Genomic DNA, 56,777 nt, shown 5'->3' with positions numbered 1-56,777 from the left:
TCCTGCCCGCCGCGTGGCTCGGCCCGAAGGTCGAGGCGCAGACCGGGGGCCGTTTGACTCTGGGGGATGCGCAGGGTACGCTGTGGCGAGGATCTGCCTTCGTGGGCGGTGCGCCGGGCGAGGGTGGGGTGGTGACGCCGTTGCTGCCAGGACGTTTCTCTTGGCAGCTGTCACCACTGGTGCTGTTGGGCCAGGTCAGCATGGAGCTGGACAACCCGCAGGCCTTGTCGCGTCCGGTGCGCATCGAAGGCAGCTGGTCGCAATGGCAGGTCAGTCCTGGCGAGCTGCTGCTGCCGGCCGCCGGCCTGTCCGGCCTGGGCGCCCCGCTGAACACGCTGGCGCCGTCGGGCACGATCAAGCTCACCTGGAATACGCTCGACCTGCTGCGCCAGGAGCGGACGATGACGGTCCAGGGCCGTACCGTACTGTCGCTGAGCGACATGGGGTCGCGCATGTCCCCGATCAAGCCGCTCGGCAGCTACGAGATGGTGATGGACTGGCGTGGTCCGCAGGCGGACCTGAACCTGCGCACCGTGAGGGGGGCGCTGCTGCTGTCGGGTTCGGGGATGCTGCAGGATGGACGGCTCCGGTTCTCGGGGCAGGCCACGGCCGCCGAGGGCTATGAAGATACGCTAGGTAACATGTTGAACCTGCTGGGCCAGCGCCGCACGGTGAACGGCAAAAACATAATCGCACTCGAGTTCAGATAATGAAAAAAAATTCCCGTACGACCTCCACGATCCCGGCGCTGCGCCGCCTTGCCGCCGGCGCCATGCTGTGCTGCTTCGCCGCCACGGCCTTGCCGCCGGCGCCGGCCCGGGCCCAGGAAAGTGCGAATGCCGCGGCCCTCAGCTTCGTCAACGCCGACATCGAGTCGGTGATCAAGGCGATCGGCCACTACACCGGCATGACCTTCATCATCGATCCGCGCGTCAAGGGCACCCTGACCCTGGTGTCCGAGAAATCGCTGAGCAAGACCCAGGCCTTCGGCCTGCTGACCTCGGCGCTGCGCCTGCAGGGCTATGCGGTGGTCACCAGCGGCGACGGCTATGCCAAGGTGGTGCCGGAAGCCGAGGCCAAGCTGCAGTCCGCGCCGACCCAGGTCGGCGGCGTGCGCGCCAGCAAGGCCAGCGGCGACCAGATCGCGACCCAGGTGTTCTACCTGTCCTACGAATCGGCGCCCAACCTCACCGCCGTGCTGCGCCCGCTGATCTCGCCGAACAACTCGATCACGGCCAATCCGGGCAACAACACCCTGGTCATCACCGACTACGCGGACAACCTGCGCCGCCTGGCCAAGATCATCGCCGCGCTCGACGCGCCGGTGGCCGCCGACCTCGATGTCATTCCGGTCCGCAACGCCATCGCCAGCGACATCGCCACCCTGGTCACGCGCCTGATGGAGCCATCCGCCGGCGGCGATTCGGGCCGCGTCACGGTGCTGGCCGATCCGCGCACCAATTCGCTCGTGGTCCGCGCCCCCTCGCAGGCGCGCGCCAACCTGGCCAAGGGCCTGATCGCGCGCCTCGACCAGCAGACCACGTCGCAGGGCAACATCCACGTCGTCTACCTGAAGAACGCCGACGCCAGCCGCGTGGCGCAGACCCTGCGCGCCGTGGTGTCGCAGGACGCCTCGGCGGTGCCGGTGCAGCAGCAGGGCACCTCGGGCGGGTCGATCACCGCGTCCACCGGCAGCGGCCAGCAGGGCGGCGGGCTCGGCGGCCAGCAGGGCCAGCAGAGCAGCACCGGCATGGGCGGCACCGGCGGCAGCTTCGGCCAGCAGAGCCAGGCGACCGCGGGCGGCGCCGGCGGCGGCCAGGGCTCGGGCTTCATCCAGGCCGACGCCTCGACCAACAGCCTGATCATCACGGCGCCGGACGCCGTCTACCGCAACCTGCGCGCCGTCATCGACCAGCTCGACGTGCGCCGCGCCCAGGTCTACATCGAGGCGCTGGTGGTCGAGGTGACCTCGAACAAGGCCTCCGAGTTCGGCGTGCAGTGGGTCGGCGCCACCGGCGACTCCGAGAGCAGGTACCGCCTCGGCGGCCTGCAGAACTTCAGCGGCAGCAACTCGTCGAACAGCATCGTCAACCTGGCCGCGGCCGCGAGCCAGGGGCTGAGCGGCACCTCGACGCCGGTCTTGCCGGGCGGCCTGTCGATCGGTATCTTCCGCCAGATCAATGGCGAGCTGGGCCTGGGCGCCATCGCGCGCGCCCTCGAAACGGACGGCAACGCCAACATCCTGTCCACGCCGAACATGATTACGCTGGACAACGAACTGGCGACGATCAAGGTCGGCCAGAACGTGCCGATCATCACCGGCTCGTTCACGACCTCCGGCAGCACCGGCGGCGGCAACCCGTTCCAGACCGTCGACCGCAAGGACGTCGGCCTGCTGCTCAAGGTGCGCCCGCAGATCTCGGAAGGCGGCACCATCAAGATGGCGATCTACCACGAGAACTCGAGCGTCGATGTCTCGACCCGCAACCTGTCGTCGGGCCTGACCACCAACGTGCGCGCGATCGAAAGCAATGTGCTGGCCGACGACGGCCAGATCATCGTGCTCGGCGGCCTGATCGAGGACACCGAGGGCGATGGCGAGGAAAAGGTACGCGGCCTGGGCGATATCCCGATCCTGGGCAACCTGTTCAAGTACCGCACCCGCACCCGCAACAAGACCAACCTGATGGTATTCCTGCGGCCGGTGGTGGTGCGCAGCAAGGAAGCCTCGAACTCGCTCGCGATGGACCGCTACGAATTCATGCGCGCGGCGGGCGCCTCGGGCCAGCCGGCCGATTCGCCGCTGCTGCGCGACCTGGGCGCGCCGCTGCTGCCCCCATTGACCAACGGCCAGCCACCGTCCGGCGGCGGCATGGCCAGGATGCCGGCCACCGTGCCGGGCCAGCCCCAGCCAGCCCAGCCGGCGCAGACCCAGCCGGGGCAGACGCAGCCGGTCCAGGCGCGTCCGGGCCAGGGCCAGTCCTCGCAAGCCGTCCCGGGCGCGGCCCAGCCGGCCGCCCAGCCGGGTAGCCAGGCCACGCCGGCCGCGCAGTTCCGTCCGGTTATGCCGGGCACCGCCCAGCCTAACCCGCCGGCCAGTGTCCAGCCTGGCCAGCCACCGAACCAGAATTGACCTCATCATGAACAATCTGTTGCCTTACGCTTTCGCACGCGACCATGGCGTGCTGGCGCGCGGCGGCGACGAACCCGGACAGAGCATCGAAGTACTGGTGTCCGGCACCACTTCGCCGGCCGCGATCGCCGAGGTGTCGCGCCGCTTCGGCCGCATCACCCTGCGCCGCCTCGACCGCGGCGAACTGGACGACGCCATCGCCAGCGCCTATGCCGGCGGCGGCGGCGACGCTTCCCAGGTGGTGGACGAGTTCGATGCCGACCTCGACCTTACCCGGCTGCTGCAGGACGTGCCGGCCATCGAAGACCTGCTGGAATCGTCCGACGACGCCCCGGTGATCCGCATGATCAACGCGCTGCTGACCCAGTCGCTGCGCGAAGGCGCCTCCGACATCCACATCGAACCCTTCGAGCAGACCTCGGTCGTGCGCTTCCGCATCGACGGCGCGCTGCGCGACATCGTGCGTCCCAAGAAGGCGATCCACGCCTCGCTGATCTCGCGTATCAAGATCATGTCGCAGCTCGACATCGCCGAGAAGCGCCTGCCGCAGGATGGCCGCATCACCCTGCGCGTGGGCGGCAAGCCGGTCGACGTGCGCGTCTCGACCCTGCCGACCGGCCACGGCGAGCGCGCGGTGCTGCGTCTGCTCGACAAGGAAGCCGGCCGCCTCGACCTGTCCCACCTGGGCATGAGCGAGGACATGCTGCCGGAGTTCGACCGCCTGATCAACCAGCCGCACGGGATCGTGCTGGTTACCGGCCCGACCGGTTCCGGCAAGACCACCACGCTGTACGCGGCGCTGTCGCGCCTGAACGCGTCCTCCACCAACATCATGACGGTGGAAGACCCGATCGAATACGACCTGAACGGCGTCGGCCAGACCCAGGTCAACGCCCGCATCGACATGACCTTCGCCAAGGCGCTGCGCGCGATCCTGCGCCAGGACCCGGACGTGATCATGATCGGCGAGATACGCGACCTGGAAACCGCGCAGATCGCGGTGCAGGCCTCGCTCACCGGCCACCTGGTGCTGGCGACCCTGCACACCAACGACGCCGCCTCGGCCGTGACGCGCCTGCTGGACATGGGCATCGAACCGTTCCTGTTGTCTTCATCCTTGCTGGGCGTGCAGGCGCAGCGCCTGGTGCGCAAGCTGTGCTCGCAGTGCAAGACCTTCGACGGCAAGACCTGGCATGCGGTCGGCTGCGACCGCTGCGGCCATACCGGCTACCACGGCCGGGTCGGCGTGTACGAGCTGCTCACCACCACCGAGGAAATCCGCGCCCAGATCCACAACCGCGCCTCCGAGGCCGAGATCCGCGACACCGCCATGAAGTCGGGCATGAAGACCATGCGCGAAGACGGCGAGCGCTTCCTGCGCGACGGCACCACCACGCTGCCGGAACTGCTGCGCGTGACCAAGGAATAAGCGATGCCGGCCTTCCGATACGAAGCGGTCGACGCCGGCGGGGCCACCCGCAAGGGCGTGGTCAACGCCGACAGCCCGCGCGCCGCGCGCGCCGACCTGCGCACCCAGGGCCTGACTCCCTTGAATGTGGAAGCGATCGCGGCCCAGGTCGACGCCTCCGGCGCCACCACCCGCTCGCGCGGCATCGGCGAGCGCCTGTCGCAGGTCGAACTGGCGCTGTTCACGCGCCAGCTGGCCAGCCTGCTCGAAGCCGGGCTGCCGCTCGAGCAGGCCTTCACGGCCCTGCTGGAGCAGGCCGAGCGTCCCTACCTGCGCGACCTGATCGCCTCGATCCGGTCTGAGGTGACGGGCGGTTCGTCGTTCTCGACGGCGCTGTCGCGCCATCCGCGCGACTTCGCCGAAATCTACCGCGCGCTGGTCTCGTCGGGCGAGCAGATCGGTCAGCTGGCGCGCGTGCTGTCGCGCCTGGCCGATTACATCGAGCGCCGCAACGCGCTGGTGCAGAAGGTGCGCTTGGCCTTTACCTATCCGGCCATCGTCACCGTGGTCGCGTTCGCGATCGTGATCTTCCTGCTGACCTACGTGGTGCCGCAGATCGTCTCGGTGTTCGCCAACACCAAGCAGAAGCTGCCGGTCCTGACCGTGATGATGCTGGCCGTGTCCGACTTCACGCGCGCCTACGGCATCTATGTCGCCATCCTGCTGGGCGGCGCGTTCTGGCTGTGGCGGCGCGCGCTGCGCAACCCCGACCTGAAGCGGCGCTGGCATACCTGGCTGCTCAACGCTCCGGTCTATGGCAAGTTCGAGCGCAGCCTGAACACGGCGCGTTTCGCCAGCACCCTGGCGATCACCACCGGTTCCGGCGTGCCGATCCTGCGCGCGCTTGACACCAGCCGCGACACCCTGTCGAACGTGGCGATGCGCGAACTGGTCGAACAGGCGACCGCCAGCGTGCGCGAAGGCGTGAGCCTGGCGCGGGCGCTGTCGGCGCAGAAGCATTTCCCACCCATGCTGGTGCACATGATCCGTGCCGGCGAGATCACCGGTGAACTGCCGGCCATGCTGGAGCGCGCCGCGAACTCGCAGCAGGCCGACCTCGAACGCCGCACCCTGACCATTGCCGGCCTGCTCGAGCCGGTGCTGATCCTGGCGATGGGCCTGGTGGTGCTGCTGATCGTGCTGGCGGTGCTGATGCCGATCATCGAAATCAACCAGCTGGTGCAATGATCCCAAGGAACCCATGAACAAGCGTTTGCCCATTATCCTCAGCCTGCTCGCCCTGATCCTGTTGGCGGCATCGATCGCCTACTGGGTGCTGCAGCTGTACAAGCCGCCCCAGCGGCCGCTGGCGGCGGCGCCGGTCTCGGCGCAGGCGGAACCGAGCGTGGACGCGGCCGCGACCCTGTTCGGCGGCCAGCCCTCGACCCAGATCTCGAACTTCCAGCTCACCGGCGTGGTGGCGGCGGGCCCGAACAGCGCCGTCATCATGGTGGCCGATGGCGCGCCGCCGGTGGCGGTGCGCATCGGCCGCGAGATCGCGCCCGGCGTCGTGGTGGCCGAAGTGCACCAGCGCTACGTGATGCTGTCCGACGGCGGCGTGATGAAGCGGGTGGAGCTGGCGACCGATACCCGGCCGCAGCAAGCCCCCGCCGCGCCGGATGGCGCCCAGGCCTCGCCGACCCTGGTGGGCGCGGCGCCGGAGCCGGGCGTCGAGCCGCAGACCTCGCCGGGCGCGGTGAGTCCGCCGCCAGGCATGCGCGGCGGGCAGCCGGCCCAGGCCGCGCAGCAGCAGCAACAGCAACAATTGCAGCAACGGCAGCAGCAGCAGCAGCAACAGCAACAGCAGCAGCAGCAGCAGAACGTCGAGGTCGTGCCCGAGCCGAAGATGGATGCGGCGGCGGAGGCGGCCCTCAACCCGCAGACGGAACCCAGCGCTGTCGATCCGGATGCGGATCCGGCCCCGGTCGATCCGGACCAGGCGCCTCCGCAGCAGGTGCAGATGCCGCCGGCGCCGAACCCGGTCAACAGCCCGGCGCAGCAGCAGAATCCGCCGACCCGCTAGGCGTCACGGCGCCTCGCCTGGCGCGCCGGCTAGCGCCGCAGCGCGGTGAACGCCGCCAGTTCCCACGACCTGCACCCCACCAGCAGCGTAAATCCCTCTCGTTCACTCGCCGGCAGCCTGCGGTCGTTGCGGTGCAGGCGCGCCAGTTCGCCGGCCAGCTGGCCGATCTTCTGCGTCAGTTCCTGGGCGCTGGCGGCCGACAGCCGGGCCGGCAGGCACATCAGCGTTTCGCCGGGCCCGTCGAAGCCGCCCGAAAAATAATCGCCCACCACCTGTTCGCGGAAGTAGCGCTGCACCGGTCCGTCGGGCAGCCAGCGGAAGGCGTTCGACACCCGCAAGGTGTAGCGGTTCAGGGGTTTGAGTTCGATCAGTCCGAGCCGGTCGAGTTCGACGAGCAGGCCGATGCATTGCGCTTCGGTGAGGCGGTAGGTCTCGACGATCTGTTCCATGCCCCAGTGGCCGAGGCAGCAGATCGCCACCAGCAGCAGGCGCGGATTGGCCACCAGCGAGGTTTCCTGCGGCAGGGTCAGGGCGTCGGCCTGGGTGCGCGCATCGAGCGCGCCGCGCAGCACGTCTTCCATCGCGATGCCGGTGGCCTGGCAGATCTGGGCCAGCCGCGACAGCGCCATGTCCTTCTGCCCGAACATGCGCTTGACGCTCGATTCGCTCACGCCGATGCGCTCGGCCAGCGCCTTGTAGGTGATGCCGGCCGCGCGCAGCTGGGCGCGCAGCACGTCGAGGACGAGTTCGGGGGAGCTCATGGTGTTCCATGCGGGGTCGATGCGGCTGAATGTACCTGCGAATCGGATGAGGCACAAGGGCGGGGCGACCGGCGCACACGAAAAAAAGCGGGCACGCAAGCGCGCCCGCCAAGGGAGGACCGTTACATGCCGGACGGCTGCGCCGCCCGGCGACATCGGGGATTATTCGTCGTCGTCCGCGACCAGCTTCGCCTTCTTGAGCGCCCGCTTGGCTTCCTGCCGCTCGCTCGACAGCGGCTTGGCGTGGGCGCCGGCCGCGCGGGCCTTGGCCAGGGCCGCGATCGGGTTGCGCGGCTTGCCGAACTGTTGCGAAGGTTCGACCCGCAGGCGCATCTTCTGCCGGGTCGCGAGTGCCTTGTTCGCCATGCGGGTCTCCTGGTTGCTTGGACGCTTACAGCACGTAGCGCGACAGGTCTTCGTTGACCGCCAGCTTGTCGAGCCGGTCGTTGACGTAGGGCGCGTCGATCCGCACCACCTGGTCCTTCTCGGCGCCGGCGGTGAACGAGATTTCCTCGAGCAGCTTTTCCATCACCGTGTACAGGCGGCGCGCGCCGATGTTCTCGGTGCGTTCGTTGACCGAGAACGCGATCTCGGCCAGGCGGTGGATGCCTTCCTCGAGGAAGTCGACCTTCACGCCTTCGGTCGCCAGCAGCGCTTCGTACTGCTTGGTCAGGCTGGCGTCGGTCGAGGTCAGGATGCTCTTGAAGTCGGCGATCGACAGCGATTCCAGTTCGACCCGGATCGGGAAGCGGCCCTGCAGCTCCGGGATCAGGTCCGAGGGCTTGGCCAGGTGGAAGGCGCCCGAGGCGATGAACAGGATGTGGTCGGTGCGGATCATGCCGTACTTGGTGTTCACCGTGGTGCCCTCGACCAGCGGCAGCAGGTCGCGCTGCACGCCGGCGCGCGAGACGTCGGCGCCGCCATGCTCGGAACGGGTGGCGATCTTGTCGATCTCGTCCAGGAACACGATGCCGTTCTGCTCGACGTTGGCGATCGCCTTCTGCTTCATCTCGTCTTCGTTGATCAGCTTGGCCGCTTCCTCGTCGACCAGCAGCTTCATCGCTTCCTTGATCTTCATCTTGCGCGGCTTCTTGCGCGCCGCGCCGACGCCGGCGAACATCGACTTGATCTGCTCGGTCATCTCTTCCATGCCCGGCGGCGCCATGATTTCCATCTGCGGCGCGGCGTCGGCCACTTCGATCTCGATCTCGCGGTCGTCGAGCGAGCCTTCGCGCAGGCGCTTGCGGAAGGTCTGGCGGGTGCTGTCGCCTTCCTTGGCTTCGGTGCTGTTGACGTTGAAGCCGAAATCGCGCGCCGGCGGCACCAGGATGTCGATGATGCGGTCCTCGGCGGCATCCTCGGCGCGCTGGCGCACCTTCTTCTGCTCGCTGGCGCGGGTCTGCTTGACGCCGATGTCGATCAGGTCGCGGATGATGGTGTCGACGTCGCGGCCGACGTAGCCGACCTCCGTGAACTTGGTCGCCTCGATCTTGATGAAGGGCGCGTCGGCCAGCTTGGCCAGTCGGCGCGCGATCTCGGTCTTGCCGACGCCGGTCGGGCCGATCATCAGGATGTTCTTGGGCGTGATCTCGTGGCGCAGCGGTTCCTCGACCTGCTGGCGGCGCCAGCGGTTACGCAGCGCGATCGCGACCGCGCGCTTGGCCCTGGATTGGCCGACCACATGCTTGTCCAGTTCGGAGACGATTTCGGGAGGGGTCATGTTCATGGTATGGCCGCTTCAGTCCAGGGTTTCGATAATGTGGGACAGGTTGGTATAGATGCACAGCTCGCCCGCGATGGTCAGCGCCTTCTTGACCACTTCGGCGGCCGGCAGCTCGGTGTTCTCGAACAGCGCCTTGGCGGCGGACTGGGCGTACACGCCGCCCGAACCGATGGCGCCGATGCCGTCCTCGGGTTCCAGCACGTCGCCGTTGCCGGTGATGATCAGGGTCGACTCGCGGTCGGCCACCAGCAGCATCGCCTCCAGGCGGCGCAGTACGCGGTCGGTGCGCCAGTCCTTGGCCAGTTCGACCGACGCGCGCAGCAGGTTGCCCTGGTGTTTTTCCAGCTTGGCTTCGAAACGGTCGAGCAGGGTGAAGGCATCGGCGGTGCCGCCGGCGAAGCCGCACAGGACCTTGCCCTGGTAGAGCTTGCGCACCTTGCGCGCGGAGCCCTTCATGACGACGTTGCCCAGGGTGACCTGGCCATCGCCGCCCAGCGCTACCTGGTTGCCGCGCCGTACACTGACGATGGTGGTGCCGTGAAATTGTTCCATTTTGACCTCGTGGTTGTCTAGCTTTCCAGAGGTGGGGGCCATGCATCAAATTGCAAGACAAACTCGACAGTAAACAATTTCTGGCAGGAATAGCTGTTTGTTTCCCCGGGATGTGTTGGCGCTTTGTTAATAGCGATGCGGGTAGAGCCTGACGCCGTCGCCGGCCCCGAGCAGGCGCAGCAGGGCGGCGGCGAGGTGGTTCAGCTCGCGCAGTTCGACCCGCTTGCCGGCCTGGGCGTGGACCTGCAGGCGGGCCAGCAGGGCGCCGGCGCAGGCATACTCGATGCGCGCCAGGCGCGCGCAATCCAGCACCACGGCTTGGTGCGCGCCGGCGTAGGCGTCGATGGCCGCGCACAGCGGCGCCGCGTTGCCGGCCACCACGGGCGGCAGCATGAAACGGTCGCCCGCGGCCGGCGCCGGGGCCGAGGTGGACACATGGCGCGGCGCCTCGAACGAGGGCGGCGACACCTCGAAGGTGACGCAGTAATCCATCGCCGTTTCCTCGAAATCCTTTTCGCGGCTGGTCAGCAGCAGGAGTTCGAGCAGCAGCAGCCAGGGCGCCTGGCTGGCCTCGCGCACGCCGATCGCCAGCATCGGCCTGAGCACGGCCAGCAGGGTGTCGGGAGCGGCCAGCACCAGCTCGCGGCCGCCGAAGCGCAGGGCCTGCAGGGCCGCCAGCAGGCGCGCGCAGCCGTCCTCGTCGGCGCGGCGCACGGCGCCGAAGTCGAGCCGCACCACCGGCGTGCGGGCATCGAGCAGGCGCTGCAGGCGTGGCGCGACGCCGGCGTCGAGCAGCGCCGGGAAGCTCTCGGCCGCCGCCACCGTGGCCGTGGCGGCTGCTTCGCCGGAAACCGGAAGCGGTGCATGGAAGCTCGGCGGGGAGGTTTCGAAATGGCTGGCGTAGTCGATCGCGATGCTCTCGAACTCCTGTTCGCGGCCAGTGGCCTGGTACAGGTCGAACAGCATCCACCACGGCAGGCGCTCGCTGCGCCCGAGGGTAGCCAGGCAGTCGCGCAGCAGCTGTTCGGCGGCCGCCGCCTGGCCGCCGGCGTACAGGATGGCGCTTTCCTCGACCGCCGGCGCGCTGGCGGGCGCGGCGGCCGGCTCCAGGCTGTCGTCGGGATCGGCATCGGGCGCCGGCTCGGGCACCGCGGCGGGCGCCGCCGCCGGATGGCGCGCCTGGCTGCCCCAGGCCGTGTCGTCGTTGAAGATGTCGGACGCCATCTCCAGCTCGATCTCGTCGATCTTGGCGGCGGTGGCGCGCGCGATCTCGCGCTGGCGCGCGCGTTCGGCCTCGCTGTCCAGGCGCGACGGCTCGCCGGCGCGCAGCCGCGTCTCGGGCGCCAGGAAGGCGGCGCCCGTGTCGTCGTTCTTTTTCTTCAGGAAGGAGAAGAGCCCCATGATCCCCGTTGTCCGTCAGTCAACCGGTAGGTACGCGCCAGACCTTAGCACGGACCGCTTTGGCGCGTGCTGCGCGCACGCGTCGGCAGCTAGTGTATCCCATGGGAAAGAATATGCATGCACGACAGGTACAGCCGGAGCGTCGTAAACGAAAAAAGCATGCGAGGGTGTCGCATGCTTTTTCGATGGGGCGCGGGCCGCTCAGTCGCCGTAGAGTTTCTGCTTGAGCTCGCGGCGTTGCTGGGCTTCCAGCGACAGGGTGGCAGTCGGGCGCGCGATCAGGCGCGGGATGCCGATCGGCTCGCCGGTTTCCTCGCACCAGCCGTATTCGCCGGCTTCGATGGACTGCAGCGACTGCTGGACTTTCTTCAGCAGCTTGCGTTCGCGGTCGCGGGTACGCAGTTCCAGAGCGTGCTCTTCCTCGATCGTGGCGCGGTCGGCCGGATCTGGAACCAGGACGGTTTCGCGCAGGTGTTCCGTGGTTTCGCCGGCGTTTTTCAGCAGTTCTTTTTCGAGTTCCTGCAGGCGGTTCTTGAAAAAGGCGAGCTGCGCCGGATTCATGTAGTCGTCGTCGCTCATCGCCCGAATCTCTTCTTCCGTCAGGAGGCGTTCTTCGGGTTGGGCGGTATTCGGTTTCGTTGTTTTAGTCATGATGCCTTCGATACGACAGAGGTTTTCATTTTATCAGCTTACTCAGCCGTTACACCTCCGATGCTACAAGGTGTATGCGTCCGACGCTGCCTTGACGGCGAGGGCCCGCCGTCCCATCTATCCTGTCCTGCCGCTTGCGCGGGCAGAACGGTACACTGCTGGGGCGTAATCCGGACTCCTGTGACAACTGTCGAGGCAGGCCATCAGGCAGGCCCGGGCATACTAGTAAAACCAATGTAGTTTATACCAAACATTGTTCAAGACCGCGGACAAAAACGTCTTTTGGTAAATTTTTGCCAATAAAGACCATTTTACTGCCGGGTGTCTCGTTTTCGCCCCATTTCGGTCCGACGTCGCTGCCCATAATCTGGTGCACGCCCTGGAAAACGACCTTGCGGTCGACGCCCTGCATGCGCAGCACGCCCTTGTAGCGCAGCATCTGCGGGCCGAAGACCTGCACCAGGCTGCCCAGGAACTGTTCCAGGCGTTCCGGATCGAATGCGCGCTCGCTCTTGAACACGAAGGCGGCGATGTCGTCCGTGTGGTGGCTGTGGTGATGGTCGTGGCCGCAGGCCTCGGTGTGCTCGTGCTCATGGCCGCAATGCGCATCATCGTGGTCGTGGTCGTGGCCTTCCTCGACCTGCAGGAAGTCCGGGTCGAGTTCCAGCTTGTCGTTCAGGTTGAAGCCGCGCAGGTCGAGCACCTCGGCGATCGGCGCGCGGCCGAAGTCGCTGGTCGAGATCGGGGCGCGCGGGTTCATCCGGTGCAAACGCGTCTTCAGCGTCTCGACCGCGGCGGCGTCGACCAGGTCTGTCTTCGACAGCAGGATCTTGTCGGCAAAGCCGACCTGGCGCTGCGCTTCCTCGTGCTGGTCCAGCTGGTCCATGGCATGGCGCGCATCGACCACGGTGACCACGGCGTCGAGCAGGTAGTTGGCGCCCACTTCCTCGTCCACGAAGAAGGTCTGCGCCACCGGGCCGGGGTTGGCGAGGCCGGTGGTCTCGATCACCACGCGGTCGAAGGCGATCTCGCCGGCGGCGCGCTTCTGCGCCAGGCTGGTCAGGGCCACGATCAGGTCGCCGCGCACGGTGCAGCAGATGCAGCCGTTGTTCATTTCCACGATCTGCTCGCTGCTGTCCTGGACCAGGATTTCGTTGTCGATATTCTCCTGGCCGAATTCGTTCTCGATCACGGCGATGCGCATGCCGTGCTCTTCCTGCAGGATGCGGTTGAGCAGGGTGGTCTTGCCTGCGCCGAGGAAGCCGGTGAGGATGGTGCTTGGGATCAGGTCCATGATTACTCGTTCGGTTGGGGTCCGGGTGGGACAGGATGAGACGGGAGAACCGGGGGATTATGCCGCAATTCTTGCAAGCTCACCATCAACCATGCCACGTATTGACGCAGCTCAGCGCCGCGCGCCGTGTTCGCCGTGCCCGGCGTGCTACTTCGATTTGGCGCGCGGATGGGCGCGGTCGTACACCGCGGCCAGGTGCTGGAAATCGAGCGAGGTATACACCTGGGTCGAGGTGATGCTGGCATGTCCGAGCAGTTCCTGCACGGCGCGCAGGTCGCCCGAGGATTGCAGCAGGTGCGAGGCGAACGAGTGGCGCAGCACGTGCGGATGCACGTGCACCGCGGTGCCGGCGCGCAGCGCATGCTGCTTCAGGCGCTGCTGCACCACGCGCGGCGTGATGCGGGTGGCGCGCGCCGACAGGAACAGGGCGGCGCTGCCGTCGCGCGCCGGCGGGCGCACCGCCAGCCAGGCCGCCAGCGCCGCGCGCGCGGGGCCGCCGACCGGCACCCGGCGCATCTTGCCGCCCTTGCCGGTGACCACCACTTCGCCGCCATCCAGGTCGAGCCAGCCGGGCGAGGTCGAGGCCGAGGACGGAGCGGCGGCGGCGTCGCGGTAGGCCAGGTCCAGCCCGGCCAGCTCGGACACCCGCAGGCCGCTCGAATACAGCAGCTCGAACATCGCGCGGTTGCACAGCTCGAAGGGTTCCGGATGGCCGTGGACGTTCGCTTCCATCAGCTGCACCGCGTCGTCCACCGCCAGCGCCTTCGGCAGCGCCTTGGGACGGCGCGGCGCGCGCACGCCGTCGACCGGGTTGGCCGGCAGTGCGGTCTGGCGCGCCAGCCATTCGTAGAAGCCGCGCCAGCCCGAGAGCTTGCGCGCGATCGAGCGCGCCGACTGGCCGCCCGCGTGCAGCCTGGCCGCGAAGCGGCGGATGTCGGCGTGGGTCAGGCGGGCCCAGTCGGCGTGGCCGGCCAGCTGGCCCAGTTCGGCCAGGTCGCGCCCGTAGGCGGCGATGGTGTGCGGCGACAGCTGGCGCTGGGTGGCCAGCTCGCCGAGGTAGCGCGCGGCCCAGTCCTGCGCGGCCCGTTCCACCGTGCCGGCGGGCGCGTCCATGTTCAGGCGCGCAGCGGCGCCAGCGCGGTGCTGGCGGTGGCGGCGATGTGGACCAGGAAGTCGGTCGCCATCGCGGTGGTGAAGCGCTCCAGGTCCGGCGAGCCGAGCACCAGCAGGCCGAAGGTCTGGCCGTGCGGGCCGAGCGGCAGCATCACGGTGGAGCGCACCGAGGCCGCGTCGTCGAGCCAGCGCACCGCTTCGAAGTCGTTGTTCGGGCCGCAGTAGGGCGCGCGCAGGCTGTTGGCGAAGATGCGGGCGTCGTCCGAGACGCCGCTGGCGAACCAGGCGCCGGCGTGTTCGGGCGCGACATTCCACAGGCGCAGGGTGACCTGGGGAACGGCAAAGTGGGTGCGCAGGCCGTCGGCCAGGTCGCGCGCCATGGCCGCGCCGCCGCCCGAGACCAGCAGGGCCTGGGTCCAGGCATGGAAGCGGTTGGCGATGCCGGCGTTTTCCTCGGCGCGGCGCGACAGGTCGGACAGGCGCAGTTCGAGCGCGCGGTACTTGTCGCGCATGACTTCCATCTGGCGCTCCTGCAGCGACACGGCGCGGCCGGTCAGGGGGCTGGACAGCTTGACCTCGCCCAGCAGGGCGGCCTGTTCTTCGAAGAACTGCGGGTGGTCGATCAGGAATTGTGCGACGGCGGCGGAGTCCAGTGTTGCGGTCATGAAGAAATTCTTGGTTGGAGGTAATCGTTTGACATTCTACCTGACCGGAACAGGCGGACGGACATAAAAAAAGACGCCCGCAGGCGTCTTTTGGTCCACGGCGCAGGCCGTCAGAAGCGGTGGCGGATGCCGATCTGCAGTGCGCGGCCGTCGGCGCCCGGCGTTTCGGTGAAGCCGCCCGGGTTGCCCGCGGTGCCCGGCGAATATTGCGCTTCATTGTCGTTCTTGATGAAGGCGGCGACGGTGTACAGGTCGGTGCGCTTCGACAGGAAGTAGTCGTAGCCGATCGCGTACAGGTTGGCGTCGCTGTTCGAGGCGGTACGGTCGTTCTGGTGCGCGTACGAGGCCATGACGCGGCCGCTGCCGAGGCGGTAGTGCAGGCCGGCCTGGTAGCTCTTCGCATCCTGCTGGGTGTTGGCGGTGATCGCACGCGAGAAGATGCCGCGCAGCGCGGCCTGGGTGGCCGCCGGAATGCCCTGCGCCGTCAGTGCCGGCACCACGGCCGCGTCCCAGCCGCCCAGGTAGTCGGGGATCAGGGCCGAGTTGCTGTTGCGCTGGCTGTGGAAGCCGGCGAAGAACTTCCAGGTGTCGTTCAGGGTGTAGGAGCCGCCGACCGTGGTGGTGCGCAGGCTCGGACGGCCCTGGCGCTCGTAGCCATGGTTGTAGCCGACGCCGACGTCGAAGCCGTTCGCCTTGTAGGTCAGGGCGCCGGCGCGGAACTTGTTGTAGCGGCCGAGGTAGCCCGAACCGCGCGCGCCGTACATCAGCGAGCCGCCGATGCCGTTCGGCAGGGCGATGCGGTACTGGACCGCTTCCTTCGAGCGGATGTCGGCGCCGAGCGCGGTGAAGCCGGCGGTGCCGCCGGTCACGTGGCCCCAGGTGCCGGCGGTGCCGGATTCAAAGACGTCGGCCATGTTGAACACCTCGTAGCCCGGGGTGTACATGTTGCCCAGCATGATGGCGCCGATCGGGGTGATCATGCCGACGTAGGACGTGCGGTCGAACAGGGCGCGTTCCTGGTTCACGGCCGGGCCGCCAGGCGGCTGGATGGTGGCCTGGAGGCGGTCGAGGATCGCAGCCGGGATGCCTTGCATGCCGCGCAGCAGGTAGCGGCCCGGATTGTCGTTCATCAGGGTCGGCTGCTGGGTGCCGGTATCGAGTTCGACGCGCGCCTCGAGGTTGAAGATCGCCTTGTAGCCGTTACCGAGGTCTTCGGTGCCCTTGAAGCCGATGCGCGAACCGTCGGCGCCGCCGCTGTAGATCTTGGTCGGGCCGCCTTTTTGCCACATCACGCCGGCGTCGGCGATACCGTAGATCTGGACGCTGGTCTGGGCCAGGGCGGAAGTTGCGAAGGTGGCGCCGAGCAGGGCGGCGATAAGGCTCTTCTTCATTGGGTCTCCATGGTTTGTTCTTAGCAATTTAGTTGCTTGGTCGCATTGCAAATATGCCACTCGTGGTGCGCACTGTACAGAACGCTCGTGCGGAAATTGTTCACATCCCACGATACGTTGTGAAAACACTACAGAGATTGATCAAAAACGAAGGCGGACATGGTTGCCCATATCCGCCCTGGGTAGCTGCCGCGGGCCGCAACCCGCGCCTTCCCGCTTAGAACGAGTGGTTCACGCCCACGTCGTAGTGGTTGACTGCCGACGGGATGGCGGTCAGGCCACGCTTGCGCGATGCGTCGATGTACAGGTAGGTGCGCTTCGACAGGCTGTACTCGTAGCCCAGCGAGAGCTGCTTGACCTTGTTCAGGCCGTCGGTGTCCTTCTGGCCATAGCCGGCCAGGATCTTGCCCGGGCCCATGGTGTAGTTCGCGCCCAGCACCCACGACTTGGTGTCGGCGTTCAGGAGGCGGGTGTGGCCCTGGTCCTGGTCGGAGTAGATGCCCATCAGCTTCAGTTCCGGGGTCGCGTTGAACGACGCCGCGATCGACCAGACCTTCGATTCGACCGCGTTGCGCTCGTAGCCGGCCATGAAGGCCGCCGGGCCGTAGTTGTAGGTGGCGCTGACCGAGAACGGGTTGGCCGAGGCCTGGGCGTTGGCCGGATACTGCGGAGCGGCTGCGGTGCCGCGGCCGATGAAGGCGGCGCCGTTGGTGCCTTCCTTGCTCGCGATCGAGGTGTTCAGCTGGAAGCCGCCGACGATCGGCGAGTTGTACCAGACAGCATTGCCCCAGCGGTTATGCGAGTTGCCTGCCGGTTCCAGCGGCTGCGAGGTGTAGCCGGCGACCGCCAGGTCGGCGTAGAAACCGGCCGGGCTCGGCAGTGCGTGGAAGGGCTCGAAGGCGCCGATGGTTTCGTGGTACGGGGTCAGGCCGCGGCCGAGGCGGACCATGCCGAAGTCGCCTTGCAGGCCGACGCGGCTCTGGCCCTGGAACAGCGGACGGGTGACGCTTTCGAGGGTGCCGGTGTCCGGCTCGTAACGAATTTCCAGTTGGAACAATGCCTTCAGGCCATTGCCGAGGTCCTCAGTACCCTTGAAACCCAGGGTATTGGCTGCGCGCTTGCCGATATTCAGGCTCTGGCCGGTGCGCTTGATCACGCCCGCGTCCAGATTACCGTAGATCTGCACCGTGGTTTGCGCGTGTGCCGCACCGGCGAAAGCGCCAAGCAGTGCGACTGCCATGAGGGATTTTTTCATTCTTTGTATTCCTTTTATTAGGTGAATCGCATAATCCGGAGCGTCGAGATCAAGCGTGCTGGACACTCGGGATGTGTGCACCTTAATTGTTTCCTGCGTCAAGATTCGTTGATTGGTTGATTATCGGCTCCGTACTTGGTGGAAAGCCAATAAATCCAATCGTGCTGTTGTTTTTTTGAAACGCGTGTCATCAAGGATGTAACAAAATTTCTATTTAAATTGTTAGCGCTAGCTCCTCAGCGGATCTATTTCACCCTTCCGGCATGGATTTAATTGAATGACTTGGTGCGTTTCGCGAAACCGCGACACCTTTTTCTGATTTTTCGCAGCAGGCTTACCAGGCTGTCGCAAAGACGGCATTACTACGCGCCAGCCCGGTGTTCAGGGATTTGCGGCGGCGCAAAGATCGGGGAAATCCAGACGAATCGCAGGTGGCGCCGGCTTAAACTTTTTGCAAACCCGCCATCCCTGGCGACACACACTGTCAATACCTTGTATATTGGAAACTTTTCCGCCGAGCCGATCCGGCTTGCCGTAGCGTGCCTCGCGTCGCTAAGGCGTCCGGCCTGGTTCGCCAATGGCTTACACGAACGACAATGGCTAACCGCGAAGAACTGGCGATCATCCGGCATGCCCGCTCCGGGCAGGCTGCGGCCCAGCTCGAACTGGGCAAGCTGTATCTGTTTGGCAGCGTCGGGCTGCCGCAAAGCCTGCCGACCGCCCTGCACTGGCTCGAGCGGGCGGCGCGGCAGGAGTGCCCCCCGGCCTGGCAACTGATCGGCAACCACATTCCTTTCGAGCTGGCGCAGCGCAGCGGCCAGGCGCTGCTGCCCTGGTACGAGCGCGCCTACGACGACGGCAGCGTGCATGCCGGACTGGTGTTCGCCCAGCTGGTGCTTGGCGGCGGAGCGGGCGTGGATGCGCAGGCGCGCGCCAAGGCCCTGTGCGCGCTCGAGGAAGCGGCGCGCGCCGGCTTTCCCCACGCGCAGTGGCTGCTGGCGCAGCAGCCGGGCGGGGCCGGCGCCGACCCCGGCCTGGCGCTTGCCGCGGCGTCCGCCGCCACGGCGGCCACCGCCGCACCGGTTGCGGCGGCGGGGCCGGCCAGGCGCGGTCCCGCCAGGACCCTTGCGCAGTCCGGCGGCTGGCTGCGGCGCGCGGCCGACAGCGGCGTCGCGCCGGCCCAGTACACGCTGCTGGGGCAGGCCTGGGAGGCCGGCCAATGGCGCGATTTCCTGGTGCGCGCGCTGCCGCTGGCGCGCGCCCTGGTCCGGATGCGCGCCGAGCAGGGCGAAGTGCAGCGTTTCGCGCCCGACGAGATCACCTTGCTGTCGCGCTGCGCCAGGCTGCTCGACGGCCATGGCGCCGGCCATGGCGTCGCGCCGGAGCCGGGCGAACCCGACAATTTCTGGGAACTGGCTGCCGCCGAGCACGACCGTCACGCACAGCTGGCGCTGGGCCTGCGCTGCGCGCGCATGCAGGTCGATGGCCGGCGCGTCGCCGCCGGCGAGGGCGGGGCGGCCAATTTCAAGAAGGCGATCCGCTGGCTGACCCTGGCCGGCGAGCAGGGGCTGGCGCAGGCCTGGTATGCGCTGTCGCGCATCTATATCAAGCCTGAATTCTCACAGCGCAATGTCGCCGATGCGCAGAAATACCTGGAACGGGCCGCCGGCATGGGTTACCGCGCGGCGCAGCTCGAGTGCGGCCACATCGCCTGGCGGGCGCGGCGCGAGAACGAATGCAACGACGTGCGCGCCGTCTTCTGGCTGCAGAAGGCGGCCGCCCAGGGCTCGGCCGAGGCGCTCGCCCTGCTGGGCAAGATCGCGCCGCGTCCGGCTTCTTCCCTGTACACGGAAACGGGGCGGCTGCTGGCGGCGCGTCCCGGCCTGGAGTCGGCCCATCCCCTGCTGGCCGCGCGGCTGGAACTGGCGGCCCTGTTCAGCCTGACGCGCGCCGAAGCGCTGCTGCTCGACGTGGGCGCGGCCGACCAGGGCCACTGCCTGGTGATCGACATCCGCGCCAGCTACGGGCGCAGCAAGCGCCGCCTGGTGCTGGTGGAATCACGGCACGAGCGCCAGGCGCTGGACCGCATCGCGCGGCTGTTCGAGCAGGTGGATTGCGGTCCGTCGGGGCCGGAGGGGAATTATCGCCAGCGCTTGTACCGCCTGCGGACCTTGCTGGGAGCGGTGGAGCGTGCAGGGGATGACGAGGAGGCGGGGGGTGACGAGGACGAGCTCGGGCTGGCGGCTTAGCGCTGGTGAACCGTTCAGTCCCCGCGAGGGCGGGGACCCGGGTTTGCCGGCAGGTCAGGGAGTCAAATCTCGATCTCGCCCTCGAACACCGTCACCGCCGGCCCGCTCAGATACACCGGCTGTCCTTCACCCGCCCACGCGATACTGAGTTCGCCCCCACGCGCCGACACCCGCACCGGCGAATCGAGCAGCCCGCGCCGGATCCCCGCCACCACCGCCGCGCAGGCGCCGGTGCCGCAAGCCAGGGTTTCCCCGGCGCCGCGCTCGTAGACCCGCAGGCGGATGTGATGGCGGTCCATCACCTGCATGTAGCCGGCGTTCACGCGCTTCGGGAAGCGCGCATGCGACTCGATCGCCGGGCCGGTCTGGGCCACCGGGGCGGTGTCGACGTCGTCGACCACCTGCACCGCGTGCGGGTTGCCCATCGAGACCACCGACACGAACACGTTCTTGCCCTCTACCTGCACCGGCCACAGGGTATCGTCGCCCTCGGTCCAGCCGCCCAGGCCAGTGTTGTCGAACGGTACCTCGGCCGGATCCAGGCGCGGCGCGCCCATGTCCACGGTGACGCTGCCGTCGTCTTCCAGGCGCGGGGAGATGATGCCCGACATGGTCTGGACGCGGATGCTGCGCTCCCTGCTCAAGCCCTTGTCGACCACGAAGCGGACGAAGGCGCGCGAACCGTTGCCGCACTGTTCGACCTCGCCGCCGTCGTTGTTGAAGATCCGGTAGCGGAAGTCCACGCCGGCTTCGGTCGGACGCTCGACGACCAGGATCTGGTCGGCGCCGATGCCGAAGCGGCGGTCGGCCAGCCGGCGCCACTGTTCGGGCGAGAGTTCCACCTGCTGGTTGATCGCGTCGACCACGATGAAGTCGTTGCCGGCGCCGTGCATCTTGGTGAATGTCAGTTTCATGATCGTCTTTTCAATAAAGAGAAGGTTCGCCCGGCGGACGGGTCTTGAAGCGCTTGTGGGTCCAGAAGTATTCCGCCGGCGCTTCGCGCACGCGGTCCTCGATGAAGGCGTTCATGCGGCGCGTCGCCTCCACCATGTCGTCGCCGGGGTAATTCTCCCATGCCGGGTAGAACACCACCTTCCAGCCCTGGTAGTTCGGCAGGTAGGTGGCGATCACCGGGATCACCTTGGCGCCGGTGGTGGCGGCGATCCGCCCCAGTGCGGTCAGGGTGGCGGCCGGGATGCCGAAGAAGGGCACGAACTCGGCATCCTTCTCGCCGAAGTCCATGTCGGGCAGCATGAAGTAGGGCAGGCCGTCGCGCAGCGCGCGCAGGATCGGCTTGATGCCTTCCTTGCGCGTGACCAGGCGCACCGGGCCATAGCGCTCGCGGCCGTGGCGCAGCAGCCTGTCGAAGGCTGCGTTCTTCTGCGGCACGTACATGCTGCACACCGGGATCACGCGCGAGGCGACGCCGGCCACGTCCAGGCACACGAAGTGCGGGCACAGCAGGATGGTCGGGCCCGCTTCCATCTGCGCCTGCGGCACGGCCGGCTCGACCTGGATCAGGCTGCGCACGCGCTCCTCGGGCGCCCACCACAGGATCGAGCGCTCGAAGATGCTGCGCGCATAGGCGCGGAAATGGCGGTGCGCGAGCGCGCGGCGCTCGCGCTCGTCCACTTCGGGCAGGCACAGGCGCAGGTTGGTCAGGGCGATATGGCGGCGCTTGCGCAGGATGAAGAACATCAGGCTGCCGATCGCCTCGCCGAAGCGGCCGAGGACAGGCAGCGGCAGGAAATGCAGCAGCCACATGAAACCGATCAGGATTCTCATGCCGCGGCCTCGCTTTCCGGGGCGGCCACGCCTTCCGGCTGCTTGTAGCGGTTGTAACTCCAGAAATATTGCGCCGGGCAGCGTGCGATCAGCTGCTCCATCGCGCGGTTGATCGCGGCCGCCTGCTCGGCCGGGGTGCCGCCCAGGTCGCCCTCGAAGGGCACGAAGCGCACCACGAAGCCGGCCCCCTTCGGCAGGCGTTCGGCATAGGTCAGCAGGATGTCGGCCTTGCCCAGCTGGGCCAGCTTGGCCGGCAGGGTCATGGTGTAGGCCATGCGGCCGAAGAACGGCGCCCACACGCCTTCGCCTTCCTGCGGCACCTGGTCGGGCAGCAGGCCGATCGGCTGGCCGCTCTTCAGGGTCTTGGCCAGGATCCGCACGCCCGCCAGGTTGGCCGGCGCCAGGTGCAGGTTGTGGCGCGCGCGCGCGCCTTCGACCAGCGGCTTGAGGGCGCTCTTGCGCGGCGGGCGGTACATCACGGTGAGCGCCGTCTGCAGCGCGATCTGCTGCGCGGTCATCTCGAAACAGCCCAGGTGTGGCGTCAGGAACACAATGCCGCGTCCGGCGTCGAGCCTGGACTGGACCAGCTCGAAATTCTCGACGGAAGCGTGGCGCGCCACCCGTTCAGGATTGGCGCACCAGACGAAAGCCAGCTCGATGATGGCTTTCCCGGCCTCGGCGACGGCCTGGCGCCGGTGGCTGTCATAGCCGGCGCGGGCCAGGTTGTCGCGCAGGCGCCGGCGGTAGGAAGGGGAGGCAAGGTAGACCAGCCACCCCAGGCCTGCCCCGAGGGCATGCAGGAATGGCAAGGGAAACACGGATAGAAAGCGGAAGAGAACGACTAGCATCGGTTGACCAGGGTTGAAAGGCGCGAGGGTTTCCACACCAAAATTCACAAGGAGCGTAAAATACCACTTTATGCAGGATCCGCCGAGTTAATAGACAACTTGCGAAGCGGAATATAAATGTCGCTAAAGCGTCGCAGGCATCAGGTTGCTGCGGCATTTTTTTGAACAGTAACTTGGAGCTAGCATGTCCAACGACTACCTCTTTACTTCCGAGTCGGTCTCGGAAGGCCATCCCGACAAGGTCGCCGACCAGATTTCCGACGCCATCCTCGACGCCATCCTGGAACAGGATCCGCGCGCGCGCGTCGCCGCCGAAACCCTGTGCAACACCGGCCTGGTGGTGCTGGCGGGCGAAATCACCACGCACGCCAACGTCGACTACATCCAGGTCGCGCGCAACACCATCAAGCGCATCGGCTACGACAACACCGAGTTCGGCATCGACTACAAGGGCTGCGCGGTCATGGTCTGCTACGACAAGCAGTCGCCGGACATCGCCCAGGGCGTGGACGAAGGCGCGGGCATCGACCTCGACCAGGGTGCGGGCGACCAGGGCCTGATGTTCGGCTATGCCTGCGACGAGACCCCGGAACTGATGCCGGCCGCCATCTACTACGCGCACCGCCTGGTCGAGCGCCAGTCGCAGCTGCGCAAGGATGGCCGCCTGCCATGGCTGCGTCCGGACGCCAAGTCGCAGGTCACCCTGCGCTACGTGAACGGCCGTCCGGTGGCGGTCGACACCGTGGTGCTGTCGACCCAGCACGCACCTGAGATCACCCACTCGCAGATCGAAGAAGCGGTCGTCGAGGAAATCATCAAGAAGGTGCTGCCGGCCGAGTGGCTGAACGAGACCCGCTTCCTGGTCAACCCGACCGGCCGCTTCGTCATCGGCGGCCCGCAGGGCGACTGCGGCCTGACCGGCCGCAAGATCATCGTCGACACCTACGGCGGCGCTGCGCCGCACGGCGGCGGCGCGTTCTCGGGCAAGGACCCGTCGAAGGTGGACCGCTCGGCCGCCTATGCGGCCCGCTACGTGGCGAAGAACGTCGTGGCCGCCGGCCTGGCGCGCCAGTGCCAGGTGCAGGTCAGCTACGCGATCGGCGTGGCGCGTCCGATCAACATCACCGTGTATACCGAAGGCACCGGCGTGATCCCCGACGACCAGATCGCCAAGCTGGTGATGGAGCACTTCGACCTGCGCCCGAAGGGCATCGTGCAGATGCTCGACCTGCTGCGCCCGATCTACACCAAGACCGCCGCCTACGGCCACTTCGGCCGCGAAGAGCCGGAATTCACCTGGGAGCGCACCGACAAGGCGGCGCTGCTGCGCGCCGAAGCGGGTCTTTCCTAAGTAGTAGCCAGTTGTGACGCCAGGCGGAAACGTTCCGCCTGCGCGTCGAACCCGGGATCCCCGCGAAGGCGGGGACCCCGGGGTTTGCCCGCACGCCATCCCATTCCGGTTTGTCCCGCAACCTCCCGCAGCTACCTGCAAGCGCGCACAACCTCGCACAAACCACCATCATTCCGTGCTAAACTAGCCCGTTCCGAGGAGCGTTGCGACGAAAGATCCTTCTTTCGCCAGGCTCGGATATCAGCAACCGCGCTCACGTTACTTTTTTCTAAACATTGAAAGGAGGGCGTGATGAGCGCCGTACTCAAAGATCTTCCCGACTACCACATCGCCGACATCTCCCTGGCCGCCTGGGGCGAGAAGGAAATCCGCATCGCCGAAACCGAGATGCCGGGCCTGATGGCCATCCGCGAGGAATACGCCGCCAGCCAGCCGCTGAAGGGCGCGCGCATCGCCGGTTCGCTGCACATGACCATCCAGACCGCGGTCCTGATCCGCACCCTGGAAGCCCTGGGCGCCACCGTGCGCTGGGCCTCGTGCAACATCTACTCGACCCAGGACCACGCCGCCGCCGCCATCGCCGCGGTCGGCACCCCGGTGTTCGCCGTCAAGGGCGAGACCCTGGACGAATACTGGGAATACACCCACCGCATCTTCGAATGGCCGGGCGAGGGCGTGTACGCCAACATGATCCTGGACGACGGCGGCGACGCCACCCTGCTGCTGCACCTGGGCGTGCGCGCCGAGAAGGACATCTCGGTGCTCGACAAGCCGGGTTCGGAAGAGGAAATCTGCCTGTTCAACTCGATCAAGGGCCGCCTGGCGCGCGATCCGCAGTGGTACTCGAAGCGCCTGCCGCAGATCCTGGGCGTGACCGAGGAAACCACCACCGGCGTGCACCGCCTGTACCAGATGCACGCCGAAGGCAAGCTGGCCTTCCCGGCGATTAACGTCAACGACTCCGTCACCAAGTCGAAGTTCGACAACCTGTACGGCTGCCGCGAATCGCTGGTCGACGGCATCAAGCGCGCCACCGACGTCATGGTCGCCGGCAAAGTGGCGGTCGTGGCCGGCTACGGCGACGTCGGCAAGGGCTCGGCCCAGGCCCTGCGCGCCCTGTCGGCCCAGGTGTGGGTGACCGAGATCGACCCGATCTGCGCCCTGCAGGCCGCGATGGAAGGCTACCGCGTGGTGACCATGGACTATGCCGCCGAACACGGCGACATCTTCGTGACCGCGACCGGCAACTACCACGTGATCACCGAAGAGCACATGAAGCGCATGAAGGACCAGGCGATCGTCTGCAACATCGGCCACTTCGACAACGAAATCGAAGTCGCGGCGCTCAAGAAGTACGAGTGGGAAAACATCAAGCCGCAGGTCGACCACGTCATCTTCCCTGATGGCAAGCGCATCATCCTGCTGGCCGAAGGCCGCCTGGTGAACCTGGGCTGCGGCACCGGCCACCCGTCGTACGTGATGAGCTCCTCGTTCGCGAACCAGACCATCGCCCAGATCGAGCTGTTCGCGAACACCGCGCAGTACCCGGTGGGCGTGTACACGCTGCCGAAGAAGCTGGACGAGAAGGTGGCGCGCCTGCAGCTGAAGAAGCTGAACGCGCAGCTGACCCAGCTGACCGAAGAGCAGGCCGCCTATATCTCGGTGAGCCAGGAAGGTCCGTACAAGCCGGAACACTACCGTTATTGATTAACGCTGGCCGGCAGTACCGCCCCGGCGGGCGCCTTCGCGGGCGTCCGCCAGGGACGACACCATTCCCATAGCCGGGCGCCTCGAACGCGCCCGCGTACCACGAAAACCGATTCTCCCGATGCGCCTGCTCCTGACCTGGCTGATCAATGCCCTTGCCTTGATGGCCCTGCCTTACCTGATGCACTCCGTCACCATCTCGAATTTCACCACCGCGGTCATCGCCGCGCTGGTGCTGGGACTGGTCAATACCCTGATCCGTCCGGTGCTGGTGATCCTGACCCTGCCGGTTACCCTGGTGTCGATGGGCCTGTTCATCCTGGTGCTGAACGCCTTGCTGTTCTGGCTGGTGTCGCACTGGATCGAGGGCTTCGAAGTGGCGGGATTCTGGGCGGCCTTCCTCGCGGCCATCCTGTACAGCATCATTTCGTGGGCGCTCTCCACCTTGCTTCTCTCGAACAAAGACAATGGAAACCCCTGATTTCAGTATCGAGTTCTTCCCGCCCAAGACGGCGGAGGGCGCGGACAAGCTGCGCGTCGTGCGCCAGAAGCTGGCCGAGCTGCACCCGAAGTACTTTTCGGTGACCTTCGGCGCCGGCGGCACGACCCAGCAGGGCACCTTGCAGACGGTGCTCGAGATCCAGTCCGAAGGCCATGAAGCCGCGCCGCACCTGTCGTGCATCGGCGGCACGCGCGAGTCGATCCGCGACATCCTCAAGCAGTTCCAGGATGCCGGCATCCGGCGCCTGGTGGCGCTGCGCGGCGACCTGCCGAGCGGCTACGGCGCCGGCGGCGAGTTCCGCTATGCGAACGAGCTGGTCGAGTTCATCCGCCAGGAGACCGGCGACTGGTTCCGCATCGAGGTCGCCGCCTATCCCGAGATGCACCCGCAGGCGCGTTCGCCGCAGGACGACCTGCAGAACTTCGCGCGCAAGGTGCAGGCCGGCGCCAACGCGGCCATCACCCAGTACTTCTACAACCCGGACGCGTATTTCCAGTTCGTCGACAACGTGCGCAAGCTCGGCATCGAGGTGCCGATCGTGGCCGGCATCATGCCGATCACGAACTACACGCAGCTGATGCGCTTCTCGGACATGTGCGGCGCCGAGATCCCGCGCTGGGTGCGCCTGAAGCTGGCCAGCTTCGGCGACGACAGCGCGTCGATCAAGGCCTTCGGCCTGGACGTCGTGACGGCGCTGTGCGAGCGCCTGCTGGCCGGCGGCGCGCCGGGCCTGCACTTCTACAGCATGAACCAGGCGGCGGCGACCACCGCGCTCTGGCAGCGCCTGCGCGGCTGAGGCCTTCTGACCGGCGTCGCGGCCCTCCGGGCGCCGGTCAGGTTTCCTCGGTAATCACCCGGTCCAGCGGCACATCGTGCGCCGCTCCCTCGAATTCCACCAGCTGGCATGCATACGCGACGCCCAGGGTCGCCGGCCGCGGTTGTGGCGCCAGGGTGCGGTCGTAGAACCCGCCGCCATATCCCACCCGGTAGCCCAGGGCATTGAATCCCAGGCAGGGAATCAGGAGCGCCGGCGGCCGCGCCACCATGCGCAGCTCGGCCGGCACCGCCACGCCCATGCGGTCCGCGACCGTCGGCTCGCCCGGTATCCATTCAGCAAATTCGAGCGCCGTGTCGCGCGCCACCACGACAGGCAGCGCCAGCCGTACGCCTGCCTCGGCCATTTCCGCGTAGGCTGGACGCAAGTCCGGTTCGCCCGCCAGCGGCCAGTAGACACCCAGCATCGCCTGCGGATGGTCGCGCAGCCAGGCCACGACTTGCGCACCGATGCGGTCGTCCCAGGCGTGCTTGGTCGCCGGCTCGATCGCGCGGCGGCGCGCCTTGAGGGCGTTGCGCAGGGCCGCCTTGTCCTGTTGCTGGATGTCACCTGCTCTTGCGGAAGCGTCTGGCAGGAGCCCGGAGCCGCGTGGTATTCTTGAATCGCCGGTCATGGTTTGAATGCAGCGTACTTTGAGAGTTGTGGATGTTTCAATCGAGATTGACAGCCGGCGTCATGCCGACCGCCATTGCCCTTGTCTTGTCCCTTGCGCTGATGCCAGGCGCGGCCCTGGCACAGGAAGATCCTCCTGAGCCGGAAGTGTCCGAAGAGGCCTCGGCCGAGCAGGCCGCACCCTTGCCGCCTGCCGTCCAGCCGCCGCTGCCCCAGCAGGCCACGTCCCAGCCGGCTTCGCCCCAGCAGGCAGCGCCGCAGCAGCCCATGCCCCAGCAGGCATCACCCCAGCAAGTCCCGCCGCAGGCGGGCGTACCGCATGCTACCGTGCCTGCCGTTCCGGCCGGCGCACCCAGCGTGCCGGGCACGCCGCCGAGCGTCGTCGCGCCGGGTGTCGCGAGGCCGGGCGCCGCTGCGCCGGGCGCCGCCACGCAGAATGGCCCCAGGCAGAACGGCATGACGCAGAACGGTGCGACCCACAGCGGCGCCGCGCCGCAGAACGGCGCCAGGCAGTACGGCGCCGCACCGGCTGTCGCCGCGCCCGGCGCCCTTGCCCCGAACACGGACACGCGCGCCGACGACGACAACTTCCTGCTGCTGCGCGAAGCGGTGCGCCAGAACGACGCCGCGCGCGCCCATGCGCTGGCCTCGCGCCTGCCGAACTATTCGCTGGCCTCCTATGTCGACTATTATCGTCTGAAACCCCGGCTGCGCGACGCCGCGCCCGAGGAAATCCACGCGGCGCTCCAGCGCCACGCCGGCACGGCGGTGGCCGAGCGCCTGCGCGCCGACTGGCTGCTCGAACTGGGCCGCCGCCGCGACTGGTCCAGCTTCGAGCGCGAAATGGGCAAGCTGGCCCGGGACGACGACCTGCAGATCCGCTGCTACGCCCTGGTGGCGCGCGCCGGCCGCGGCGAACGGGTGGGCGCGGAAGCGCGCGCGCTGCTGAACAATCCTCCCGCCTATGGCGAAGGCTGCGCCGCGCTGATGGCCGAGCTGGCGCAGCGCGGAGAGCTGAGCGAGGCCGAGCTGCTGTGGCAGCTGCGCCTGGCCGGCGAGATGAACGCCACCGGCCCGGCGCGCCGTACCGCCGCGCTGCTGGGCGCTTCCGACACCCGCGCCGCGCAGGCGGTCGACGTGCCGGCCGTGGCGCTGGCGCGCGGCATCGGCAACAGCCGCGCCGAACGGCAGATCTACCTGGTCGCCCTCGGCCGCATGGCGCGCACCAGCCTGAAGCTGGCCGTGGTGGCGCTCGAGAAGAACGCGCCCAGGCTGAGCTCCGAGGAACGCGCGATCGGCTGGGCCAACGTGGCGCTGGCGGCCTCGATCGTGCTGTCGCCGGAAGCATCGGCCTACTGGCGGCGCACCAACGGCGCCCAGCTGACGAACGAGCAGATGCAGTGGAAGACCCGGATCGCGCTGCGCAACGGCGACTGGAAGCAGGTGCGCTCGAGCATCGAAGCCATGCCGGCGGCCTTGCGCGCCGAGAACGCCTGGGTCTACTGGCTGGGCCGGGCCTACAAGGCCGAGGGCCGCGGCGACGAGGCGCGCGCGCTGTTCGAGAAGATCGCGGTGCAGTCCCATTTCTATGGCCAGCTGGCGATGGAGGAACTGGGCCGGATGGTGACGGCGCCGCCGCCGGCCGCCCCGGTGACGGCCGCCGAACTGGCCCAGGCCGGCGCCAATCCGAGCCTGCATCGCGCCCTGAAGTTCTATGCCCTGCGCCTGCGCGCCGAAGGCAACCGCGAATGGAACTGGGCGCTGCGCGGGATGTCTGAACGCCAGCTGCTGGCCGTCGGCGAATTCGCGCGCCGCAACCAGCTGCTCGACCGCATGGTGGAAACCTCACTGCGCACGCGGACCGAGTTAGACTATGCCCAGCGCTTCCCTGCGCCCCACTTCGAGATCCTGCACCCCACGGCGCAGGGGCTGGGGCTGGACAAGGCCTGGGTGTATGGCCTGATTCGCCAGGAATCGCGTTTCATCCAGGACGCGCGTTCCGGGGTCGGCGCGTCCGGCCTGATGCAGGTGATGCCCGCCACCGGCAAATGGGTAGCGACCAAGATTGGCCTGGATAATTTTGTGCATGACATGTTGACGGACTTGCGGACCAATATCACGCTGGGAGCCAATTACATGAACATGGTACTGGGGAACTTCGACGGTTCGCAGGTGCTCGCGACCGCCGCCTACAACGCCGGTCCGGGGCGCGCACGCGCCTGGCGCGGCCTGCTGACCGAGCCGATGGAGGGCGCGGTCTTCGTCGAGACCATTCCATTCTCGGAAACGCGCGGCTACGTACGCAACGTGATGGCCAACGCCACCAACTACGCCGCCGTGTTCGAACAGCGCCCGCAGTCGATCAAGGCGCGCCTGGCCACGGTCAATCCACGCAGCGGTTCGGTCCTGGACTGAGGCCCATCATGCGCGATATGAATGTCGTGATGATCGGGGCAACCGGTTTCATCGGCTGCCACCTGGCCGCCCGCCTCTCGGAAGGCGGGGTGAACGTGCTGGTGCCGGCGCGCCACTACGAGGGCGCCAAGCACCTGACGATGCTGCCCGGCGTGGACGTCACGCTGGCCAATGTGCACGACGACGCCGTGCTGCGCGGCCTGGTGGCGGGGCGCGACGCGGTGATCAACCTGGTCGGCGTCCTGCATGGCGGGCATGGCCGGCCCTATGGCGCCAGGCACCGGCGCCTGCACGTGGACCTGCCGCGCCGCATCGTCGAGGCCTGCGCGGCGGCCGGCGTGCCGCGCTACCTGCACATGAGCGCCCTGGGCGCGGGTCCGAACGCCCCCTCGATGTACCAGCGCTCCAAGGCCGATGGCGAGGCCGCCGCCCGCAGCCATCCCGCGGTCGCGGCGACCATCTTCCGGCCCTCCGTGGTGTTCGGCCCGGGCGACCATCTGCTGACCATGTTCGCGCGCATGCAGCGCCACTTTCCGGTCATTCCGCTGGCCTGCGCCGATGCGCGCTTCCAGCCGATCTACGTCGGCGATGTCGCCGAGGCCTTCGCACGGGTGCTGGCGCAGCCGCACACGCGCGGCGCCGTGATCGAACTGGGCGGGCCCGAGGTCTACACCCTGGCCGACCTGGTGCGGATGGCCGGCCGCTATGCCGGCTGCGAGCGCAGCGTGGTGCCCCTGCCGGACTGGATGGCACGCATGCAGGCGGGCATGTTCGAGATGATGCCGGGCGAGCCCCTGATCAGCCGCGACAACCTCGACTCGATGAAGGTCGATAATGTCGTCGATCCGGCCACCCAGGCCTTGACAGCGGAAGCGCTGGGAATCAAGCTCACTCCGATCGAGGTTGCCGCGCCGCACTACCTGACGCCCACGGACCCCCTCGACGCCTACCGCGCCCGCGCCGGACGCTAATTCATGACTGGAAGCCCATGCAGACCATCGAACTCGACCCGATCCTCTCGCACACCCTGGACCAGGCCCGCCAGCCGGGCCTGACGCTCGTCATCGGCAACAAGAATGTCTCGTCGTGGTCGATGCGGCCCTGGGTGGCGGCGGTCGCGTTCGGCATTCCATTCACCGAGGTGCGCGTGCTGCTCGACCAGGCCGACACCGCGGCCAACATCGCGCGCTATTCGCACGCCGGCCGGGTGCCGGTGCTGCTGGCGGGCGAGATGACGATCTGGGACAGCCTGGCGATCGTCGAATACCTGGCCGAGCAGTTCCCGGACAAGCACATGTGGCCGCAGGACGTCGCCGCGCGCGCGCTGGCGCGCTCGGTCGTGGCCGAGATGCACTCGGGCTTCCCGGCGCTGCGCTCGGCCATGTCGATGAACATCCAGGCGCGCCTGCCGGGCCGCGGCCGCACCCCGGGCGCGCAGGCCGACATCGGGCGCATCTGCGAGATCTGGGAAGACTGCCTGTCGCGCTTCGGCCACCACCATTTCCTGTTCGGCGACTTCTCGATCGCGGACGCCTTCTATGCACCGGTGGTCACCCGCTTCAAGACCTACGGCGTGGCGCTGGCGCCGGCGCTGCAGGCCTATTGCGAGCGCGTGCTGGCGCATCCGGCGGTGGCGCGCTGGGTCGAGGAAGCCATGCTTGAGGCCGATCCGACCCCGCTGCACGACGCCGAGCTGCCGGGCGATTGAGCATGCGCAGTTACGTAGTCGGCGGCGCCGTGCGCGACGAGCTGCTCGGGCTGCCGGTGCAGGACCATGACCATGTCGTGGTCGGCGCCACGCCCGAACAGATGGTGGCGGCCGGCTTTCGCCCGGTGGGCAAGGATTTCCCGGTGTTCCTGCATCCCGGGACCCAGGAGGAGTACGCGCTGGCGCGCACCGAGCGCAAGACGGCGCCCGGCTACCGCGGCTTCGCCTTCCACGCCGCGCCCGACGTCACCCTCGAGCAGGACCTGGTCCGGCGCGACCTGACCATCAACGCCATGGCGCGCGACGAGGACGGCGCCATCGTCGATCCCTACGGCGGCCGCCAGGACCTGGAACAGCGCCTGTTCCGCCACGTGTCCGGCGCCTTCGCCGAGGACCCGGTGCGCATCCTGCGGGTGGCGCGCTTCGCCGCCCGCCTGCCCGAATTCCGCGTGGCCGAGACGACCAATGCGCTGATGCGGCGCATGGTGGAGGAGGGCGAGGCCGACGCCCTGGTGCCCGAGCGCGTCTGGCAGGAACTGGCGCGCGGCCTGATGGAACAGCGCCCGTCGCGCATGCTGGAGGTGCTGCGCGACTGCGGCGCGCTGGCGCACATCCTGCCCGAACTCGATGCGCTGTGGGGCGCGCACCTGCTGCTGGTGATCGACTACGCCGCCGAATGCGGGTATCCGCTCGAGATCCGCTTCGCCGCCCTGGTGCACGGCCTGGGCCAGGGCGCCAGCGCGCCCGGCCAGCAGCCGGCCGGCCACGGCCTGGACCCGATCAGGGCGCTCTGCCAGCGCCTGAAGGCGCCCAACGAATGCCGCGACCTGGCCCTGATGACGGCGCGCGAACATGGCAACATCGGCCGGGCGCAAGCCCTTCCCGCGGACGCCATCGTCACGCTGTTCGAGCGCTGCGACGCCTTCCGCAAGCCGGAACGCTTCGCCCAGATGCTGCAGGCGGCCGAATGCGATGCGCACGGGCGCGGCGGCGCGCAGCACGCGCTGCGCTCCCGGCCCTATCCCCAGGGGCTCCATCTGCTGCGCGCGCTGGCGGCGGCGCGCGCCGTGAACGCGGGCGAGATCGCGCAACGCCATGTCGAAAACAAGGATAAGATTCCAGAAGCCATCCATGCGGCGCGGGTACGGGCCGTCGGGGAGGCCCTGGGCGACGTCCGCTGACCCCGGGGCAGCGTTTCCTCCCGCGCGCTCCGTGCGAGCGCGGACGGTTCATGCTGCCCCCGCCCGGCATGTCGACCCGCCGTGCGCAGCTGAACCATTTGTTTTGCTATCCTTCATTGTTAGCTATTTTGTTGCGTTGGAGGAAAACCATGAAAGCCGTGCTGGAGCGGCGTGCCGCGAACCCGAGTCCGCGCCGCCGCCTGTTGTTGGCGAGTGCGGCGGTCATCATCCTGAGCATGCTGCTCGCTTTCCTGTTCATTCGCACCGAGGGCGTGGATCCCGAGATCCGCAACCGGGTCATGCTGAGCGTGCGCGAACTGGAGAAGCTCGACGCCGAATGGGATGTCAACATCCTGCGCGCCCATATCGGCCGCGCGCCGGCCGATCCGCGCCTGACCAACCAGCTGCCGCGCATGCACGACCTGATGGCGCGCGTGGAAGAGGCGCTGCCGCACACCAGCGGCGCCACCGCGCCGGAGGCCTACGCGCAGCTGCAGGCGGCGCTGCGCGCCAAGGAAGAACTGGTGGCCCAGTTCGCGCGCCAGAACCGGCCGCTGCGCGAGGCGCTGCAGCACGTGCCGCCGGCGGTCGCCGACCTGAAGACCGAACTGAGCGGCATCGAGGGCGCGCTGGCGCCGGCGCGCATCGTGGTCCGGCTCGACACCACCCTGAATTCGCTGCTCACCGAGATCCTGCGCTACAACCTGGCGCCCACGCCGGCGCTGGCGACCCGCATCGACGCCATCCTGGGCGATGTCGCGGCCCAGCAGATCGCGTTCTCGCCGGCGGTGGTCGAGAAGATGGATGCCCTGATCCACAGCTGCCGGGTGATCCTCGAAAAGCGTCCGCTCGAGAACCGCTTCGAGGCCCAGATCGCCGCGACCGGCACCGCCGCCGCCCTCGACCGCCTGGGGCGCGAGATCGACCGCTCCTTCGACACCGTGCTGATGGAGCGCCAGCGCTTCCGCGGCTACCTGTTCGCGTATTCGGCCGTGCTGCTGGTGCTGCTGGCCTATGCCGGCTGGCGCCTGCGCCGCAGCTACCGCATCATCGGCGAAGTCAACCAGCGCCTGCAGGCATCCAACGAAACCCTGGAACACCGCGTCGCCGAGCGCACCGCGGAACTGGAGGCGCAGTCGAAGCAGCTCGAACGCCTGGCCCAGCACGACAGCCTGACCGGCCTGATCAACTACCGCCAGCTGACCCGCGTGCTCGAGCGGGCGCTCACCCGCGCCGACCGCCGCGACAGCGTCGTGGTCATCATGTTCATCGACCTCGACGGCTTCAAGGCCGTCAACGACACCTGGGGCCATGCCAGCGGCGACCTGGTGCTGCAGATGGTGGCGCGCCGGGTCCAGGACAAGCTGCGCGCCGAGGATGCGCTGGCCCGCCTCGGCGGCGACGAGTTCGTCATCCTGCTGGAAGACGTCGCCTCGCGCGAGGGCGCGCTGCGCGTGGCCCAGCTGGCGCTCAGCCAGATCGAATCGATCACCGAGGCCGACGGCAATCCGGTCAGGATCTCGGCCAGCATCGGCATCGCCAGCGCCCGTGGCCATGCCGGCGCGGCACGCGGCCAGGCCGCGCTGCTGGCCGATGCCGACAAGGCCATGTACGAGGCCAAGCAGTCCGGCAAGGGCGTGTTCGTGGTCAGTCCGCAGTCCCAGTGGCCCTGAGGTTGGCATTGCTGCACGGAAAACGGGTGCTCGGGCAGGGTCTCGCCGAATGGGCTAGAATGTTTTGTTGCAGTGCACAATAAGGGTGCGAACATGTGGGACAATCCTCTGCGCCGCTGGTTCCGGGGCCTGAGCGGAAAGAAGGGCGGACCGGCCGTGCTGGTCAAGGAACTGGGCGAGCGCGACCGCCGCCGGGTGCTCAAGCATTTCCTGGCGCTCGACAAGAGCGACCGGCTGCTGCGTTTCGGCAGCATCGTTCCCGACGACCAGGTCAAGGCCTATGTCGCGAAGATCGACTTCTCGCGCGACATCGTGCTGGGCGTCCACAACAGCCTGTTCCAGCTGGCCGGCGTTGGCCACCTGGCCTTCCTGGACGCGCAGGCGGACGGGCGCGACAAGGCCACGACCAAGGAGCGGGTGGCCGAGTTCGGGGTCTCGGTCTCGGCCTCGGCGCGCGGGCAGGGCGTCGGCACCCGCCTGTTCCAGCGCGCCGCGATCCACTGCCGCAATTCGGACATCGACACCCTGTACATGCAGTGCCTGTCGTCGAACCAGACCATGATGCACATCGCGAAGAAGGCCGGGATGCAGATCAAGCGCGAGTACGGCGAGGCCGACGCCTACCTGCAGCTGCCGCCCCCCAGCCCGGCCAGCGTGATGGCCGAGGCGCTCGAAGAGCAGTTCGCCGTGATCGACTACACCGTCAAGGCCAACGCGCGCGCCGCGGCCAGGTGGTTCGCGCCCAGGAAATAGGCAGCTCCCCCCGGCTGTTTTTAGTGTTCGCACTAAACACGGCGCAAAACACCTCCGCCTGTTTGACCCCGCCTGCCCGTTCATGCACGATGTTCCACTGAAGAGCTGAGCACTCCACGAGGAACCCACCATGAAACGAACGTTCGCCATAGCCGCCGTGCTGCTCGTGGCCGGCGCCTGGAAATCGACCCGGGCGGCGGACCTCGACCACCAGGCCTTCGTCGCGGTCAAGGAAGCGCGCTTCGTGCGCCACGGCGCCCCCTACTTCATCGCCGGCGCCAACCTCTGGTACGGCGGCTACCTCGGCGCCCCGGGCGCGGTCGGCCAGCGCGAGCGCCTGGGCAAGGAACTGGATCGCCTGAAGGCGCTCGGCATCAACAACCTGCGCGTGCTGGCGGTCTCCGAAAAGACCGCGATGAAGAGCGCCGTCAGCCCGGCCACCACCAGCGCGCCCGGCGCCTACGACGAAAGCCTGCTGCGGGGACTGGATTTCCTGATGGCCGAACTGGGCCGGCGCGACATGACGGCCGTGCTCTACCTGAACAACTTCTGGCAGTGGTCGGGCGGCATGACCCAGTACCTGAACTGGTTCGGCGGAACGCCCGCGCACGATCCGAACGTGAGCCGGGACTTCGAGCGCTTCATGCGCGAGAACGCGCGCTTCTACACCAACGAGCGCGCGCAGCTTGAGTACCGGCGCGTCATCGCCCACGTCGTCCAGCGGGTCAACACCGTCACCGGCAAGCCTTACCGCGAGGACCCTGCCATCCTGTCCTGGCAGCTGGCCAACGAGCCGCGCCCGGGCAGCGCCAGCGCCACGCCCGAGGAGAAGGCCGCCTACGTGAAGTGGATCGCCGACAGCGCTGCCTATATCCGCTCGCTCGACCCCCACCACCTGGTCAGCACCGGCAGCGAGGGCCTGGCCGGCTCCGCCCGCGACGCCCAGCTGTTCCTGGACGCGCACCGCACCCCCGCCGTCGATTACCTGACCTACCACCTGTGGCCGAAGAACTGGGGCTGGTTCGATTCGAAGCGCCCGGCCGAGACCTGGGACGGGATGATGGACAAGAGCCTGCATTACCTGAACGTCCACGTCGACTACGCCAAAACCCTGGGCAAGCCGATCGTGCTGGAGGAATTCGGCCTGGACCGCGACGGCGCCTCGTTCGACATCAAGTCCCCGACCACGGTGCGCGACCGCTTCTACCACGAGGTGTTCGAACTGGTGCAGCGCCGCGCCGCCGCGGGCGATCCGGTCGCGGGCTGGAATTTCTGGGCCTGGGGCGGCGCCGGGCGCGCCGCCAATGCCGATTACTGGTGGCGCCCGGGGAACGACCTGATGGGCGACCCGCCGCAGGAAGAACAGGGCCTGTACTCGGTGTTCGACAGCGACGCCGGCACGCTCGGGATCATCGGCGACCACGCCCGGCGCCTGCACGCGCTGGGCAGGACCCAGCCCTGGCTGCGGCCCGCGGCATCGGCCGCGGCGCCCTGATCCTCCGCCAACTGCTTACGGCGCCGGCGGATCCAGGTAGATCGGATTACCCAGCAGGATCAGCTTGCCCGCGGCGTCGCGCACATCGGCCCGCAGCCAGTGGCGCGCGCCGTCGCTGCGCCAGTCGTTCCACAGGTCCTTTTCCAGTTTCAGGCTGAGCTGGTTGCGGCGCACGTGGGTGCCTTCGGTATTGTCGAAGTCGCCCAGGCTGCCATCACCCATCTTCATGCGGAGTTTCTGGGCCTGCGGTCCGGCCACGGTGCCGTAGTTGCCATCGAAGCCAAGTGCGGCGCGGATCTTGTCGTCCTCGTAGGTACGCGCCGGGATTTCCAGGAACAGCGCCACGTTGTCGCCCAGATGCTTGGCATCGATCATGATGCGGTCGCAGTCGATTTCCCAGGTCAGATTCAGGCGGATCTGGCCATGCCGGTGACCACCATTAAATCAGCCGGGGCCGCCGCGGAATGCCGGGAGTAACGCTTGGTTAATAATAGTAGCAATCGATTATGTATTGACCTCCTCCCCACCCTAAAGGACGGGGATTCCTACGGCGCCGCGCGCTGCTCTGCGCGCCGCTTCGGCGGGTTCCTGCTTCATCGAGCGGCCTGAAGCACCGGCTCTCCACAGGCTAACAAGCGCTGTCCGCGCTCTAGAATATTGATCGCACCGACCACGTCGGCGTGCTGCTCGTAACCGCAACCGACACACAGGAATTGCGCCTGCGTTCGCCGGTTGTCCTGCGACACATGGCCGCAACACGGGCATGTCTGGCTGGTGTGATGCGGTGGAACGGCCAGCAGCATGCCGCCACGCCACGCGAGCTTGTAGGCAAGCTGTCGCCGGAACTCGCCCCAACCCTGATCGAGAATGCTGCGGTTCAGGCCACTCTTCTGCTTTACTTTCCGGCCTGGTTGTTCGGCCGTGCCCCTGGCGGAGCGGGACATGTTCTTGACCTGCAAGTCCTCAATGCACACGAGCGCGTGGTGTTGGCTGATCGTGGTGCTTGTCTTGTGCAGGAAGTCTTTTCGGACGTTGGCGATGCGGTTGTGAGTCTTCTGGACGCGGGCCTTTGCCTTCTTCCAGTTGTTGCTGAACCTGAGCTTGCGGCTCATGCGGCGCTGGTACCTGGCCAGGCGCTGCTGGTGCTTCCTGAAGCTGTTCAGGGCAGCGACAAAGCTGCCGTCGCTCAACGTGGCAAAGCGCGCAATGCCCACATCGATGCCGATCGCCGTGGTTGCAGTAGGCAGCGGTGATTCAATCTCGCGTTGCGTCTGGATGGACGTGAACCACTTGCCGCCCTTCTGGCTGACGGTGACGTTGCGGACTTCGCCGAGCACCTCGCGGCTGTTGCGGTAGCGCAGCCAGCCGAGCTTGGGCAGGAACAGGCGGCCGTTGGCCTGGTCGAGCTTGATCTGCTTCGGGTCCGGGTAGCGAAAGCGCTCGCCCCTGCCTTTGCGCTTGAAGACGGGGAAGCCGGCGCGTTTCTCGAAGAAATTCTTGTACGCATGGTCCAGGTTCTTCAAGGCCTGCTGCAACGCATGGCATGGGGCTTCTTTCAGCCATGGTGTTTCCGGGCTGTTGCGCCAGGCGGTCAGTAACTTCGCCATCGCCACATAGCCAATGAATGGGTTGCCCTGTGCGTAGTTATCCTGTTGCAGCGCCAATGCCTTGTTGTAGATGAACCGACATGATCCGGCGAAGCGCTGCATCGCGCACGCCTGTGCGCCGTTTGGCATCAGTTCGTACTTGAAGGCCTGGAGACATTGCATATGGATCGGATAGTTTGGTCCATGAGCAGAGACAACGATACTCGACGCGGAAGTCATTGCGACTTGCTGATGCATGTGCACATGGTATTTGACAAAGGTACCCCCGTGAAGTTCATCACCGGGATCCCCCGACGATCTCTCAGCCATTTTCACCAGCGTCTGCGAGCACTTTGAGGCGGAATTGGTGGAATCGCGAGGACGACGACGTTCACTCGCCGGTGAACTATCCACCGAAGGTAGTCATATCCGAGCTGGTGAATAGTCAGAAGGATGTGTCGAGTCGGATGAGTCAGAAGAAAAATTACCCGAGTATCGGCAAAAAAACTCTGGGCGGTGCGCCGTGATCGCCGTCCTGCATTGCCGTCAGTTGCGGCGGAGCACCCATCGCCGTTGCCCGACAGTACATCGAGCAACAAGCGCCACACTGACGCCAGAGCAAAGGACGGCGTTGCCGTCCGCGCTCTTGACCCCGCCTTGAAGGAAGGAGTTTGATGCGCAACCGATCAATATTACAGGGACATGTACAAACGAACAGGGGCCATAGCTGCCGGGAATGGCCCAACAGCCTCACACCAGCGGCAGCGCCGTCGTCTCCTTGATCCGCTGCAGCGCGAAGCTCGACTTCACGTCCAGCACGGCCGGATGGCGCAGCAGGGTGTTCATCATGAAGCGCGAGAAATGGTCCATGTCGCCGACATGCACGCGCAGCAGGAAATCCATCTCGCCGGTCATCGCATAGCAGGCCACCACTTCAGGCCAGCTGCCCACCGACACCGCGAAATCGTTGCGCGGCGAGGTCGCCGGCAGTCCGGGTGCGCGCGAGCCCGCCACTTCGCTGTGCTTTTCCAGCCGCACGTTGACATAGGCCAGCAAGCCCAGGCCGATCTTGTCGGGGTCGACCAGGGCCACGTACTGGCGGATCACGCCCGCTTCCTCGAGCCGCTTGATGCGGCGCAGGCAGGGCGAGGGCGACAGGTTCACGCGCTCGGCCACATCCTGGTTCGACAGGCGGCCATCGGTCTGCAGGATTTCGAGAATCTTGCGGTCGGTTTTATCCAGTTCAATCTTTGACATAGTTTCCTCGGTCTACTCATGCGTGTGGCAATTTTATTGCGCAAATCAAGAAGGAGGGGGAATTAATTGGAATTTAATGCCGGATGGCCAGGACTATACTGGGCGCCATACGGGAGGAGATGGACCATGCCTGCCGCGCGATCAACCAGGGCCGGCAAGAGCCAGGGTCGCGCCGGCGCCGCGCAAGGCCAGCTCGCCAGCAGGGGAGGGCCGGCCATGCGCCGCCGCCGGCCCTTGCGGCATCCGCCACGAGAACAACGGAGACACCGAATGAACGCACCCCAGGAGCGCAGCCAGCTGTCGCTGCCGCAGCACGACATCACCCTCGACGACAAATGGACGCTCGAGCGCGGCCGCGCCTTCATGACCGGCACGCAGGCCCTGATCCGCCTGCCGATGCTGCAGCGCGAGCGCGACCTGCAGGCCGGCCTGAACACCGCCGGCTACATCACCGGCTACCGCGGCTCGCCGGTCACCTCGGTCGACCAGACCGCGATGAAGGCGCGCAAGCACCTGGAGGCGCACCACGTCAAGTTCCACCCGGGCATGAACGAAGACCTGGCGGCGACCGCCGTCTGGGGCACCCAGCAGACCAACCTGTATCCAGACGCCAAGTACGACGGCGTGTTCTCCATGTGGTACGGCAAGGGCCCGGGCGTGGACCGCTGCGGCGACGTCTTCAAGCACGGCAACAACGCCGGCAGCGCCAAGCATGGCGGCGTGCTGGTGCTGGCCGGCGACGACCATGCGGCCAAGTCGTCCTCCACCGCGCACCAGTCCGACCATATCCTGACCCACTGCGGCATCCCGGTGCTGTATCCGTCCTCGGTGCAGGAATACATCGACTACGGCCTGCACGCCTGGGCGATGAGCCGCTACACCGGCCTGTGGGTGTCGATGAAGTGCGTGACCGACATCATCGAATCGGGCGCCGTGGTCGACCTCGATCCGGACCGCGTCAAGATCATCACCCCGGACGACTTCGAACTGCCGCCGGGCGGCCTGAACATCCGCTGGCCGGACGCCGTGCTGGACCAGGAAGTCCGGATGAACAACTTCAAGTGGTATGCCGCGCTGGCCTATGCGCGCGCGAACAAGCTCAACCGCATCATCTGGGACAGCCCGACGCCGAAGATCGGCATCATCACCGCCGGCAAGAGCTACCTCGACACGCGCCAGGCGCTGGCCGACCTCGGCGTCGACGAGCAGGCGGCGCGCGACATCGGCCTGCGCCTGTACAAGGTCGGCATGACCTGGCCGCTCGAAGCGGAAGGCGTGCACGAATTCGCCCGCGGCCTGGACGAGATCCTGGTGGTGGAAGAAAAGCGCCAGGTGATGGAATACGCGCTGAAGGAAGAACTGTACAACCTGCCGGACAGCGAACGTCCGCGCGTGGTCGGCAAGTTCGACGACACCGGCGAGTGGCACAACAAGAACAACATGGGCCACGGCGACTGGCTGCTGCCGGCGACCTACGAACTGAGCCCGGCCCAGATCGCGCGCGCCATCGCCTCGCGCATCTCGCACTACTGCGCCGGCCACCCGGTGGCGGAGCGCGTCAAGGAACGCATCGCCTTCCTGGAAGCGAAGGAGCTGGTGCTGAAGAACATCCCGGCCAAGGCGAATCCGGAAACCGACCGCATCCCGTACTTCTGCTCGGGCTGCCCGCACAACAGCTCGACCAAGGTGCCGGAAGGCTCGCGCGCCATGGCCGGCATCGGCTGCCACTACATGGTCCTGTGGATGGACCGCGAGACCTCGACCTTCACCCACATGGGCGCGGAAGGCGTGACCTGGGTCGGCCAGGCGCCGTTCACCAACGAGAAGCACGTGTTCACCAACCTGGGTGACGGCACCTACTTCCACTCGGGCATCCTGGCGATCCGCGCGGCGGTGGCCGCGAAGGTGAACATCACCTACAAGATCCTGTACAACGACGCGGTCGCGATGACCGGCGGCCAGAACGTCGACGGTCCGCTCGACCCGGGCATGATCAGCCGCCAGATCGCGGCCGAGGGCGTGACCCCGATCATCGTGGTCACCGACGAACCGGACAAGTACCCGTCGGACTACAACTGGGCGCCGGGCGTCACGGTGCGCCACCGTTCCGAGCTGATGGACGTGCAGCGCGAACTGCGCGACAAGCCGGGCGTGTCGGCCATGATCTACGACCAGACCTGCGCCTCCGAGAAGCGCCGCCGCCGCAAGAAAGGCGAGTTCCCCGACCCGGCCAAGCGCGCCGTGATCAACGAGGCGGTCTGCGAAGGCTGCGGCGACTGCTCGGTGCAGTCGAACTGCCTGTCGGTCGAGCCGCTGGAGACGGAACTGGGCCGCAAGCGCCAGATCAACCAGTCCTCGTGCAACAAGGACTTCTCCTGCGTGTCGGGCTTCTGCCCGAGCTTCGTCACCGTCGAAGGCGGCGGCCTGAAGAAGCCGAAGAAGGCCGCCGGCGCCGAAGCCGCGCCCCCGGTCCTGCCGGCGCCGTCGATTCCATCGGTCGAGACCCCGTTCGGCATCCTGGTGGCCGGCGTCGGCGGCACCGGCGTGGTCACCGTCGGCCAGATCCTGGCGATGGCGGCCCACGTGGAAGGCAAGGGCGCGCTGGTGCTCGACCAGAGCGGCCTGGCCCAGAAGGGCGGCCCGGTGATGTCGCACGTGCGCCTGGCCGAGCGCCAGGAAGACCTGCACTCGACCCGCGTCGGCACCGGCAGCGCCGACCTCGTGATCGGCTGCGACCAGATCGTCACCGCCAGCCGCGACGCGCTGTCGCGCATGGGCGAGGGCCGCACCTGGGCCGCCGTCAACGCGACCGGCGCCACCACCGCCGCCTTCGTGAAGAATCCGGACTGGCAGTTCCCTGCCGAGGGCTCGCGCGCTGCGATCCTGCAGGCCTGCGGCGCCGGCAACGTCGACTTCGTCGATGCGGGCCAGATCGCCACCGCGCTGATGGGCGACGCGATCGCGACCAACATGTTCATGCTCGGCTACGCATTCCAGAAGGGCCACGTGCCGCTGCAGGAAGCCTCGCTGCTGAAGGCGATCGAACTGAATGGCGTGTCGGTCGCATTCAACAAGGCCGCCTTCAACTGGGGCCGCAGCGCCGCGCACGACCTGGCTTCGGTGGCCAGGCTGACCACGCCTGCCAAGGTGATCGAGTTCAAGCGCACCCAGTCGCTCGACGAGATCGTCCAGCGCAGGGTGGAACTGCTCACCGCCTACCAGGACGCGTCCTATGCCGCGCAGTACAAGGCCTTCGTGGACCAGGTGCGCGCCGGGGAAGCGAAGCTGGGCAAGGGCACGCGCCTGGCCGAGGCGGTCGCGCGCTACTACTACAAGCTGATGGCCTACAAGGACGAGTACGAGGTCGCGCGCCTGCATACCGATCCGGCCTTCCGTGACAAGATCGCCAGCATGTTCGAAGGCGACATCAAGATCAGGTTCCACCTGGCGCCGCCGCTGCTGGCCAGGCACGACAAGGACGGCCGCGCGATCAAGAAGGAATACGGTCCGTGGATGCTGAAAGCCTTCGGCGTGCTGGCCAGGTTCAAGGGCCTGCGCGGCACCGCGTTCGACGTGTTCGGCTACACCGCCGAGCGCCGCGGCGAACGCGCCCTGATCGGCGCGTACCGCCAGACGGTCGAGGCGCTGCTGCCGAAGCTGACGGCGGATAACCTGGCGCAGGCGGTGGCGATCGCCGCCATCCCGGAAGACATCCGCGGCTACGGCCACGTGAAGGAGCGCCACCTGAAGGCGGCCAGGCAGAAGGAAGCCGCGCTGCTGGCGGCCTTCCACGCGCCGGCCGGCGCCGCGCCGCGCGCAGCGTAAGGGCATGCATGCCAGGGGGCGCGGCGCGGCCGTGTCACCCTGGCATGCTTTTATATCTCCATAGCATTTCTTGTTGTCGGTCAGATCCAACTGTTACAGTTGGTTGCACTCCGGCCCAACAGCGACGTCTATAATCGGACGCATGAGACCGCTACTTCCTTCCTCCCGCAAGGCTTCCACGTTCCGTCTGGTTTCCGGCTCGCTCGCGGCGATCCTCGTGCTCGCCGGTTGCGGCGGCGGTGGCGGCGCGCCCGGCATCGGCGCGCGTCCGGACCCGATCGCGACGCAGCCGACGCCGACGCCGACGCCGACGCCGACGCCCACGCCCACGCCGACCGAGGCCACGCCGGAAGACCTGAACCCGAACCTGCTGGGCGATGCGTACGGCAGCTACTGGAACCTGTGCGCCGCTCCGCGCACCGGCGCCGACGCCGACGGCAAGCCCTTCCCGGACCGCCAGGGCACGCTGCTCGACGAGCTGAAGTTCCTGCGCGCGTGGACCAACCAGTACTACCTCTGGTACAACGAGGTGCCGAACACCTACAAGATGGCGGATTTCAGCAAGCCGGTCGATTATTTCGACGTGCTCAAGACCACGGCCATCACCGCGTCCGGCGCACCGAAGGACGAGTATCACTTCACCTATCCGACCGCGGAGTGGGAGGCGATGACCAACTCGGGCATCGACCTGGGCTATGGCATCACCTGGTCGCGCAACACCGGTCCCAGGCTGCCGCGCACCTGGCTGGTGACCGCGGTGGAACCGGGTTCGCCGGCGGAGAGCGCCGGCCTGCGCCGCGGCGACATGCTGCTCAAGGTGGACGGCATCGACTTCGTGAACGCGGGCGACACGGCCTCGGTCGACCGGATCAACGCCGGCCTGTTCCCCGAGCGCGCGGGAGGGACGCACCAGTTCACCCTGCAGCGCGCGGGCGCGCCCTACGACGTGACGCTGACGGCCGCCGAGGTGCGCGCGGCGCCGGTCAAGAACGTCAAGGTGATCGAGACCGCGAGCGGCAAGGTCGGCTACCTGAGCTTCGACGCCCACAACGCGGTGTCCGAGAAACAGCTGCTCAACGCCTTCACCAGCTTCCAGCAGGCCGGCGTGAACGACCTGGTGCTGGACATGCGCTACAACGGCGGCGGCCTGCTGTACATCGCCAGCCAGCTGGCCTACATGGTGGGCGGCCCGGCCACGGCCGGCAAGGTGTTCGAGCGCCTGCAGTACAACGACAAGATCGCGCCCCAGGCGCCGCTCCCGTTCCGCGCGACCGCATGGGGCTTCCCTGCGCCCGATCCGGTGCGCGCCGGCACGCCGCTGCCTTCGCTGGGCCTGAAGCGGGTGTTCGTGCTGAGCACGCCGGGCACCTGCTCGGCCAGCGAGGCGGTGATCAACGGCCTGCGCGGCGTCGACATCGAGGTGATCCAGATCGGCGGCACGACCTGCGGCAAGCCCTATGGCTTCACGCCGGTGCCGAACTGCGGGACCACCTACTTCTCGATCGAGTTCAAGGGCGTGAACGCCAAGGGCTTCGGCGACTTCGCCGACGGCTTCGCGCCGACCTGCCAGGCGAGCGACGACCTGTCGCGCGCGGTGGGCGACGAGTCCGAAGGCCTGCTGGCGGCGGCGCTCGCCTACCGCAACAACAACGCCTGCCCGACGCTGGCCGGCAGCGCGCGTGCGCGTGCGGTGCCGATGGAGATCGTGCGTCCGCAGGTGAAGGAAATCTCGATCCATACGCCGGCGCGCTGAGGCCGCGGCATCCCGAGGCCAGCGCCCCTCTCCGCCCCTGGCGGAGAGGGGCTTTTTCCTGGACGAACCCGTCTATAATCTCCGCCTTTCTCCCCGATCACTGCCGGAGCTTTCGATGATTCGTTCTGCACTTCTGCTGGCCCTGCTGGCCGCCTTCCCGCTGTCGCACGCCGCCTCCAACAACCTGAGCACCGTGTCGGAGCGTTCGGGCTTCCAGGCCACCGGCCGCTACGACGAGGTGCTGTCGCTGTGCGACGCCTTCCAGCAGGCCTACCCGCGGCAGGTGAAGTGCATCGAATTCGGCCGCACCCCGGAAGACCGCCCGATGAAAGCCCTGGTGGCCAGCGGCACCGGCGCGTTCACGCCGCAGGAAGCGAAGCGCCAGGGCCTGCCGGTCACCCTGATGCAGGGCGGCATCCACGCCGGCGAGATCGACGGCAAGGACGCCGGTTTCCAGGCCCTGCGCGAGGTGCTGGCCGGCCGCCTGGCCAAGGGCGCGCTCGACAGGCAGGTGTTCCTGTTCGTCCCGGTGTTCAACGTCGACGGCCATGAGCGCTTCGGCAAGTGGAACCGTCCGAACCAGCGCGGCCCGGTCGAGATGGGCTGGCGCACGACGGCCCAGAACTACAACCTGAACCGCGACTACGTGAAGGCCGATTCGCCCGAGATGCAGGCCATGCTGGGGCTGGTGAACGCCTGGGATCCGCTGACCTATGTCGACCTGCACGTGACCAACGGCGCCAAGTTCCAGCACGACGTCTCGATCCAGGTCGAGCCGGTGTACTCGGGCGATCCTGGATTCCGCCAGACCGGCCTGGCGCTGCGCAGCGGCGTGATCGCCGACATCGCCAAACAGGGCTCGATGCCGCAGTCCTACTACATGTCCTTCGTGAAGACCGACGACCCGATGTCCGGCTTCATGGACAGCGTCTCGGACCCGCGTTTCTCGACCGGCTACTTCCAGCTGCGTAACCGCATGGCCCTGCTGGTCGAGACCCATTCGTGGAAGGACTACCCGACCCGCGTGCGCGTGACGCACAACACCGTGATCTCGATCCTGGAGCAGGTGGCGAAGAACGGCAAGGCCTGGCTGCAGGCGGCGCTGGAGGCCGATGCGCGCGCCCTGAAGCTGGCCGAGACCCCGGTCGCGCTGACCTACCGCACCACCGACAAGAGCAAGATGGTCGACTTCCAGGGCTATGCCTATACCCGCACGCCGTCGAGCGTGTCGGGCATGCTGATGACCCGCTACGACGAGAGCAAGCCGCAGGTATGGCGCGTGCCGCTGCGCGAGGAAGTGGTGCCGGCCCTGGAAGTGGCGGCGCCGCGCGCCGGCTACATCGTGCCGGCGGCGCACGCGGCGATGGTGGCGGCCAAGCTGAAGCTGCATGGCATCGTCTTCCGCAAGCTGGACAAGGACATCGGGAAGGCCGATGTCGAGACCTTCCGCAGCGACACGGCGGCCTTCGGCGCCACCTCGTTCGAAGGCCACCAGCGCCTGACGGTGGCGGGCACGTGGAAGGCGGAGGCGCGCGACATCACGCGCGGCTCGCTGTTCGTGCCGATCGCGCAGCCGAAGGCGCGCCTGGTGATGGCGCTGCTGGAACCGCAGGCGCCGGATTCGATGCTGGCCTGGGGCATGTTCAACACCGCCTACGAGCGCAAGGAATACATGGAAGAGTACGTGGCGGAGGACGTGGCGCGCGAGCAGATGGCGGCCGAGCCAAACGTCGCGGCCGAATTCCAGCGCCGTCTCGACAGCGATCCGGCGTTCGCCAAGGATCCGCATGCGCGGCTGGAGTTCTTTGCGAAGCGGCATTCGTCGTATGACGAGCGCCTGAACCTGTATCCGGTGGTGCGCGCCAAGGCCGCACCGTAGGGTGGGCGGGTCTTCCCGCCCACGCGGTGATTGTTACCGGTGCCGATACCGGGCGCGAGGACCTTGCCGATAACAACCGCCGCGTGGACAGCGAAGCTGTCCACCCTACTGAGCCGCCGGCACCGAGGTCAGCAACACCGTGCTCACTTTCCCATCCGCCCCATTGATCAGCTGGTAAACCCGGTCGAACTCGTCATCCAGGATGTCCGCCCCCGGCGCCCCGCCGAACAGCTTGACCAGCTCCGGCAAGGTATTCGAGTGCCCCACCACCAGCACCGTCCCGCCCAGCGCCTTCACCTTCTCCACCAGCGCCCTGGGCGCGCGCGGATCGTAGTGCTGCACCTCGACCCCGAGCCGCTGCGCCAGCGGCTGCGCGGTCTGCAGGGTGCGCTGGGTCGGCGTGCTGTAGATGGCCTTGATGCCGGTGCGGTGCAGGATGGTCGCGATCGACTGCGCCCGCGCCCGGCCCTGCGGCGTCAGCTCCGGATCGCTGCCCACGCCGGCTTTCTCGCCGTGGCGCACGAGATAGATCATGTTCGGTTCAGCCATCGCCATACACGGTGCGAGCATCGCAAGTACAAGGGACAGTTGCCGCAGCATGCGGGAAGTCAGGCGCATCGACAACCTTTCCGAAGTGAGAAAAGAAGCAGGGTAGCATGACCCTGCCTTTTTTTCCTTATAGCTGGGTCAGCGGAATGGTATTGCTCGCCGGCGTCGAGCAGGGCTCTTCGTCGAACGCGATATCGCCCAGCGGATTCGGCACGCCGTCGGTCTTCAAATCGGCGAAGCCGAACAGGTCGCGGTCCATCAGGTGCGAAGGCACCACGGTCGACAGCGACGAGAACACGTTCTCCACGCGTCCCGGATGCTTCTTTTCCCAGTCGCGCAGCATGGCCTTGATCTGCTTGCGCTGCAGGTTTTCCTGCGAGCCGCACAGGTCGCACGGGATGATCGGGAAACCCTTCACCTCGGCATAGCGCTCGGTATCGGCTTCCTTCACGTAGGCCAGCGGGCGGATCACCATGTGCTTGCCGTCGTCCGAGACCAGCTTGGCCGGCATGCCCTTCAGCTTGCCGCCGAAGAACATGTTGAGGAAGAAGGTTTCCAGGATGTCGTCGCGGTGGTGGCCCAGGGCGATCTTGTTGCAGCCCAGCTCATCGGCCACGCGGTACAGGATGCCGCGGCGCAGGCGCGAGCACAGCGAGCAGGTGGTCTTGCCTTCCGGGATCAGGCGCTTGACGATGCTGTAGGTGTCCTGGTTCTCGATGTGGTAGGGCACGCCCAGCTTGTCCAGGTAGGCCGGCAGCACCTCGGGCGGGAAGTTCGGCTGCTTCTGGTCGAGGTTCACGGCGACGATGTCGAAGTGGATCGGCGCGCGCTCGCGCAGGGTCAGCAGGATGTCGAGCAGGGCATAGCTGTCCTTGCCGCCCGACAGGCAGACCATCACCTTGTCGCCGTCCTCGATCATGTTGAAGTCGCCGATCGCCTGGCCCACCAGGCGGCACAGGCGCTTGTGCAGCTTGTTGTTCTCGTGCGCGATCTTCTCGCGTTTCTTCGCGTCCAGCGCGGCCGCCTCGAGGGCGTCGACGGCGGAGCGCTCCATTACCGTGTCGTTCATGCTTCTTCCTTGATCTGGAATACTTCGACCCCGACGCCTTCGCAGTCGGGGTAGACATCCGGCTTCATCGTCGACACCCGCGCCGCGCGCACGCGCGGGTGGGTCAGCATCGCCTTGACCACGTCGTCGCACAGGGTTTCCTGCAGGTGGATATGGCCCTTCGACACGCGGCGCGCGATGGTGTCGCGCATGAAGTCGTAGTCGACCACTTCCGACAGCTGGTCGGCCTTGGGCGTCGACAGGTCGAGTGGAATGTAGAGATCGACATTGATCAGGACCCGCTGCTCCGCCTTCTTCTCGAAATCGTGCACGCCGATATTGATCATCACTTCGTAATTGCGCAGGAACAGCCGGCGGCAATCGCGCAAGCTCGGGTGGGACAGGGCGGACAGCATAGTTAGCCTTAATTTATAGAATAGGGTTGTTCGGTTCGGTCAGGAACATCACGTCGCGCGCCAGCGGCATCAGGTGCTGGCCGCCGTCCACCAGCAGGGTGGTGCCGGTCAGCGCGCGCGCCGAGGCGGCGTAGACGACCGCGTCGGCGATGTCCTGCGGGGTCGAGGAGCGTTTCAGCGGCGTCGCCTGGTGCGCGTGCGCAAAGCCTTCCTCGGTCTGCGCGCCCGACACCATGGTGATGCCGGGCGCGACGCCGACCACGCGCACTTTGGGCGCCAGCGCCTGCGCCAGCATCGTCGTGGCCGCGTGCAGCGCCGCCTTCGACAGCGTGTACGACAGAAAATCCGGGTTGAGATTGTACAGTTTCTGGTCGAGCAGGTTGATCACGACCGACTGGCTGCCGTCCGGGGTCATGGCATGCAGCGCCTGCGCCAGCAGCAGCGGGGCGGCCACGTTGGCCTGCATGTGGGTGGCCAGCAGGGCAGGAGAGAAAGCGGTCGCGCTGTCGTATTCGAACAACGAAGCGTTATTCACAATGCAAGCCGGCACGCCCAGTTCGGCCGCCGCGCGCCCGGGCAGGGCGCGCACCGCGGCCTCGTCGGCCAGGTCGCATTGCAACGGCACGGCGCGCCGTCCGAGCGCGCGGATGGCCTCGGCCGTGCCGGTGGCATCGCGTTCGGAATGGCGGTAGTGCACCGCGACGTCCCAGCCGGCCTGGGCCAGCCCGAGCGCGATCGCGCGGCCCAGGCGCCGGCCGGCGCCGGTCACCAGTGCGACAGGCGCGTTGGCGCCATGGGCGCCGACATCCCGTGTTGTAGCCGTCGAAGGAAGTTCCGTCATCTTGTTGTGTGCAGGCGCTAAATTGTTGATATGGGCCGATCTCGCTACAATGCCGGCATGTCCCTGCCCGCACCCACCCCCGACGCCCTGGCCGCGTCCCATTCCCTGCAACAGCTCATCGCCGCCGAGATCGAACAGCACGGCGGGGCGATTGCATTTTCGCGATTCATGGAACTGGCGCTGTACGCGCCCAGGCTCGGGTATTACAGCGGCGGCGCGTCCAAGCTCGGAGCGAGCGGCGACTTCACCACCGCGCCGGAAATCACGCCGCTGTTCGGCGCGGCGCTGGCGCGCGTGGCAGGCGCTATTATGGCCCAAAGCGCGCCCGACATCATCGAGTTCGGCGCCGGCACCGGCAAGCTGGCGCGCGACGTGCTCGCCGCGCTGGCGCAGGGCGGCGTCGAGGTGGCCTCGTACACGATCATCGAACTCTCGGGCGAGCTGCGCGCGCGCCAGCAGGAAGCCCTGAAGGACCTGCCCCAGGTGCGCTGGCGCGAGCGCATGCCCGAGAATTTCAGTGGCGTGGTGCTGGCCAACGAGGTGCTCGACGCGATGCCGGTCGAACTGGTGCTGCGCACCCATGAGGGCTGGCGGCGCCAGATGGTCACCATCGAGGACGGCGCCTTCGCTTTTACCCAGCAGCCCCTGGGCGCCGCCCTGGAAGCCCAGCTGGCGCTCCAGGTGCCCGACGCGCAGCATTTGCCGGAAGGCTACCTGACCGAGCTGCACCCGGTCGCCGCCGGCTTCATGGGCTCGCTGGCCGCGATGTTCGAGGACGGCCGCGGCGCCGCCATCCTGCTCGACTACGGCTTCCCCGCGCACGAGTACTACCTCGACCAGCGCATGGGCGGCACTCTGATGTGCCACTACCGCCACCATGCGCATCCGGAGCCGTTCTACCTGCCCGGCCTGCAGGACATCACGGCCCACGTCGACTTCACCGCCATGGCCCTGGCCGCGCAAGAGGCGGGACTGCCGGTGCTGGCCTACATGAGCCAGGCCGCCTTCCTGCTCGGCGCCGGCATCGGCGAACTGCTGCTGGCCACCGATCCGGCCGACGCCCTGCGCTACCTGCCCCAGGCCAGGGCGGTGCAGAAGCTGGTGTCGCCGGCGGAAATGGGTGAACTTTTCAAGGTCCTGGTGGTCGGCAAAGGTGTGAAATTGCCTGAAGCAATCGTGCGCGCTGACCGCAGTCACCGGCTGTAGACTTGTTGATATCTTGCACAGCGGATACAAATCCGGCTAAGCTGTGCGTATCCCCGCGACCGGGCCCCCATTTTCGGATCGGCTACCATGAGGCAGGCGGCGCGGGCAGACTGACACACCATGGCCAAGATCCACACACACTACGACAACCTGAAGGTGTCGCGCCACGCGCCGCAGGAAGTCATTCGTGCGGCGTACAAGGCCCTCAGCCAGAAATACCATCCCGACAAGAATCCGGGCGACGAAAAGGCCGCCCGCATCATGGCGATCGTCAACACCGCCTACAACACCCTGTCCGACCCGCTGCGCCGCAAGGAGCACGACGAATGGATCGCCGCCGAGGAGTGGGAAGTCGAGTGGCTGGCCAATTCCGATACCGAGGAAGGGCGCGAGCACAACCGGCCCGAGAGCTGGGAGGCGCGCCCGCTCGAGCGGCCGCGGCGCGCGCGCCTGCTGCGCGATCCGCGCTGGTGGCTGGGCCTGTCCGCCTGCTTCGTGGCCGGCGCCGCCTGCGCGGTGCTGCTGACCCAGCCGCCCAACGTGCTGCCCAGCGCCCTGGCCTGGGGCGGCAAGCCGGTCCCGGCCCCGGTGCAGGCGCCTCCTGCCCAGGTGGATGAGCCGGGCAGCGACGCCAGCACCGACGGCTGGGCGCGCCGCGAGGGCGGCGGCGATGCCAGGGAAGCGCCGCCGGACATCAAGGCGCTCGCCGTCACCCAGCTGGTCGTGCCGCAGCACGCGCCCGACTGCTCCACCGACCTGCAGACCCTGACCGCGCCCAGCGGCGACCCGTGGCCGGCGGAGTCCGGCTACCTGCCGGGTTATCCGGTCGGCAATGACGGCAACGAGATGCAGGTCCTGATCGACAACAGCGCGAATGCCTCGCCGGTCTTCGTCAAGCTGTACGACCTCGACCGCCGCTCGAACGTGCGCCACGCCTACGTGCTGCCGCGCGCGCGCTTCACGATCGACAGGCTGTCGGCCGGGAAGTACGAAGTCCGTTACCAGAACATCATCATCGGCGCCGGCAAGGCGGAGTGCGGCAACGGCTACAGCGCCCCGCTGCGCCAGGCGGCCGCGGCGTCTGCCGGCTAGGCTGTCATATTGTTCAGTCAAGTCGTGGCTTGACCGAACGACAAGGGCTGTCGTTTTTTCCCAGCATTAAGCCGGATTGACCCTCGGGGCCTTACCCGATTTAATTAATTTGTTCCCCTGCCGTAATATACTCACCCGACGCCGCGCCCATGCAGCCACGGTCGGCACGCCCATCGCAGGCTTAACGGAACAACATGAACGAACTGGACGGCCTCACGGCCCTGATCATCGAGCCCCATTCCGGGATGCGCGCCAACATCCACAGCATGCTGAACATGTGCGGACTGACCCGGATCGAGCATGCCAGCACCTCGAACCAGGCCGTCAAGCACCTCGGCCTCCGGTCGGTCGACCTGGTCCTGTGCGAATACGACCTCGAAGGCGGCCAGGACGGCCAGCAGCTGCTCGAGGACCTGCGCCACCACAAGCTGATGCCGCTGTCGACCATGTTCTTCATGGTCACGGCGGAAGGCAATTACGGCAAGGTGGTCAGCGCCGCCGAACTGGCCCCGACCGACTACGTGCTCAAGCCCTTCACCGCCGACCGCCTGCTGGAGCGCATCGCGCGCGCGCTCGACCGCCGCACCGCCTTCATGCCGGTGTACACGCTGATGGAAGCGGGCGACCAGCGCGAGGCGATCGCCGCCAGCATCGACGCCCAGGCCCAGTACCCGCGCTACGCGATCGACTTCCTGCGCCTGCGCGCCGAACTGCACATGTTCCTCGGCGAGGCCGACCAGGCCGAGCCGATCTACCGCCACCTGGCCGAGGCCAAGGCGATCGCCTGGGCGCGCCTGGGCCTGGCCAAGACCCTGTTCGTGCGCAAGCGCTTCGAGGAGGCGCGCGGGATCCTCGAAGACCTGGTGGGCAGCAACCGCAACTTCGTCGACGCCTACGACTGGCTGGCGCGGACCCACGCGGCGGTGGGCGAGCTGGGCAAGGCGCAGACGGTGCTCGGCGAAGCGGTGGCGGTGTCGCCGCATGCCGTGCGGCGCCTGCGCACGCTCGGTGAAACCGCCTTCGAGGCGGGCGACACCGAGGCCGCCGAAAAGGCGCAGCGGCAGGTGGTCGCCAAGGCCAAGTATTCCGAGTTCCGCGATCCCGAAGACCATGTCAGGCTGGTGCGCACCCTGGTGCAGAAGGGCGACCCGGCCGGCGCGGCCGGCGTGGTCCGCGACCTCGACCGCTCGCTGGGCGGGCGCCCCAACACCAGCGTGTGCAGCGCGATCTCCTCGGCCCTGGTGCATGAATACACCGGCAACGAAACCCGGCTGAACGAGGCGCTGGCGACGGCGCTGGAAGCCAGCAGGGAGGCGCCGGCGCTGTCGGCCGACCTGAAGCTGGAGCTGGCGCGCACCTGCCTGCAGAACGACATGGAAGAGGGCGCGACCGAGATCGTGCGCGACGTGATGCGCAACGCCGCCAACGACACCATGATGACGCGCGCCATGGGCGTGCTGGAGCGCGCCGGCTTCCCGGACCTGGCGCGCACCCTGGCGCAGGAGAGCCGCCAGCACGTGGTCGACCTGGTCGCCAGCGGCGCGGCGCGCGCCAAGGGCGGCGACTACAAGGGCGCCGTGGGCCTGATGCTGGAAGCGGCCGACAAGCTGCCGCAGAATCCGGCGGTGGCCTTCAACGCCGCGCTCGCGGTGCTGCGCTGCCTCGAGCACGAGGGCTGGGACGAACGCCTCGGCCGCCAGGCCCTGGGCCTGATCGGCAACGTGCGCCAGCTCGACCCCGCCAATCCCAAGCTGAACGCGTTGGCCGCGCTGCACCAGACGATCCTCAAGAAGTACAACCGGGCCGGACCGCGCCAGGCCGGCCCGGCTTCCTCCCGGAAGGCGGGATAAGCGATGGCGGCGCTGCCCCCGGAAGGCGCGACGCGCCGCGTGCGCGCGGCCCTGATGCAGAAGGTCTGCGGCGACGAAGGGATGTTCGCGCTGGGCGCCGCGGTCGCGCGCGTGGTCGAGATGGCCTCGTCCGAGGACCAGGGCACCCACGACCTGGCCTGGTACGTGGTCTCCGACGTGGCCCTGACCCAGCGCATCCTGCGCCTGTCGAACACCGTCCAGTACCGCACCGCTTCCGGCACGCCGGTGACCACGATCTCGCGCGCCATCTCGCTGCTCGGCTTCGACAACGTGAGGGCCGCCGCGCTGGCGATGCTGCTGGTCGACGCCCTCGGCAGCGGCGAGCACGCGGGCAGCGTGCGGGTCGAGCTCGAGGCGGCCCTGTGCGCCAGCCTGGTGGGCCGCGAGATGGCGCGCCACAGCTTCTACCAGGGCGCCGAGGAGGCGGCCATCTGCGCGCTGTTCAAGAACCTGGGGCCGCTGCTGGTGGCCAGCCACGAGCACCAGCGCTACCGCGAGATCGCGGCGCTGGCGGCGGCCGGCAAGCACACGCCGGGACAGGCTTCGCAGCTGATCCTCGGGGCCAGCTACGAGGCCCTGTCCGAGGCGGTGCTGTCGGAGTGGAAGATCCCCGACGTGATCGTGCGCGCCCAGGCCGCGCTGCCGCCCACCGCGCTGCGGGTCGCGGCCAACCGCGGCGAGTGGATGCGCCAGGTGGCGGCCTTCGGACTCGACATGGCGCGCCTGATGGCGCGCAGCCACGAACCGGCCGGCACCCCGGAAGCGCGCGCGCTGCAGCAGCGCTACGGCGCCGCGCTCGATCTCGACCGGCCGCGCATGGACGCGCTGTTCGCGTCGGTGCAGGAGGGCATGAACGCCCTGCTGCAGAGCATGAACATGGAGCCGGCGCCGAAGGCCGCGCCGGATGCCGGCCGCGGCTTGCCGGACGTGCTGGCGCTGGCCACCCTGGACACCGGCGAGGAAGAGCAGGGCGGCGTCCACCCGAGCGGCAAGCCGAGGAATGCGCGCGAGCTGCTGCTGGCCGGGGTGCAGGACGTGACCCTGCTGCGCGCCTCGGGCCAGGGCCGCCTCAACGATGTGATCCTGGCCGTGCTGGAAACGCTGTACGGGGCGCTCGGCTTCCGTTTCGCCACCGTCTGCCTGAAGGATGCGCGCACCGGGCAGTACCGCGCCCGCGTGGCGCTGGGCGAGGGCAGCGCGGCGCGGCAGGCGCGCTTCGCGTTCCCGGCGCTGCCGGCGCGCGACCTGTTCCACCTGGCGATGGACAACGATGCCGACCTGATGATCTCGGATGCGTCCAGTCCCAAGATCCGCGACCTGCTGCCGGCCTGGCACAAGGAACTGCTGCCGGATGCGCGCAGCTTCATCGTGCTGCCGCTGGTGCTCGGCAAGGCCCAGCTGGGGATGTTCTATGCGGACCGCGCCAGCGCCGCGCCGGAAGGCGTGCCGCCCGACGAGACCTCGCTCATCAAGGCGCTGAAGGGGCAGGTGCTAGCGGCGCTGGCGCCGTGAACGCCCGGGCGGGCGGGGAAGCGGCGGGGCGCAATCCGCCCGCGCGCAGGGCTTTCCCGGCTTTTTTCGGGTTCGTGCGAAACAGCCCTTGCAGACTTGCACTCCGACCGTTACAATCACGCCCCGAAGCAACGCTACTATGTAGAAGCGAATCGAATTCGCTGAAAATAGTTTGACAATACGTTGTGCTTGCTTCATACTCTGCGGTTCTTCGCGGTGGGGTGGCCGAGTGGTTAAAGGCAGCAGACTGTAAATCTGCCCTCTCTGAGTACGCTGGTTCGAATCCAGCCCCCACCACCAAAAGAAGAGTCGTGAAGACGAATTGAAGATGTACCTCGCGGGTGTAGCTCAATGGTAGAGCAGAAGCCTTCCAAGCTTACGACGAGGGTTCGATTCCCTTCACCCGCTCCAGTTTCGCAGTGCATGGCGCTGCAAAAATAAGCCCTTGTAGCTCAGTGGTAGAGCACTCCCTTGGTAAGGGAGAGGCCACGTGTTCAATCCACGTCAAGGGCACCAGAATTTTGTACGGCAGTCCGCAATACTCGTCCGTCAGGTGTGCCTGGTAATTCTCAAAAAAATCGTTAGATCTTAGGAGTCTGAAATGGCAAAGGAAAAATTCGAACGGACCAAGCCGCACGTCAACGTCGGCACCATCGGTCACGTTGACCACGGCAAAACCACCCTGACGGCTGCAATCGCGACCGTTCTGTCGAAGAAATTCGGCGGCGAAGCCAAGGCATACGACCAGATCGACGCGGCTCCGGAAGAGAAGGCACGCGGCATCACCATCAACACCGCGCACGTCGAGTACGAAACCGCGAACCGTCACTACGCGCACGTCGACTGCCCAGGCCACGCCGACTACATCAAGAACATGATCACCGGTGCCGCCCAGATGGACGGCGCGATCCTGGTGTGCTCGGCCGCTGACGGCCCGATGCCGCAGACCCGCGAGCACATCCTGCTGGCGCGTCAGGTTGGCGTTCCGTACATCATCGTGTTCCTGAACAAGTGCGACCTGGTCGACGACGCGGAACTGCTGGAACTGGTCGAAATGGAAGTCCGCGAACTCCTGTCGAAGTACGAGTTCCCAGGCGACGACCTGCCGATCATCAAGGGTTCGGCACGTATGGCGCTGGAAGGCCAGCCGGGCGAAATGGGCGAAGAGTGCATCGTGCGCCTGGCAGAAGCCCTGGACACCTATATCCCGACCCCGGAACGTGCCGTTGACGGCGCCTTCCTGATGCCGGTGGAAGACGTGTTCTCGATCTCGGGCCGCGGCACCGTCGTGACCGGCCGTGTCGAGCGTGGCGTGATCAAGGTCGGCGAAGAAATCGAGATCGTCGGTATCGTCGACACCGTGAAGACCACCTGCACCGGCGTGGAGATGTTCCGCAA

At 67.4% G+C, this 56,777-nt stretch carries 47 protein-coding genes, 3 tRNA genes, 1 pseudogene and 1 riboswitch (1 of these 52 running past the window's edge); of the genes and pseudogenes, 29 read left to right on the top strand and 22 right to left on the bottom strand.

Annotated elements, in window-relative coordinates:
• The 5 genes in view from gspN to H162_RS0112315 are tightly spaced (at most 13 nt apart) and all read left to right on the top strand, a layout consistent with a single transcriptional unit that may run on beyond the window.
• A protein-coding gene (gene gspN / locus H162_RS0112335) for a type II secretion system protein N (RefSeq protein ID WP_026354557.1) crosses the window boundary here: on the top strand, positions 1-710 show its 3' portion. The gene continues 64 nt to the left of window position 1, outside the view; only the last 710 of its 774 coding nucleotides appear in the window; its start codon lies beyond the left edge, outside the window; it ends in the stop codon at positions 708-710.
• Complete coding sequence (gene gspD / locus H162_RS0112330; protein ID WP_020653776.1) at positions 710-3,133, top strand: type II secretion system secretin GspD; 2,424 nt, start codon at positions 710-712, stop codon at positions 3,131-3,133. Before gspN ends, gspD begins: the two co-directional genes overlap by 1 nt.
• 7 nt (positions 3,134-3,140) lie before the next feature.
• The gene (gene gspE / locus H162_RS0112325) at positions 3,141-4,562 is read left to right on the top strand and encodes a type II secretion system ATPase GspE (protein WP_020653775.1); all 1,422 of its coding nucleotides are present in this window, start codon (positions 3,141-3,143) and stop codon (positions 4,560-4,562) included.
• Between the two features lie 3 nt (positions 4,563-4,565).
• The gene (gene gspF, locus H162_RS0112320) at positions 4,566-5,789 is read left to right on the top strand and encodes a type II secretion system inner membrane protein GspF (RefSeq protein WP_020653774.1); all 1,224 of its coding nucleotides are present in this window, start codon (positions 4,566-4,568) and stop codon (positions 5,787-5,789) included.
• A 13-nt stretch (positions 5,790-5,802) separates the two neighbouring features.
• On the top strand, positions 5,803-6,624 hold the full coding sequence (locus H162_RS0112315) for a type II secretion system protein N (RefSeq protein WP_020653773.1): 822 nt from the start codon (positions 5,803-5,805) through the stop codon (positions 6,622-6,624).
• A 29-nt stretch (positions 6,625-6,653) separates the two neighbouring features.
• Here the strand turns inward: H162_RS0112315 and H162_RS0112310 are convergent, their stop codons facing one another.
• The 11 genes from H162_RS0112310 to H162_RS0112260 form a co-directional block, all read right to left on the bottom strand.
• Entirely contained in the window at positions 6,654-7,385 is a 732-nt protein-coding gene (locus tag H162_RS0112310) for a helix-turn-helix domain-containing protein (RefSeq protein WP_020653772.1), read from the bottom strand.
• A 162-nt stretch (positions 7,386-7,547) separates the two neighbouring features.
• Entirely contained in the window at positions 7,548-7,751 is a 204-nt protein-coding gene (locus tag H162_RS0112305) for a hypothetical protein (protein WP_020653771.1), read from the bottom strand.
• A 25-nt stretch (positions 7,752-7,776) separates the two neighbouring features.
• The gene (gene hslU, locus H162_RS0112300; RefSeq protein ID WP_020653770.1) at positions 7,777-9,111 is read right to left on the bottom strand and encodes an ATP-dependent protease ATPase subunit HslU; all 1,335 of its coding nucleotides are present in this window, start codon (positions 9,109-9,111) and stop codon (positions 7,777-7,779) included.
• Positions 9,112-9,123: 12 nt separating this feature from the next.
• Complete coding sequence (hslV, locus tag H162_RS0112295; RefSeq protein WP_020653769.1) at positions 9,124-9,660, bottom strand: ATP-dependent protease subunit HslV; 537 nt, start codon at positions 9,658-9,660, stop codon at positions 9,124-9,126.
• A 126-nt stretch (positions 9,661-9,786) separates the two neighbouring features.
• On the bottom strand, positions 9,787-11,061 hold the full coding sequence (locus H162_RS0112290) for an STAS domain-containing protein (protein ID WP_026354556.1): 1,275 nt from the start codon (positions 11,059-11,061) through the stop codon (positions 9,787-9,789).
• Between the two features lie 201 nt (positions 11,062-11,262).
• Positions 11,263-11,712, bottom strand: coding sequence for an RNA polymerase-binding protein DksA (gene dksA / locus H162_RS0112285; protein WP_026354555.1), 450 nt, complete (start codon positions 11,710-11,712; stop codon positions 11,263-11,265).
• 241 nt (positions 11,713-11,953) lie between these two features.
• Positions 11,954-13,006 carry a CobW family GTP-binding protein gene (locus tag H162_RS0112280; protein WP_020653767.1) on the bottom strand — a complete coding sequence of 351 codons (1,053 nt, stop codon included), beginning with the start codon at positions 13,004-13,006 and terminating at the stop codon, positions 11,954-11,956.
• A gap of 147 nt (positions 13,007-13,153) precedes the next feature.
• A complete protein-coding gene (xerC, locus tag H162_RS0112275) occupies positions 13,154-14,119 on the bottom strand; it encodes a tyrosine recombinase XerC (protein ID WP_020653766.1) in 966 nt (321 codons plus the stop codon).
• Positions 14,120-14,121: 2 nt separating this feature from the next.
• Complete coding sequence (locus H162_RS0112270) at positions 14,122-14,784, bottom strand: DUF484 family protein (protein ID WP_020653765.1); 663 nt, start codon at positions 14,782-14,784, stop codon at positions 14,122-14,124.
• 110 nt (positions 14,785-14,894) lie between these two features.
• Positions 14,895-16,175 (bottom strand): porin, encoded by a 1,281-nt coding sequence (locus tag H162_RS0112265; protein WP_020653764.1) that lies wholly within the window; start codon positions 16,173-16,175, stop codon positions 14,895-14,897.
• A gap of 217 nt (positions 16,176-16,392) precedes the next feature.
• The gene (locus tag H162_RS0112260; RefSeq protein ID WP_026354553.1) at positions 16,393-17,430 is read right to left on the bottom strand and encodes a porin; all 1,038 of its coding nucleotides are present in this window, start codon (positions 17,428-17,430) and stop codon (positions 16,393-16,395) included.
• A gap of 596 nt (positions 17,431-18,026) precedes the next feature.
• Between H162_RS0112260 and H162_RS0112255 the strand changes: the two genes are divergently transcribed.
• Complete coding sequence (locus tag H162_RS0112255) at positions 18,027-19,679, top strand: tetratricopeptide repeat protein (RefSeq protein WP_020653762.1); 1,653 nt, start codon at positions 18,027-18,029, stop codon at positions 19,677-19,679.
• A gap of 62 nt (positions 19,680-19,741) precedes the next feature.
• Here H162_RS0112255 and dapF read toward each other — a convergent pair whose 3' ends face one another.
• From dapF to H162_RS0112240, 3 genes are read right to left on the bottom strand one after another with little or no spacing between them, the layout of a single operon-like run.
• Positions 19,742-20,593 (bottom strand): diaminopimelate epimerase, encoded by an 852-nt coding sequence (gene dapF / locus H162_RS0112250; RefSeq protein ID WP_020653761.1) that lies wholly within the window; start codon positions 20,591-20,593, stop codon positions 19,742-19,744.
• Positions 20,594-20,603: 10 nt separating this feature from the next.
• On the bottom strand, positions 20,604-21,464 hold the full coding sequence (locus H162_RS0112245) for an LpxL/LpxP family acyltransferase (RefSeq protein WP_020653760.1): 861 nt from the start codon (positions 21,462-21,464) through the stop codon (positions 20,604-20,606).
• Positions 21,461-22,312 carry a lysophospholipid acyltransferase family protein gene (locus tag H162_RS0112240; protein ID WP_026354552.1) on the bottom strand — a complete coding sequence of 284 codons (852 nt, stop codon included), beginning with the start codon at positions 22,310-22,312 and terminating at the stop codon, positions 21,461-21,463. The genes H162_RS0112245 and H162_RS0112240 overlap by 4 nt, the downstream gene beginning before the upstream one ends.
• A gap of 184 nt (positions 22,313-22,496) precedes the next feature.
• Between H162_RS0112240 and metK the strand changes: the two genes are divergently transcribed.
• The 4 genes from metK (at position 22,497) to metF (ending at position 26,668) form a co-directional block, all read left to right on the top strand.
• On the top strand, positions 22,497-23,663 hold the full coding sequence (gene metK, locus H162_RS0112235) for a methionine adenosyltransferase (RefSeq protein ID WP_020653758.1): 1,167 nt from the start codon (positions 22,497-22,499) through the stop codon (positions 23,661-23,663).
• Between the two features lie 189 nt (positions 23,664-23,852).
• Positions 23,853-23,925: riboswitch (S-adenosyl-L-homocysteine riboswitch) on the top strand.
• Between the two features lie 29 nt (positions 23,926-23,954).
• Positions 23,955-25,370, top strand: coding sequence for an adenosylhomocysteinase (ahcY, locus tag H162_RS0112230; RefSeq protein WP_020653757.1), 1,416 nt, complete (start codon positions 23,955-23,957; stop codon positions 25,368-25,370).
• Positions 25,371-25,491: 121 nt separating this feature from the next.
• On the top strand, positions 25,492-25,851 hold the full coding sequence (locus tag H162_RS0112225) for a phage holin family protein (RefSeq protein ID WP_020653756.1): 360 nt from the start codon (positions 25,492-25,494) through the stop codon (positions 25,849-25,851).
• Positions 25,838-26,668, top strand: a complete 831-nt coding sequence (gene metF, locus H162_RS0112220) for a methylenetetrahydrofolate reductase [NAD(P)H] (RefSeq protein ID WP_020653755.1) — start codon at positions 25,838-25,840, stop codon at positions 26,666-26,668. The genes H162_RS0112225 and metF overlap by 14 nt, the downstream gene beginning before the upstream one ends.
• Before the next feature lie 37 nt (positions 26,669-26,705).
• Here the strand turns inward: metF and H162_RS0112215 are convergent, their stop codons facing one another.
• A complete protein-coding gene (locus tag H162_RS0112215; protein WP_020653754.1) occupies positions 26,706-27,320 on the bottom strand; it encodes a 5-formyltetrahydrofolate cyclo-ligase in 615 nt (204 codons plus the stop codon).
• Positions 27,321-27,382: 62 nt separating this feature from the next.
• Between H162_RS0112215 and H162_RS0112210 the strand changes: the two genes are divergently transcribed.
• The 7 genes from H162_RS0112210 to H162_RS0112180 all read left to right on the top strand — a co-directional run bounded on the left by H162_RS0112210 (position 27,383) and on the right by H162_RS0112180 (position 36,544).
• Entirely contained in the window at positions 27,383-29,734 is a 2,352-nt protein-coding gene (locus H162_RS0112210; protein WP_020653753.1) for a transglycosylase SLT domain-containing protein, read from the top strand.
• A gap of 8 nt (positions 29,735-29,742) precedes the next feature.
• Complete coding sequence (locus H162_RS0112205) at positions 29,743-30,705, top strand: complex I NDUFA9 subunit family protein (RefSeq protein ID WP_020653752.1); 963 nt, start codon at positions 29,743-29,745, stop codon at positions 30,703-30,705.
• Positions 30,706-30,722: 17 nt separating this feature from the next.
• Positions 30,723-31,442 (top strand): glutathione S-transferase family protein, encoded by a 720-nt coding sequence (locus tag H162_RS0112200; protein WP_020653751.1) that lies wholly within the window; start codon positions 30,723-30,725, stop codon positions 31,440-31,442.
• Positions 31,443-31,444: 2 nt separating this feature from the next.
• Positions 31,445-32,623, top strand: coding sequence for a multifunctional CCA addition/repair protein (locus tag H162_RS0112195; RefSeq protein WP_020653750.1), 1,179 nt, complete (start codon positions 31,445-31,447; stop codon positions 32,621-32,623).
• A 149-nt stretch (positions 32,624-32,772) separates the two neighbouring features.
• Positions 32,773-34,296 carry a diguanylate cyclase gene (locus H162_RS0112190; protein ID WP_020653749.1) on the top strand — a complete coding sequence of 508 codons (1,524 nt, stop codon included), beginning with the start codon at positions 32,773-32,775 and terminating at the stop codon, positions 34,294-34,296.
• Between the two features lie 93 nt (positions 34,297-34,389).
• Complete coding sequence (locus tag H162_RS0112185; protein ID WP_020653748.1) at positions 34,390-35,049, top strand: GNAT family N-acetyltransferase; 660 nt, start codon at positions 34,390-34,392, stop codon at positions 35,047-35,049.
• Positions 35,050-35,179: 130 nt separating this feature from the next.
• Entirely contained in the window at positions 35,180-36,544 is a 1,365-nt protein-coding gene (locus H162_RS0112180; protein WP_040787216.1) for a glycoside hydrolase 5 family protein, read from the top strand.
• A 15-nt stretch (positions 36,545-36,559) separates the two neighbouring features.
• Here H162_RS0112180 and H162_RS0112175 read toward each other — a convergent pair whose 3' ends face one another.
• A complete protein-coding gene (locus H162_RS0112175; protein WP_020653746.1) occupies positions 36,560-36,919 on the bottom strand; it encodes a hypothetical protein in 360 nt (119 codons plus the stop codon).
• A 153-nt stretch (positions 36,920-37,072) separates the two neighbouring features.
• Positions 37,073-38,313, bottom strand: a pseudogene (locus tag H162_RS0112165) (RNA-guided endonuclease InsQ/TnpB family protein).
• A 218-nt stretch (positions 38,314-38,531) separates the two neighbouring features.
• On the opposite strand from H162_RS0112165, the gene H162_RS35725 reads away from it, so the two are divergent.
• On the top strand, positions 38,532-38,657 hold the full coding sequence (locus H162_RS35725) for a hypothetical protein (protein ID WP_371846845.1): 126 nt from the start codon (positions 38,532-38,534) through the stop codon (positions 38,655-38,657).
• A 223-nt stretch (positions 38,658-38,880) separates the two neighbouring features.
• Here H162_RS35725 and H162_RS0112160 read toward each other — a convergent pair whose 3' ends face one another.
• Positions 38,881-39,387, bottom strand: coding sequence for an Lrp/AsnC family transcriptional regulator (locus H162_RS0112160; protein WP_020653744.1), 507 nt, complete (start codon positions 39,385-39,387; stop codon positions 38,881-38,883).
• 270 nt (positions 39,388-39,657) lie between these two features.
• Between H162_RS0112160 and H162_RS0112155 the strand changes: the two genes are divergently transcribed.
• From H162_RS0112155 to H162_RS0112145, 3 genes are all read left to right on the top strand, one after another.
• Positions 39,658-43,212 carry an indolepyruvate ferredoxin oxidoreductase family protein gene (locus tag H162_RS0112155; RefSeq protein ID WP_020653743.1) on the top strand — a complete coding sequence of 1,185 codons (3,555 nt, stop codon included), beginning with the start codon at positions 39,658-39,660 and terminating at the stop codon, positions 43,210-43,212.
• Between the two features lie 142 nt (positions 43,213-43,354).
• Positions 43,355-44,965: a S41 family peptidase gene (locus H162_RS0112150; protein WP_084676999.1), complete on the top strand. Its 1,611-nt coding sequence runs from the start codon at positions 43,355-43,357 to the stop codon at positions 44,963-44,965.
• A 115-nt stretch (positions 44,966-45,080) separates the two neighbouring features.
• Positions 45,081-46,844: a M14 family metallopeptidase gene (locus H162_RS0112145; protein ID WP_020653741.1), complete on the top strand. Its 1,764-nt coding sequence runs from the start codon at positions 45,081-45,083 to the stop codon at positions 46,842-46,844.
• Positions 46,845-46,949: 105 nt separating this feature from the next.
• On the opposite strand, the gene H162_RS30690 is transcribed toward H162_RS0112145, so the two are convergent.
• From H162_RS30690 to H162_RS30685, 4 genes are all read right to left on the bottom strand, one after another.
• Positions 46,950-47,393, bottom strand: coding sequence for a SixA phosphatase family protein (locus H162_RS30690; RefSeq protein ID WP_229452040.1), 444 nt, complete (start codon positions 47,391-47,393; stop codon positions 46,950-46,952).
• A gap of 127 nt (positions 47,394-47,520) precedes the next feature.
• Complete coding sequence (gene ttcA, locus H162_RS0112135) at positions 47,521-48,462, bottom strand: tRNA 2-thiocytidine(32) synthetase TtcA (protein WP_020653739.1); 942 nt, start codon at positions 48,460-48,462, stop codon at positions 47,521-47,523.
• Positions 48,459-48,857, bottom strand: a complete 399-nt coding sequence (locus H162_RS0112130) for a dihydroneopterin aldolase (protein ID WP_020653738.1) — start codon at positions 48,855-48,857, stop codon at positions 48,459-48,461. The genes ttcA and H162_RS0112130 overlap by 4 nt, the downstream gene beginning before the upstream one ends.
• Positions 48,858-48,870: 13 nt before the next feature.
• Positions 48,871-49,698: an SDR family oxidoreductase gene (locus tag H162_RS30685; protein ID WP_084676998.1), complete on the bottom strand. Its 828-nt coding sequence runs from the start codon at positions 49,696-49,698 to the stop codon at positions 48,871-48,873.
• A 57-nt stretch (positions 49,699-49,755) separates the two neighbouring features.
• On the opposite strand from H162_RS30685, the gene H162_RS0112120 reads away from it, so the two are divergent.
• The 8 genes from H162_RS0112120 to H162_RS0112085 all read left to right on the top strand — a co-directional run.
• A complete protein-coding gene (locus tag H162_RS0112120; RefSeq protein ID WP_020653736.1) occupies positions 49,756-50,904 on the top strand; it encodes a class I SAM-dependent methyltransferase in 1,149 nt (382 codons plus the stop codon).
• A 120-nt stretch (positions 50,905-51,024) separates the two neighbouring features.
• A complete protein-coding gene (locus H162_RS0112115; RefSeq protein ID WP_020653735.1) occupies positions 51,025-51,996 on the top strand; it encodes a J domain-containing protein in 972 nt (323 codons plus the stop codon).
• 194 nt (positions 51,997-52,190) lie between these two features.
• Positions 52,191-53,846, top strand: a complete 1,656-nt coding sequence (locus tag H162_RS0112110; RefSeq protein WP_020653734.1) for a tetratricopeptide repeat-containing response regulator — start codon at positions 52,191-52,193, stop codon at positions 53,844-53,846.
• Positions 53,847-53,849: 3 nt separating this feature from the next.
• Positions 53,850-55,379: an HDOD domain-containing protein gene (locus H162_RS0112105; protein WP_020653733.1), complete on the top strand. Its 1,530-nt coding sequence runs from the start codon at positions 53,850-53,852 to the stop codon at positions 55,377-55,379.
• Between the two features lie 215 nt (positions 55,380-55,594).
• Positions 55,595-55,679 (top strand) — tRNA-Tyr (locus tag H162_RS0112100).
• 37 nt (positions 55,680-55,716) lie between these two features.
• Positions 55,717-55,790 (top strand) — tRNA-Gly (locus H162_RS0112095).
• A gap of 30 nt (positions 55,791-55,820) precedes the next feature.
• Positions 55,821-55,895, top strand: a tRNA-Thr gene (locus H162_RS0112090).
• Positions 55,896-55,980: 85 nt separating this feature from the next.
• On the top strand, positions 55,981-56,777 hold a 797-nt coding region (locus tag H162_RS0112085), incomplete at its 3' end, for an elongation factor Tu (RefSeq protein WP_020653629.1).

Origin of the sequence: Massilia niastensis DSM 21313, assembly GCF_000382345.1 — a bacterium.
GTDB lineage: Bacteria > Pseudomonadota > Gammaproteobacteria > Burkholderiales > Burkholderiaceae_D > Telluria > Telluria niastensis.
The sequence above is the reverse complement of the archived record's forward strand: the minus strand, read 5'-3'. Positions and strand labels throughout refer to the sequence as shown.

Excerpts from the sequence above, each read along its gene's own strand:
- gspD (WP_020653776.1), top strand. The coding sequence starts at position 710 with ATGAAAAAAAATTCCCGTACGACCTCCACGATCCCGGCGCTGCGCCGC.
- gspE (WP_020653775.1), top strand. The coding sequence starts at position 3,141 with ATGAACAATCTGTTGCCTTACGCTTTCGCACGCGACCATGGCGTGCTG.
- gspF (WP_020653774.1), top strand. The coding sequence starts at position 4,566 with ATGCCGGCCTTCCGATACGAAGCGGTCGACGCCGGCGGGGCCACCCGC.
- H162_RS0112315 (WP_020653773.1), top strand. The coding sequence starts at position 5,803 with ATGAACAAGCGTTTGCCCATTATCCTCAGCCTGCTCGCCCTGATCCTG.
- H162_RS0112310 (WP_020653772.1), bottom strand. The coding sequence starts at position 7,385 with ATGAGCTCCCCCGAACTCGTCCTCGACGTGCTGCGCGCCCAGCTGCGC.
- H162_RS0112305 (WP_020653771.1), bottom strand. The coding sequence starts at position 7,751 with ATGGCGAACAAGGCACTCGCGACCCGGCAGAAGATGCGCCTGCGGGTC.
- hslU (WP_020653770.1), bottom strand. The coding sequence starts at position 9,111 with ATGAACATGACCCCTCCCGAAATCGTCTCCGAACTGGACAAGCATGTG.
- hslV (WP_020653769.1), bottom strand. The coding sequence starts at position 9,660 with ATGGAACAATTTCACGGCACCACCATCGTCAGTGTACGGCGCGGCAAC.
- H162_RS0112290 (WP_026354556.1), bottom strand. The coding sequence starts at position 11,061 with ATGGGGCTCTTCTCCTTCCTGAAGAAAAAGAACGACGACACGGGCGCC.
- dksA (WP_026354555.1), bottom strand. The coding sequence starts at position 11,712 with ATGACTAAAACAACGAAACCGAATACCGCCCAACCCGAAGAACGCCTC.
- H162_RS0112280 (WP_020653767.1), bottom strand. The coding sequence starts at position 13,006 with ATGGACCTGATCCCAAGCACCATCCTCACCGGCTTCCTCGGCGCAGGC.
- xerC (WP_020653766.1), bottom strand. The coding sequence starts at position 14,119 with ATGGACGCGCCCGCCGGCACGGTGGAACGGGCCGCGCAGGACTGGGCC.
- H162_RS0112270 (WP_020653765.1), bottom strand. The coding sequence starts at position 14,784 with ATGACCGCAACACTGGACTCCGCCGCCGTCGCACAATTCCTGATCGAC.
- H162_RS0112265 (WP_020653764.1), bottom strand. The coding sequence starts at position 16,175 with ATGAAGAAGAGCCTTATCGCCGCCCTGCTCGGCGCCACCTTCGCAACT.
- H162_RS0112260 (WP_026354553.1), bottom strand. The coding sequence starts at position 17,430 with ATGAAAAAATCCCTCATGGCAGTCGCACTGCTTGGCGCTTTCGCCGGT.
- H162_RS0112255 (WP_020653762.1), top strand. The coding sequence starts at position 18,027 with ATGGCTAACCGCGAAGAACTGGCGATCATCCGGCATGCCCGCTCCGGG.
- dapF (WP_020653761.1), bottom strand. The coding sequence starts at position 20,593 with ATGAAACTGACATTCACCAAGATGCACGGCGCCGGCAACGACTTCATC.
- H162_RS0112245 (WP_020653760.1), bottom strand. The coding sequence starts at position 21,464 with ATGAGAATCCTGATCGGTTTCATGTGGCTGCTGCATTTCCTGCCGCTG.
- H162_RS0112240 (WP_026354552.1), bottom strand. The coding sequence starts at position 22,312 with ATGCTAGTCGTTCTCTTCCGCTTTCTATCCGTGTTTCCCTTGCCATTC.
- metK (WP_020653758.1), top strand. The coding sequence starts at position 22,497 with ATGTCCAACGACTACCTCTTTACTTCCGAGTCGGTCTCGGAAGGCCAT.
- ahcY (WP_020653757.1), top strand. The coding sequence starts at position 23,955 with ATGAGCGCCGTACTCAAAGATCTTCCCGACTACCACATCGCCGACATC.
- H162_RS0112225 (WP_020653756.1), top strand. The coding sequence starts at position 25,492 with ATGCGCCTGCTCCTGACCTGGCTGATCAATGCCCTTGCCTTGATGGCC.
- metF (WP_020653755.1), top strand. The coding sequence starts at position 25,838 with ATGGAAACCCCTGATTTCAGTATCGAGTTCTTCCCGCCCAAGACGGCG.
- H162_RS0112215 (WP_020653754.1), bottom strand. The coding sequence starts at position 27,320 with ATGACCGGCGATTCAAGAATACCACGCGGCTCCGGGCTCCTGCCAGAC.
- H162_RS0112210 (WP_020653753.1), top strand. The coding sequence starts at position 27,383 with ATGCCGACCGCCATTGCCCTTGTCTTGTCCCTTGCGCTGATGCCAGGC.
- H162_RS0112205 (WP_020653752.1), top strand. The coding sequence starts at position 29,743 with ATGCGCGATATGAATGTCGTGATGATCGGGGCAACCGGTTTCATCGGC.
- H162_RS0112200 (WP_020653751.1), top strand. The coding sequence starts at position 30,723 with ATGCAGACCATCGAACTCGACCCGATCCTCTCGCACACCCTGGACCAG.
- H162_RS0112195 (WP_020653750.1), top strand. The coding sequence starts at position 31,445 with ATGCGCAGTTACGTAGTCGGCGGCGCCGTGCGCGACGAGCTGCTCGGG.
- H162_RS0112190 (WP_020653749.1), top strand. The coding sequence starts at position 32,773 with ATGAAAGCCGTGCTGGAGCGGCGTGCCGCGAACCCGAGTCCGCGCCGC.
- H162_RS0112185 (WP_020653748.1), top strand. The coding sequence starts at position 34,390 with ATGTGGGACAATCCTCTGCGCCGCTGGTTCCGGGGCCTGAGCGGAAAG.
- H162_RS0112180 (WP_040787216.1), top strand. The coding sequence starts at position 35,180 with ATGAAACGAACGTTCGCCATAGCCGCCGTGCTGCTCGTGGCCGGCGCC.
- H162_RS0112175 (WP_020653746.1), bottom strand. The coding sequence starts at position 36,919 with ATGATCGATGCCAAGCATCTGGGCGACAACGTGGCGCTGTTCCTGGAA.
- H162_RS0112160 (WP_020653744.1), bottom strand. The coding sequence starts at position 39,387 with ATGTCAAAGATTGAACTGGATAAAACCGACCGCAAGATTCTCGAAATC.
- H162_RS0112155 (WP_020653743.1), top strand. The coding sequence starts at position 39,658 with ATGAACGCACCCCAGGAGCGCAGCCAGCTGTCGCTGCCGCAGCACGAC.
- H162_RS0112150 (WP_084676999.1), top strand. The coding sequence starts at position 43,355 with ATGAGACCGCTACTTCCTTCCTCCCGCAAGGCTTCCACGTTCCGTCTG.
- H162_RS0112145 (WP_020653741.1), top strand. The coding sequence starts at position 45,081 with ATGATTCGTTCTGCACTTCTGCTGGCCCTGCTGGCCGCCTTCCCGCTG.
- H162_RS30690 (WP_229452040.1), bottom strand. The coding sequence starts at position 47,393 with ATGGCTGAACCGAACATGATCTATCTCGTGCGCCACGGCGAGAAAGCC.
- ttcA (WP_020653739.1), bottom strand. The coding sequence starts at position 48,462 with ATGAACGACACGGTAATGGAGCGCTCCGCCGTCGACGCCCTCGAGGCG.
- H162_RS0112130 (WP_020653738.1), bottom strand. The coding sequence starts at position 48,857 with ATGCTGTCCGCCCTGTCCCACCCGAGCTTGCGCGATTGCCGCCGGCTG.
- H162_RS30685 (WP_084676998.1), bottom strand. The coding sequence starts at position 49,698 with ATGACGGAACTTCCTTCGACGGCTACAACACGGGATGTCGGCGCCCAT.
- H162_RS0112120 (WP_020653736.1), top strand. The coding sequence starts at position 49,756 with ATGTCCCTGCCCGCACCCACCCCCGACGCCCTGGCCGCGTCCCATTCC.
- H162_RS0112115 (WP_020653735.1), top strand. The coding sequence starts at position 51,025 with ATGGCCAAGATCCACACACACTACGACAACCTGAAGGTGTCGCGCCAC.
- H162_RS0112110 (WP_020653734.1), top strand. The coding sequence starts at position 52,191 with ATGAACGAACTGGACGGCCTCACGGCCCTGATCATCGAGCCCCATTCC.
- H162_RS0112105 (WP_020653733.1), top strand. The coding sequence starts at position 53,850 with ATGGCGGCGCTGCCCCCGGAAGGCGCGACGCGCCGCGTGCGCGCGGCC.